A 57,175-nucleotide genomic window follows, 5' to 3' on the forward strand; every position below is an offset into this window, starting at 1 on the left:
GTGAAGGAACTGAGCGAGTTCGTTGAGCGGGCGGTGGCCGCGCACCAGTCGCCGCAGGACAGGCTGGCGGCCTTCCTGGAGGCACAGGCCGAATTCTTCGAACAGCACCAGGCCTCATTCCAGGTTCTACTGACACGGTTCGCCAACCTGCGTGAACCCAAGATGCGGGACATCGCCGTGGAATGGCGGGTCAACTACGAAAACACCATACGGAACATCGTTCACGAAGGCGTGACAGCGGGCGTGTTCAACGCCGGCAGTCCCAATGCCGTGGTGCGGATGGTGATTTCCTCCGTGTACTGGCTGGCCCGTTGGTATCGCCCTTCCGGCAAGCAGACTTCCCGCGAGATCGCCCGCGAATACGCGGAGATCATCCTGCACGGGATCGTCAAGTAGGGGCTGGCCCACCGAGGCGCAGCGGTGCCGCTTAGGTTCGCTCGCGCTATGCGCCCCGCCGCTGCCGCTTTGGCTTGACACCGCCGGCCAGCCGCGCGCCGGCATGGCGCGCCGCCGCCATGAACTGCTCGAAGGACGGATGGGCCGCGATCGTTTCGTGATGGACCAGCACCACCATGTAGTCGCCCAGGTTCAATCCGGTCTCGATGATGGATATCAATCCGCTGTCCTGGAACTGGGCCGCGATGCGGTCGGGCGCGATCGACAGGCAGGCGCTGCGCGCGGCCAGGTGCACGTTCGAAAGAAACGACAGCGATTCGATCATCGCCCTGGGGGGCGCCAGGCCCGCCCGCACGAACACCTCGCCCCAGATATTGCGCGAATAGCTCTGCTGGCGCGGGAGTATCCATGGATAAGCCGTCAGCTCCTCCAGCGATGCCTTTCTCCTGGCCGCGAGCGGGTGGCCACGCGCGGCGATGACCACCGTCTTTTCCTCATACATGTTCTCGATGACGTAGTGGCCGTCGCCAGGCAGCAGCCCGGGCGGACGCCGACCCATGAACACATCGATTTCACCGTCGTTCAATTGCGCATCGAGCGCACTGGTGGTTCCCTCGACGATTTCGACGGCGACGTCCGGCGCTTCCCGCCCCAAGGCATCCATCAGTTCCGGAACGAAGGTATGGGTGACCCGCGGAATGCAGCCGAGTCGCAGCTTGACCTGCGGCTGTCCGTTCCGGACGTCCAGGGAATGCAGGGCCTTGGCCGCATAACGCACGCCGCGCAGCAACTCATGCGCGTCGGCGAGGGGCACGCAGCCACGGTGGCTGCGCGAGAACAACTGCCTGCCGGCGATGCGCTCGGCATCCTGCAACAATGACGTCGCCAACGGTTGGGCGATGCCCAGCGCGCGCGCCGCGGCATGGATGGAGCCATGCCGGGCGATGGTGACCAGCAGGTCCACATGCCGCCGTTCCAGGCGTTCGGGGGATTTCTTGCGCATGATATCCATGCCTTATTGCTTGATAGTCTATTTATATTCTATTCAGTATCCCCCTGTATCTCTATAGTTCTCCGCATGCGACATGCGATCGCAAGGGGCACCCGGCCGCCAGCCTGCGTGTACCAGAAAAGAACGGACGGAGACTGCATCGTGAGGAGATTGATTTCCTGTGTTGCCGCCTGGGCGGCGCTGGCCTTGCCGGCATTGGCCCATGCTGGCGCGGATGGCGGGCCCGGGGCGGACTTTCCGGCGCTGCCCATCCGCTGGATCGTGCCCTTCCCTCCGGCCGGCAGCATCGATGCCGTGGCGCGCGTCGTCGGCCGCAAGCTGTCGCAGGTCCTCGGGCAGCAGATCATCATCGACAATCGCGCCGGCGCCGGCGGCCGCGTGGGCGCCAAGGCCGCCGCCGACGCGCGGCCCGACGGCTATACGCAGCTCTTCACCCTCAACACCACGTACACCATCAAGAAAGACTTGTTCCGCAATCCCACCTTCGACCCGGACAAGGATTTCGAGCCCATCACCATCGTCGCGGAAACGTCGCAGCTGCTGGTGGCAAGCCCGAAGTTCCCCGCGCACGACGTGCGGCAACTGATCGATATGGCCAGGAAGCACCCGCACGAGATCAATTTCGCGTCTTCCGGCGTGGGCGGGTCCTTGCACCTGGCGATGCTGTACTTCGAGTCCCAGGCCGGTATCGACCTGGTCCACATCCCCTACAAGGGCGGCCCGCCGGCGGTCAATGACCTGATGACGGATCGCGTTTCGCTGATGTTCTTCAACACGCCCGCGGCGCTCAGCTATGTGAAGAACCACCAGCTGCAAGCCCTGGGCGTGAGCACGCCGAAGCGTTCCATGTTCCTGCCGGACGTTCCCACGATCGCCGAGTCGGGCGTGCCCGGTTTCGACATCTCCGTCTGGTTCGGCCTGTCCGTGCCGGCGGGAACGCCCAAGGCCGTCGTCGAGCGCATGCATGCCGCGGTCGCGCAGGCGCTTGCGGACCCCGGCGTGCGCCACGACCTGATCGCGCTGGGCGCGGAGCCGGTGGGAGACACCCCCGCCGATTTCGCGCAGCGCATGCGTCGAGAGAGCGAGGCCTGGACCCAGACCTTCAAGCAGGCCGACATGGTCCTGGAATAAGTACATCGCATCCCATTTTTCCATCTACCAGGACTGGTCATATGCCTACTGCCTATCCCATGCTGCGGGTCCCCCGGATTCCCGACAAGCCGCGCAAGCACAGCATGATCGTCATGTCGGAAACCTGCATTCCCCTGCGGGCGACGGAAGACCTGATCGAGATCGCCGGCTCACTGATCGACTACGCGAAACTGACCGACCACGTGGGGCTGGTCGACCGGCTGGAAGCGTCGTGGATACGCCGCAAGGTGGCGCTATACAACGCCCACGGCATTCCCGTGATTCCCGGCGGGATACCTTTTCAGATCGCCGTCATGCAAGGACAGGAGCAGGCCTATCTCCAGGCCATGGTCGACCTGGGCTACGCCGGCGTGGAGATAAGCGAGGACACCATGCCGCCGCTGGCGACGGCCCGGCGCAGGGACTTGATCACGCGCGCGCTGGACATGGGCTTGAAAGTCATGACCGAAATGGGCCGCAAGAACGTCGACATCCCTTTCAATGCCGAAGAGATATGTGAACAGATCCTTGGCGATATCGAACTGGGGGTGTCGAAGATCTACCTGGAAAGCAGCGAAATCCAGGCCCTCTACCAGGCCGAGCCCGCCGCGCTGGACAAGATCGCGGGGCTGGGCCGCAATGAATATCTGTTGTTCGAGCTGGGCCTGATCAACGCGCAGGACAAGGCGGCGTGGCTGGTGGAGCGCTACGGGCCCGAGATCAATTTCGCCAGCGTGGCGCCCGCGGACGTCGTCGCCGTGGACGCGATACGGCGCGGCGTGCACCGCAAGGGCGGCTACCGCTACTTCGCCGAAATGCAGGGCTGATGCAATGGCGCTCATGCGAGACAAGGTCGTGGTCATTACCGGCGGCAGCCGCGGCATCGGGTTGGCCGCGGCCCGGCTGTTCGCGGCACAGGGCGCATCGCTGGCATTGTGCGCGCGCGGCGAGGAAAAGCTGCGGGAGGCGGCCCGCATGCTGGGCGAGACCTATGCCGTGCCCGTGCTGCCCCATGCGGCGGACATCCTGGACACGGCGTCGGTGCAAGCCTTCGTCCATGCCGTCGCAAGCCGGTATGGGCATATCGACGCGCTGGTGAACAATGCCGGCGCATCATCGCAACGGGAAGCCGACGGCGTCAACTGGCCGGTCAATGCGGTCGATGCGGTGTCCCAACCCTTGCCGCCGGGACGCTTCGAAGCCATTTCCGACGCGGAATGGCGCGCCGCGCTGGAGCAGAAGCTGCTCGGCATGGCGAGAGTGGTACGCGCCGCCCTCCCCGCGCTGCGTGCGGCGCAAGGCGCCAGCATCGTCAATGTCACGTCGATCAAGGGGCGCCAGCCCCCTCCCCGCGTCGTGACATCCGGCGTGGCCTGGGCCGCCGCCATGAACCTGAGCAAGGCGCTGTCCCTGGAACTGGCGCAGGACGCCATCCGCGTCAACGTGGTCAGCGTAGGGGGCATCCTGACCCCGCAGATGGAGGCCGGACGCGCCCGGTGGGCGCCCGGCAAGACGCTGGAGGAATTCCTGGCGCCGCGCGTGGCCAATATCCCGCTCAAGCGGCTGGGAAGCATGGACGAAGTCGCCCAGGCCATTTTCTTTCTTGCGTCGCCCTTGTCTTCCTACATCACCGGGCAATGCCTGGCGGTCGATGGTGGAGGACTGCGGTCGATATAGCCCCACGGACCCGGCGGCTCCGACGGGCGCGAACTTGTTTTTTCTTGATGAGACCTGCAACCATGAACGAAAGCACATCCGTACAAGCAGCGCCCCGGGCGGCGCCAACGCACGTCAACGCCGCCGAGGGCGTGACCATCCACCCTACCGGCGCCGCTGTCGGCGCGGAAATACGCGGCGTGGACCTGTCGCGGCCCGTCCCCGAGGACACCCGTGCGCTTCTGCGCCAGGCGTGGGCCGACCATTGCGTGCTGCTGTGGCGAGGACAGAGCCTGCCGGGCACGTCCTTTCTCGACGCCGCCTCGATATTCGGGGAAACCAAGGAGCCGGCGGCACGCAAGTTCCAGGTGGCGGGCGGCTTTGTCGTGGGCGGAACGCGCATCGCCGTGGACCCGCGCATTTCGCTTATCTCCAATCTCGACGAAGTGGGCAATCCCGTGATGGACAACGGCACGCTGGGCAGCTACGAGGTGGTGTGGCACAGCGACAACTCCTATGCCGACGTGCCGCCCGCCGGCAGCATGTTGTACTCGGTACGGCTGCCCGTGGAAGGCGGCGGAGACACCTGGTTCAACAACCAGTACCTGGCGTACGAGGAGCTGCCCGAAGACCTGAAGCAGGCCATCGCGGGCCGCAGCCAGTTGCATGACGCCAGCCGCAACAGCGCCGGCATTCTACGCCCCACGGTCAAGCTGCCTACACGCCCCGAGGAGGTTCCGGGCCCCGTGCATCCGCTCGTGCGGGTGCATCCGGTGACCGGTCGCCGCGCGCTGTACCTGGGCCGCAGGCGCGAGTGGCCGTCGAACTACATCCTGGGCATGAGCAATGAGGAAAGCGAGCGCCTGCTCGACCGTCTTTGGGATCATGCGACCCAGCCGAAGTACGCCTGGTGCCACAAATGGCAGTTGGGCGACGTGGTGCTTTGGGACAATCGCTGCACCATGCACTATCGGGGCGAAGTCGATCCCACCCAGGCACGCGTGCTGTATCGGACGGTCATACGGGGAGAGCCGGTGATCGCGGGCTGATAATCCCCGATGGCGTCCGGGCGGCGTGCATCTCGACGGCGAACGGTGGACAATGGCGGTCCCGCACTTGATTCCCCACGGAGCCAGCTTATGAAAGCCGTTGTCGTCACGGAAGAGGGTTTGTCCTTGCAGGATGTGCCGGTGCCGGCCGTCGGCCCCTGCGATGTATTGGTCCGGGTGCATGCGTCCTCGCTCAATCGCGCGGACCTGACCGTGGCGTCGGGACACCGGCACGGGAGCGTTGGCGGGCCCGGCACCATACCGGGCATGGAATGGGCGGGCGTCGTCGAGGCTGTCGGGGCGGAGGTCACGGGATTCGCTCCCGGCGATCGCGTCATGGCCTCGGGCAAAAGCGGCTACGCCGAGTACGCGGTGACCGACTACGGGCGTGTGTCCCTGCTGCCCGACCCTCGCATGGATTTCGCCCAGGCGGCCGTGCTGCCTGTTGCGCTGCAAACCATGCACGACGCCATCGTGACCAATGGCCGCCTGCAGCGCGGCGAGGCGGTGCTGATCCAGGGCGCCAGCAGCGGCGTCGGCCTGATGGGGCTGCAAATCGCCAAGGCCATGGGGGCGGGGCTGGTGATCGGATCGTCGACCCATGCCGGCCGCCGCGCCCAGCTGGCCGACTTCGGCGCGGATCTTGCCCTGGACACCAGCGACGCCGGCTGGGTGGATGCCGTTCTCCAGGCGACGGATCAACGAGGGGTGAACCTCATCGTCGACCAGGTCTCGGGCCCTGTCATGAATGACAATATGCGGGCGACAGCCCTGTGCGGCCGTATCGTGAACGTGGGTCGCCTGGGCGGCAGCCAGGCGCCCTTCGACTTCGACTTGCACGCCCTGCGACGCATCCAATATATCGGCGTCACCTTTCGCACGCGCAACGTGGAGGAAGTCCGCGAGATCACCCGTCGGATGGCGGCCGACCTGTGGCCCCTGCTCCAGGCCGGCAAGCTGGGCCTGCCCATCGCCAAGGACTTTCCCCTCGGCGATGCGGCCGCCGCGTTGGCCTTCATGAAAGAGAATCGCCACTTCGGCAAGATCCTGCTAAGGCCATAGCCAAAGGTAGCGCGCTGACACATTTGTATTAAATTTGGCGCCCGATCCGTCCCTTTGCGCGACCGGGCACGCTCGCGTATCACCCGAAAAAGAGAAGTAATCTTCTCTTTTTTGTGAGTTTTTTATAAAAAGAGAAGTTTGCTTCTCTTTTACGGGCGAGAGCAGTATCCTTTCCATATGGAAAGAATACTGCCCCGCTCTCTCGATCCCTTGGTCCAGGCGCTCATCCAGTGCCGCAAGGAACAGCGCGTTTCGCAAGCCGATCTGGCTGAGGCCGCCGGCATTACCCGGCGCGCGCTTGTTGCTATCGAGAACAACGCCAGCGATCCGACGTTGGGCACATTGCGCGCCCTCTTTACGGCGCTTGGCCATGACATTCTTGCGCGCCCCTTCGAGTCCGCGCCCACGCTTGACGATATCCTTCGCGAGAACGACCGGGGATATGGCAGCAAAGCGGAGCCGGACGCATGAAACTCGATGTGTACGTTCAACATCGCCTCGCAGGCACGCTCGATCAGACAGGGATAGGACGCTTTGTCTTTACCTACCTGCCGGATACGCCGCGCGAGTTGGCGGTATCCCTGCTGATGCCCGTGCGTCCCGAAAGCTGGATCAGTCCGATACTGCATCCCGTTTTCCAGGTTTCCCTGCCCGAGGGCGCGCTGCGACAGATCATCGAACGCATTTTTGCGAAGAAGTTCGAGCGATTCGGCGATATGGAGCTACTTGCCGTTTCGGGAGAAAACCTGGTCGGCCAGGTGCAAGTCGTCCCGCATGGAGAGACGCCCGCAAATCGCAGTACGGGGGATACGCTGGTGCATCTTCTGTCCGTCGATGTAAAGGTGCTGGTCGATCACTATCTGGGAGAAAGTGCGCACGAGTCGGGTGTCTCTGGAGGACTGCCAAAATTCCTGGCGCGCAGCCCCATCGAGGCCGAAGGGGGCCGGGCCACATTGCCCTTGGACAAGTGGATCGTGAAGCTCAACGATCCTGACCATCCCTACATTGTCCTGCTGGAGCATTTCGGTCAAATGGCGGCGAGAGAAATGGGGCTGCCATCCGCGGAGACGCAGCTCGCAGGCGACTATAGCCGCCTGCTCGTCAAGCGCTTCGATGTCGATGAGACAGGAACGCAATTGGGGTTCGAAGACATGTGCGCCCTGCTCGCCCTGCCCTCGCGGGACAAGTTCAGCGGTTCGGTGGAGCGCATCGTGAAGACCATACGCGCTTATTGCCCTGGAATCTCGGGCCAGCGCAACGTCGATCTCTTTTACGGCCAATACCTGCTGGCGGCGGCGATACGCAACGGTGATGCGCATTTGAAAAATTTCGGGCTGGTCTACTACCCAGGCCGGACGCCGAAGCTGGCACCTGTCTACGACATGTTGACCATGGCAGTCTATGCGCCGCGCGATGAGACAGGGGAAGCCCAGGACGGCATGGCGCTCACCTTGGGCGGCACCAAACGATGGCCGGCGCAGCGGGAGTTCGATCTCTTGGCGCAGGCGTGCAATATCGGCGCAGCACGCCGACGCCACTGGCTCCATCTGCTGGGCAAGGCGCTCCTATCGACCGCCGACCAGGTTATCGAGTTCCAGCGGCAACATCCGGGACATGGCTTTATCGCGCAAGGCGCCCGCATGCTCGAGTTGTGGTCATTGGGCGTGCGGCCGCTGGACAGCGAGTGCGCTGATCTGCTTCTCCAGAAGTCAGCGGCCTTGTACGCGGACGGGCAATCCGGCCCGGATGCATCGCCGCCGGTCGCCAGGCGCCGCCGCCGTCGCACGATCATGGGCGGCCTCTGACGCTATTCAGCAGGACGGCCATCCGGCAGCGGCGCATCGACATATGCGCATCACATTGGGACGGCATCATCTCCGTCGCCGGGAGGCCGGCAGGAGTTTGCCCCGTGACCCTTACCCAGATCCGCACCTTCATCGCCGTGGTCCAGCATGGTGGCTTCAGCGCCGCCGCGCGTTCGATCGGCGCCAGCCACAGCACCCTGATCTCGCAGATCCAGATGCTGGAACGCGAATACGGCGCCGAGCTGTTCCATCGGCGCGGCCGCCGCGTCGAACTGTCGGCGGTGGGCTTGCAACTGCTGCCCATGGCGCGCCGCATGCTGGCCCTGGAAAGCGAAATGCGGCTGCTGCTGGACGACAGCGGCCAGATGCGGCGCGGATCCCTGCGCGTCGGCGCCGTGGGCCCCTACCACGTGACCGAGATGATCGAGTCCTATCACGCGCGCCATCCCGGCATCAGCCTGTCGGTGAAACTGGGCAATTCCGAAGTGGTGCTCGACGACCTGGACAAGTACGTCTGCGACGTGGCCGTGGTGGCCAGCCGCGCGGCCGACGACCGCTACCATATGCAGTCCTATGCCCGCTATCCCGTCATCGCCTTCGTGCGCGGGAACCATGCCCATGCCCAGCGTGAGAGCATCACGCTGGACGAACTGGCCGGGCAGCCCCTGCTGATGCGGGAAACGGGATCGACCACCCGCAAGGCGCTGGAAGACGCCATGGAGAAACGCGGCCTCACGCCCCGTGTCGCCATGGAGATCGGCAGCCGCGAGGCCCTGCGGGAAGCCGTGGCGCGCGGCCTGGGCGTGGGCACGGTCTCGCAATCGGAGTACGTGCCCGATCCGCGCCTGGTGCCGCTGCGCATCGAGGGCGACCTGGTTTCCACGAACATCCATGTCTGCTGCCTGCGCGAACGGCGCGACAGCCGCCTGATCGCGTCCTTCTTCGACGCCGTGCGGGCGAGGTCGGCGGCAGGTGCGGGCGGCCAGCCCGCGCCGGGCTGACGTTCCGCAACCGGGCGGGCGGCGCTGCGATATCGGGCGCCCTGCCCGCCCCGTCCTCCCCGCATCGCCGGCCCTGCCACGCCGACCCGCCGTGCTTCAGGCCGCGTGCAGCGCGGTGTACAGGTCCTCGCCGAACAGCGGGTCCAGTCCGCTGGCCACGATTTCGGGCGCCGCGGCGTCGGACGCAAGAAAACGCGCCACGGCGCGCGCGCGCTCGATGTCGCGGCTCCAGGCCACGGCGCCGGTGGCCACCCACACATAGGACTGCAGCTCGTCGGGAATGGGCGTGATATGCGCGATGCCCGGGACCGGCCGCAGCTCGCTCACCTGCTGGAACGCGAGGTCGGCTTCGCCGCGCGCCACCACCGCGCCGGTGCGCTCGCCGTTGCCGACGAAGCGGCTTTTGGGCAGGCACTCCTTGTCTATCCCCAAGCGGTGGTATAGCTGGGTGGTCAGGTATTTGCCGCTTTCGCTGGCGGAATAGGCAATGCTGCGCGCGCGCAGGAAGGTGCGCTTCAACGCGTCCGGGCTGCTGGCGTCGGGCGGCGGCTCGCCAGCGCGCACGGCGACCGCGGCTACCGACCGGGCGATCAGCGTGCGCGTGTCCGCCAGGATGTGGCGGGCCTGGACGAAATTCACCATGTTCGGCTCGGCGACGATGACCAGGTCCGCCGGCTCCCGGCGGCGCAGGCGATTCGGAATCGATTGCTCGCCCGTGCCTATCGACGTCGTGAGGGTGACGACAGGCTGGCCGGTATAGGCTTCGATCGCGGGGATCAGGGCAAGGTGCGCGGCAGTGAACACACCGGAAGTCATGACGCGGAATGCGTCCTTGCTGTCTCTCATCAATCAACCTTGATATGGGCTTCGGAAACGACCTTCTGCCAGACGCCGATCTCCGTCTCGATCTGCGCGCGCAATTGCTCCGGCGTGCCGGGAGCAGCCTGGTCGCCTTCCATGCTCAGCTGGCGTCCGACTTCGGGCTTGACGATGGCCGCGTTCAGCGCCTGGTTCAACTTCTGCTGCACGTCTTGTGGCAAGCCCTTGGGTGCGATCAGCCCGTACCAGATCACCACCTGGTAGCCTGGCACGCCGGCCTGTGCCACGGTGGGCAGGGACGGCATATCGGACCAGGTTTCCGGCAGCGTCTGCGCGAGCGCCTTCAGCCGGCCGTCCTTGATATAGGGCATGGCCGCGCCCGGCGTGCTGAAGAAAACATCGGTGCGTCCGGCCAGGGTGTCCATCACCGCGGGGCCGGTGCCCCGGTAAGGCACGTGGGTCATCTTGATCCCGGCGTCCTTCATGAACAGCTCGGTCGCCAGGTGCGAGATCCCGCCCACGCCGGACGAGGCGAAGGACAAGGCGCCATGCCTGGCCTTCGCCAGTTCGATCAACTGCGGCAGGCTGTTGGCGGCAATGCTGCTGGACGTGGTGACCAGGAAGGGACCGCGCGCGATCATGCCGACCGGCGTCATGTCCTTCACCGGGTCGAAAGGCAGCTGGTAGAGGCTGGCATTGACGGCGTAGCTGTTCGAGATCAGCGTCAGCGTGTAGCCATCCGGCTTCGCCCGGATGCCCGATGCGACACCGATCTTGCCGCCGGCCCCGACCATGTTCTCGACCACTACCGGCTGGCCCAGGGACTCGGTCAGCAGCTTGCCGATGGTGCGCCCCACCGCGTCGTTGCCGCCGCCCGGCGCGAACGGGATGATGAGCTTGATCTGGTGCTCCGGGTAGGCCGCGGCGGCGGGCGCCCCCACGCCCAGGGTCGCCGCGCAGGCCAATGAGGCATAGGCCGCCATGGCGAGCGCGCGCGCTGCCAGGCCATCGGTCCGGCCCAGGGTCTTGCTGTTGAACATGAGGTCTCCTCGCTGCACCATCAACGGTGCATGTCAGTGTTGAGTGATGTGGAAAGCAATATGGATGCCAAGTTTCACGATTCCAAAAACAATATCTGAATCAAATACTTGGAAATGTCTTTTGTTTTGTGCTGGGTTTCATGTTCCAATCATTGGAACATATGAAACAGACAATGAAACATGAGCCAGCTGTCCGGGAATGAGCCCTTGCCCGTGATCTGGGCGATCAGCGGACACCGCCTGACCGATGTCTTCCGCCAGGTGGCGCCCGAGATGGAAGACCGCGCCTCGATATCCATCATCCACCGCGGCTATGAAAGCGCCCTGGCGGAAATCGAACGGCGCGGTGAACGCCATCCCTGCGACGTCATCGTGGCCTCGGGCAGCCACGGCGCCTTCCTGCGGCGCAATGTGTCCTACCCGGTCGCGTTGGTGAAGGTGGGCGGGTCGGACCTGCTGGCGGCCCTGTGCAAGGCGAGGCAGCTTTCCGACCGCATCGCCATCCTGATGCTCAAGCGCATTCCGCCGGAACTGAAGCGCTTCGCCAGCCTGTTCTCCCTGCCCCTTGTGCTGCGTGCCTACGAAACCGCCGAGGAGGCCCGGCACTGCCTGCGGCAGCTCGCCAGCGATGGCATCCAGGTGGTGGTGGGACCGGGCCAGGTGGCGGACCTCGCCGACGAGGCGGGGCTGACGGGCGTGCTGGTCTATTCCGCCGAGTCGGTGCGCGTGGCCTTCGATGACGCGATCGAAATGGCCGCCGCGCAGCGGGCGGAGAAGTCTCGCCGTACCCAGCTCGATTCGATCCTGTACCACCTGGGCGACGGCGTGGTCGCCCTCGACATGGCGGGCCGGGTGGTCATGGCCAATCCCGCCGCCGAACAGCTCACCGGCAGGCCGGTGCGCAATGCGCTGGGCCGTTCGCTGGGCGACGTGCTGCCGGCGCTGCAACTGGGCCAGGTCATCACGCGCGGCGCGCCCGAGCTGGGCGCGGTGCAGGAACTGGCCGGCAAATCCATCGTGGTCGACCGCGTTCCCTTGTTCGATGAAGGGAAGCAGACCGGCGCCGTGCTGACCCTGCACGGCTCGAACCGGCTGGAACTCGCGGTCAGCAAGCTGCGGGCGCATACCCATCGGCGTTCGCAGGTGGCCAGGTACCAGCTGGATGACGTCGTATCGGCGTCGCCCGCCATGCAGCGGGTGATCGCGCAATGCAAGGTTTTCGCGCAGCACAGCGACGCCGGCATCCTGATACACGGCGAAAGCGGCACCGGCAAGGAGTTGCTGGCGCAAGGTATCCACAACGCCAGCCGCCGCGCCCGCCATCCTTTTATCGCGACCAACTGCGGCGCGTTTACCGAGACCCTGCTGGAAAGCGAGCTGTTCGGCTACGACGAAGGCGCGTTCACGGGCGCGCGCAAGCAAGGCAAGGCGGGCCTGTTCGAGGCGGCCAACGGCGGGACGCTGTTCCTCGATGAGATCGGCGAAATGCCCCTGCCCTTGCAGACCCGCTTGCTGCGCGCCTTGCAGGAAAAGGAAATCATGCGCGTGGGCAGCGTCGATCCCCTCCCCGTCGACGTGCGCGTGGTGGCGGCGACGCACAGGGACCTGGCCGCCATGGTGGGGACCGGCCGCTTTCGCGAAGACCTGTTCTACCGCCTGAATATTCTCCGTGTCGATGTGCCGCCGCTACGGGAGCGCCCGCAGGATATCGAAGTGCTGGTGCGCAACCGGGTGCCCGCGGCACTCGCGCGGATCGGCCTGGAAGCCCTGTCCGTGGAAGTGCTGGCCGCCGTGCTGCCGTCGATGCGGCGCTATGCCTGGCCGGGCAATGTGCGCGAGCTGGAGAATGCGATCGAGCGGCTGACCATGATCTGCCTGGCCAATGGCGGCGCCATCCGGCCCGCCGAGATCAACGACCTGCTCGATGCCGCCGCGCACCGGCCACGGCGTCCCGATGCGGTCGCGCCCGCGACGCCGCGCCGGCGCCGGCCGCGCCCGAGCCGCGAGGACGCCGAGCGCACGCTGGCGGACTGCCACGGGGATCACCAGGAAGCCGCGCGCCGGCTGGGCGTGAGCCGCACCACGCTGTGGCGCTGGCTGACGCAGGCAGCATGATCGGAACCGCCGGATCACCTATCCTTTCATGAACCTCCCATCAACGCCTTATCAACGCCTCCCATGACCAAAAAGACCCCGCCTCGCGCCGTGCCAGCCGTCATGCCCGACCTGGAGCCGGTTCGCATCCTCTCATCCGCGCACCTGGCCGACGGCCCCCACGCCGAATTATCGGAGCTGGAATTCGGGCTGATCATTGCGCAGAATGCGTTCAGCCGCTGGGTGACGCGCTGCATGGCTGCCGCCGGCGAACCGGACCTGGCGTTCAACGACATCCTGGTGCTGCACCACGTGCATCACCGCGAGCGCGGGAAGAAGCTTGCCGACATCTGCTTCACCCTCAATTACGAAGACACCCACGTCATCAACTATTCGCTGAAGAAGCTCGCCGGGCTGGGACTGGTCCAAGGCGAAAAAGCCGGCAAGGAAGTCCTCTACTCGACCACCGAAGCCGGGTCCGTCCTGATCGATCGTTTCCGCGCCATACGCGGGCGCTGCCTGCTGGCGGGCATCGAGGGCGACCTGGCGGATGGCGCTTCCCACGCCGAGGTCGCGCGGCGCCTGCGCATGCTCTCCGGCCTCTACGACCAGGCAGCACGGGCCGCCTCCTCGCTTTGACCGAGGGCAACGGGCAAGGTTGACAGCCGATGGAAAGGCTACGAAACGAATAGCCGTGAAACGAATGGCGATGAAATGCGCAACGATAGGTCCTAGAAACGACCATGCCACCGCAATGACATGGATGAACCCATATGACCCACCCCTATCGCCTCGTCGCCCGCGTCGCGTCCCTGGCCGCCGCGCTGCTGGCGCCGATGACGCCCGCCATCGTCACCGCCGCCACCGCGGCCGCCACTGACGCCACGTGCCCGACCGCCCGCCTCGACTGCCCTTTCGTCGCCGATCTACTGAAGCAGCGCGAAGGCTATGGCCGTAACGCCAAGGGCGGCGTGGATGGCCCCGTCGTCGTGGTGTCGTCCAATGCCGACGACGGCCCCGGCAGCTTGCGCGACGCCTTGCGCCATGCTCGCGGTCCCACGTGGATACGCTTCGCGTCCGACATGACCATCAACCTGAACTCGCAACTGCGCGTTCCTTCGCACGTGACGATAGACGGCCGCGGCCACGCGGTCACGCTGATGGGCGACGGCCTGGGCATCTACGGGGCCGACAGCGTCATCATTACGCACCTGACCATCAATGGACAGCTGCGCAATTTCTCGCAGGCGGTCAACGTGGCGAACGGTTCGAAGAACGTGTGGGTCGATCACATGGACCTGTCCCGTTTCGGGGACCGGCTGCTCAATGTCAAGAACGGCTCCACCGACGTCACCGTGTCCTGGACCAAGTTTCACAATCATGACAAGGTCATGTTGCTGAACAACCTGACCTCCAAGAACCTGTTCGCGAACTACGACCGCGACGCCATCGCGCGGGTCACGCTGCACCACAACTATTTCGTCGATACGGTGCAGCGCAACCCGCGCGCGCAGTTCGGCACCTTCCACCTTTACAACAACCTGCTCCAGGATTGGGATTTCTACGGCATGAGCTTCGGCCTGGAGGCGCGCGCCCTGGTGGAAGGCAACATCTATGACAACGCGGTCCAGCGGCAATGCAAGGAGCCGGACGAATTTCCCACGGTCGAGGGGGTGAAGGTCAACTACTGCAAGTACATCCCGAGCGCCGCGGCGAGGTCCGCCCTGAACAACGGGGAAGCCGACGGCAAGCGTTACGCCGACACCCGGGCAAAGTACCAGTATCGCCATGACGACAAGGCCTTCCTGGTGGTGCGCGACAACCTCTATCTGCGCGACGCCAAGCCTGTGCTTCAGGACTACCAGGCGGACAAGGTGCCGCCGGTGCCCTACTGCTACGCCTACCAGGCGCCCTCTCCGGCCGTGGCCGATGAAATACGGCGCTATGCCGGCAATACCGCCGGCACGCCGGCCTTGCCGAATCAGTCGCGTTGCCCGCCGGGGGGCGGGCAACGATAGGCGCCCATCGTGGAAAAGGCCGTCCATCCGGCGCGCCCTCGACATCGGCGCGCCGCTTTGATGTGTCGAGTTGCAACTCGACCAGGGTTGCCGGACACTCCCCGGGGGTGTAGCATTCGCCCATGCCACACACCCCCGACGAAAAAAAGAAGGCGCTGCGGCGCGTGCGCAGCATCCGCGGCCAGACCGAGGCGCTGGAGCGCGCGCTGGAGTCCGGCGCCGAGTGCGCGCAGGTGCTGCAGCAGATCGCCGCCATACGCGGCGCCGCCAACGCCCTGATGTCCGAGGTGCTGGAATCGCACATCCGCGAGGAATTCGGTGAATACTCCGATAAGGATCCTCGGCACGCCCAGCGCGTGCGCGACATGACCACGCTGGTGCGCGCCTACCTGCGGTAGACCCGCAAGCCCTTCCGACCGCGGGCGCGTCCGTCCCCGCCTTCATTCATTTGCTGGAGCCTTATCCATGAAATCCCGCGCCGCTGTTGCCTTCGAAGCCGGCAAACCCCTGCAGATCGTCGAACTGGACGTCGAACCGCCCAGGAAAGGCGAAGTGCTGGTGAAGATCACGCACACCGGCGTCTGCCATACCGATGCGTTCACCCTCTCCGGGGACGATCCCGAAGGCCTGTTCCCCGCCGTCCTCGGCCATGAGGGCGCGGGCGTGGTGGTCGAGGTCGGCGAAGGCGTGACCAGCGTCAAACCGGGCGACCACGTCATTCCGCTCTACACCGCCGAGTGCGGAGAATGCCTGTTCTGCAAGAGCGGCAAGACCAACCTTTGCGTGGCGGTGCGCGCCACCCAGGGCAAGGGCGTCATGCCCGACGGCACCACGCGCTTCAGCTATAACGGGCAGCCGGTCTATCACTACATGGGCTGCTCGACCTTCAGCGAATACACCGTCGTCGCGGAAGTGTCGCTGGCCAAGATCAACCCGCAGGCCAATCCGGAACACGTCTGCCTGCTCGGTTGCGGCGTGACCACCGGCCTGGGCGCGGTGAAGAACACCGCCAAGGTGCAGGAAGGCGACAGCGTCGCGGTGTTCGGCCTGGGCGGCATCGGCCTGGCCGTGATCCAGGGCGCCAAGCTGGCCAAGGCGGGCCGGATCATCGCCATCGATACGAACCCCGCCAAGTTCGACCTGGCCAAGACCTTCGGCGCGACCGATTGCATCAATCCCAAGGACTTCGACAAGCCCATCCAGCAGGTCATCGTGGAAATGACGGGCTGGGGCGTGGACCACAGCTTCGAATGCATAGGCAACGTCAACGTCATGCGCGCGGCGCTGGAAGCCGCGCATCGGGGCTGGGGCCAGTCGGTGATCATCGGCGTGGCGGGCGCCGGCCAGGAGATCTCCACCCGGCCTTTCCAGCTGGTCACCGGCCGCCGCTGGCTGGGCACCGCCTTTGGCGGCGTGAAGGGCCGCAGCCAGCTGCCCGGCATGGTGGAGGACGCCATGTCCGGCCGCATACAGCTCGAGCCCTTCGTCACGCACACCATGCCGCTGACGGACATCAACCTGGCCTTCGACCTGATGCACGAAGGCAAGTCCATCCGGTCGGTGGTGCATTACCAGGACTAGTCGCGCTACCAGCTGTAGCGATAGCCGACCTGCCCGAAGACGCCCTTGCGGCTCTCGCCGTCCAGGTTCTTCGTGAACTTGATGGCGGCGTAGAGCTGGCTGCCCTTCCCTATGCTCTGGTTCAGGCCGAAACCCAGTTCACCCCAGGTGCGGCTGAACGTCGGCCGCAGCGACGTGCCGTCCACCGATACGGCCTTGATGGGCACGAAGTCGTGCAGCACGTCGATGGTCATATAGGGCGTGCCGGCGCCCGTGCCGTCTTCGGTGCGCACGTTCGGGGCGTAGATGCGCACGCCCAGGCGGCCCCGGACCGCATTGCTGCTGGTGCCCGAGATGCTGGATATGCCGTCGTTGAAGTGATCCAGGTCCAGGTACTGGTAGACCAGTTGCGCCTGCGGTTCGATGGCCAGCTTGGGCATCAGCAGGAAGGGCTTGCCGACCTCCTGCGACAAGGCGATGCCGAAGCCGTGCTGGCTGGCGCCGTTGCCATAGGTGTCGTTGTACTTGTTGTTGTAGTGCGTGACCTGGGCCACCGAATCCCAATACGAGCCGTCGCGCAGGTACTTGGTGTAATAGCCGCCGACGCTCTGGGCCTGGGTGGTGGCCTTGCCGGTGGTATCGGACAGCATGGGGCTGAGGTCGCGCGCGCCGTCCTTGAACTTGGAATCCGTGACGCTCAGGCTGGCCGTGACGCCCGCATGGGTGCTTCCCCCTTCCGGGTCCTGCTTCAGCGTCCAATCCTTGCCGAACTGCATGAAGAAGGTGCTCTGGTTGGCGGAGAACCGGCTGCCTGAATCCCCCTGCACGCCGTATCCACCCATGCGCCCCCACACGCCGTTGCGCTTCCCGGGCTGGTTCTGCTCCGCCTGGTTCTGCTCCGTGTTGTAGACGTCGCCCACGCGCTCATGGAGCCGGCCCAGGTTGGTGAACCCGTAGTCCATGTTCATGGCGGGCAGCAAGGTGTAGCCAACCACGCCGGGTCGGTACGCGATCGGCGCCGCGCCGCCGCCGGCACTGCCGCCGACCTTGCCGGGACCGCCGCCGCTGGTGACCGGGTCCACCAGGGCGGAGCGCAGGTAATAGTCGTCGGCGCTGTTGCTGCCGCCGCGATACAACAGGTATTCATAGGCCCCGGCCTGCACGGGACTGGCCAGTCGGAAGGCGCCGGGCGCCGTGCTGCCGCCACCGGTCACCGCCACCACGTTGATGCCGTCGCCGGTGGTCAGTACGCCGGGTCCGCCCGTGTTGACGATGCGCAGCGCGGTGGCGCCCGTGGCCGCGCCGCCGCTGACGACCAGGCGATCGGACGGCGAGCCGTCGCCGCCCAGCCACGTGTTCAGGGCCACGGTGCCGTTGGCGCCGACGTAGCTGGACGCGGTCAGCGTCTTGTAGCTGCCTGCCTGCCGCGGGTCTCCCGTCGGCGGCAGGAAGGCCACCGTGCCGGCGTTGGACAGTGCGCCGGTCACCGAACTGGCGGTGACATTCCACGTGCTGGTGGCGTCGATATTGACGTCCAGGGGATCGATGCGTCCCGTCAGCACGGAGCCCTGGTTCAGGCTGACCACGCCGCCGCTGCTGGCGTCGGCGATCAGGTCGCCGTTCAGCCTCACGCCCTGCGTCGACAGGTTGACCGTGCTCGCGTTGGTCAGGTTCAGCAGCGTACCCGAGGCCGCTCTGACATTGACCTCGCCGGCGAGCGTGATGTTGGCGCGCGCACCGGTCACCTCGATGGCGTTGCCCGCTGTCGCGGCCAGCGACCCGCCCGTGACCGTGATAGTGGATGCCTGGCCGTTGGCCTGCGTATCGGTGACCGCGAGGCCGGCCGTGGCGCCGGCAAGCGCCGCGTTGCGCAAGGCCAGCGTGCCCCCGGCGTTGGATTGCGCGCCCGCTCCCGCCGTGCTGGACAACGTGGTGCCGGTGACCGTGGCGGCGCCCTGGGGGCCCTCCACATACAAGGCCGCCGCGCCCGTGCCTTGCGTCGCGACGCTGCCGCCCGACAGCGTCGCGGTGGCGCCGTTGTCCAGCAGGATGCCGTGCGCGCCGGCGCCGAGCGTGGTGATGGTCGTATCCGTCATTGCCAGGCGGCCCGCGCTGCTGACGTAGATGCCCACCGCATGGTCGCCGACCGTGTCCAACGTGCCGCCCGACAGCATGATTTCGCCGTTCGCGCCCGAAGACGAGATACCGGCCGCGCCGCTGCCCGTGGTGCGTATCGACGTATTCGTCAAGGCGATGGATCCGCCGGCCGCGCGGTTGTCCAGCGCCATGCCGGTGCCGTCGATCACGATGGCGCCCGCGGTGCCGGTAACCCGGCCGTCGGTCGCGGTGGCGTCGATGAGTATGCCGTCGGCGGTGCCGCCGGCCTCGACCCGGCCGGCGCCCGAGAACGCCACCGACGCGCCCGCTCCGGTGAGATGGACCGCGGCCACCCCGTCGTCCGCCCGGATGGTGCCGTTGTTCACCAGGCTGGCCTGGGCCCCCTGCACCAGGGCGCCGTCGCCATTGGCCACGCGTATCGTGGCCGTATTGTTCACCGTGCCCCGGGGACCGACGACGACACCTGTGGAGCCTGGCCCCGTCAAGGTGATGTCCGCGTTGTTGTTCAAGGTGCCCAGGTTGCGCGCGATGAACCCCACGGCGCCGGCGTTGTCGGACTGGATGGCGGCGTTGTTGGTGAGCACGGTGGCCACCGGCCATCCGATGGCCGCCCCGGTGAGGTCGTGCGCCTGGCCATCGACGATGCCGGCCGTGGCGCCCGCGTTCGCCAGCACGATGGTCGTGCCGGCGTCGATGGTGCCCATTGCACCGCCTTCGGTCACCACGGCGGCGGAGCCGCCCGCGCCGCCCGCCGCCCCCGTGACGCGATACGTGGAGGCGCCGGTGGATAGCGTCGTGCCCATGCCGGTCGCCACGACCCCGCGCGCATCCTTCCCCGCCACCGTGATGTCCAGCGCGCCGGCGGTCGATGCGCCGGTGAAGGCGGCGCCGTCGGCGACCCGGAACAACGAGGAACCGTCCGTCGCCACCGAAAGTACGCTGGCATTGACATTGATGCTGGACCCCGCGCCCGCCGCATAGAAACCGATCTGGTCGGTGCCCGCCAGGAATTGCGGTACGGCCCCCGCGTCGACATTGATGGTGCCGCCGTTCTGCGCGAAGACGCCGATTGCCCCCGTGCCCGCCAGGTTGACCGCGCCGCTGACTTGCGCGACCCCCTGGGCGCCGTTCACCCACACCCCGAAATTGCGGGTGCCGGACGCGATGTCGGCGCCGCCGGCGACATTGATGGTCCCGGTGGATTCGGCATTCGCCGCGATGCCGGGGTCCGCGTTCACCATCAAGCCCACGCCGTTGACGCCGGTCAGATTGATCGTGCCCGCGTTGCGTACCACCGCGCCGGTGCCGGCGGCGCCATTGTCGTCCGCCATCATGCCGATGTTCGCCAAGGGCGTGCCCGCCGCCTGCCCGGTCACCTCGATGGTGCCGTTGTTCAGCAGCAGCGAGCGTATGGGCGCGGTGGAGAACATCCCCACGGCGCCCTGCGCCTGCGTACCGATGACGATGTTGCCGTTGTTGATGGCGCTGTCGCCCGTGTCCATGATGCGCACGCCGTAGGTCGGTCCCGAGATGGCGACGTCGGCCGCGGCGTCGGCCAGGCCGTATTGCGCGGCGCGGCCGATGTAGAGGGTGCCGGCGGCGTCATTGACGAAACTGCTGCCGCCGCTCACGTTCACGCCCACCACCGTCGTGACGTAGCCCGGGTTCACGCCGACATTGATGTTGCCGTCGTTGCTGCCGGATGCGCCTTGCGCCAACCCCATGCCGACGGACGTATTGCCCGCATAGGCAAAGCCAGACACATTGATCACCCCGCTGTTCTGCACGCTGCTACCCTGACCCGACGCGATGATGCCCGAGCCGGTGTAGTAGAAGGTGTTCGCGGTGGCGGTGTCCAGCTTGTCACCGGCCACGTAGCCGCTGGATACCACGCCGTCGGCCGCGTTGATGAAGCGCCCGCCGTTGTCCACGCGCACCAGCTGTTCGATCACATTGCCGGACAGCGTGCCGTGGTTGATGCCGAGGGCGCCATTGGTGACCTTCAGGGCGCCCGAGGCGCGCGTGATGTCGATCTGGCCGCCGGCGGCGATGACGGCCGACCCGTTGCGGCCGGTGGCCAGGATGGCATAGCGGTCGCCGTTGGGCGCGCGCGCCAGGTCGCCGGCCGTCGTCTTGGTCGCGTAGGTCACGGGCGTATCGACGGTGGTGTAGGCCTGCGCGAATGCGGCGTCATAGGCCTGCTGCGATGTCAGGATGCCGTCGTGCAGCGCCGCCACCAGCACATCGTTGTAGGCGGCCAGCTGCGCGGCATTGGTGACGGTGTACGTAATGCCATTGAACGTCACGGTGCCCGCGTAGGTCGTGACCGGCACCTGTACGGTCAGTAACCCGGTGTCGACATCGGGCGTGGGCAGGCCGGGGTCTATGCCCATGTCGATGGCGTTGCGCGAACGCCAGACGACGCGGCTCGCGGCGTTGCCGCTGCCGTCCGCGGCGGTCAGGTAGGTCTGCTTGGAGACCATGAGCAGGCTGTTGGACGATGGCGCGCCGCTGGGCGTGGCGCCCAGGTTCACGTTCAGGGTGCCGCCCGTCTGGTCCACGCGACCCAGCGAGGCGTGGTAGTACATATCGCCGCTGACATTCTCGAACTGGTTCACGGGGGTGGCAAGATTGGACTGGTCCGCGAACGCCGCCGAATCGTAGGTGCGGTACACGACCGTGGCGCCGGTGGCCGGGTTCGTGGCGCTGACGGTCGCGTTCTGGGGACCGGTCACCAGCGCGCTGGAGCCGAAGGTGCCGGAAACCACGTTGACCGAGTCGGCCGGCACGGTGGTGTTGCCGCTGTAACCCGTGCCGACCACTGACGTGCCTGTCAACGTAACGGTCTGGCCATGGTTGACCACCGCGCCGCCGGCGCCGTCCTGGCTGACCGGGGGGTTGTAGTCGGCGATGGCGCATAGTCCCCCTGCCGGGGCCGAGTGCTGGGACGTGTCCGTCTTGCAACTGGACGCCAGCGCCAGCGCGGGGCCGGCGATTCCCGCGGCTAGCGCCGCCACGAGCATGCCGTGCCTCAATGCGCGCGATGCCGATCTTGCGTCGCGGCCAGACGTGGCGCTGGCGCCTGCATTGCCCTGCGCGAGTTCGGAGGCGACGATGTATTGCTGTCGGGAAACGCTCCAGACGATCTTGTGAAACCTGTTCATGAGCTGGCCTACAGTATCGAGCGGTATCGGGATCCCCCTTGGTCGTAGGCAATCCACGCCACGAGGTGTGATCCATGATTCGTTCGAAATGCATCCAAACCAATTGACAAGTCGTCCTAGGACGAACAGGCGTCCTGAATATGGGCGAGGTACGGGCGATGCGGCCGGATTGAGAGAAGGACGAGGCGGACACGCCGGCGTCGTCTGCCAGCCCGTGTTGTGCGCCGCACACCGCCGCGCGCTGGCGGGGCGTCAGGGCGGATGGCCTAGGCCATCCGCGGAAGGCCCCGCTTACGCCGTAGCCCGGGCGATGGGGACCGATATGCCACGGATCGTGTCAGGGCTGGGCCGCGAGCAGGCTACGTGTATACGGGTGGCGTGGCGCCGTCAAAGAACGAAGCTGCATAAATTAATGAGTATTCGCTACCGGGGAAAAGTTATTTGGCGGGGAGGAGCGCGTTGGGGAGAATGAGCCCTACGAACATTCCGAACATTCCGAACATCCGGACGCGTGACGCACTACCGCGCGCCATCACGCGCCGCCCTCGGCACCCCACCCTGTCCGCGTCATGACTGAACCCCAAAGACAGCTGCACCTCAATGCCTTCCTGCGCAACATCGGCCAGCACGAGGCCGCCTGGCGCTTGCCGGCGTCCGACGTCAAGGCCATCACCGATGTGTCGCACTACATCAATCTGGCCAGGATTGCCGAACGCGGCACGCTGGACGCCATTTTCTTCGCCGACCACCCGGTGCTGAAGGACAGGACGGAGGACAGGCCCTTCGACGCGCTGGACCCTTCCACCCTGCTCGCGGCACTATCGACGGTGACGACCCGCATCGGCCTGGTCGCCACTGCATCGACGACCTACAACGACCCCTACAATCTCGCCCGCCGCTTCGCCACCATCGACCACCTGAGCCGCGGCCGCGCCGGCTGGAACGTCGTCACCACCGCCAACGCCGATGCGGCCGCCAACTTCGGCGGCGCTGTCCATCCCGATCCCGCGACGCGCTACGATCGCGCCGCCGAGTTCATCGACGTGGCGATACGCCTGTGGGACAGCTGGCAGGACGATGCCATCGTCGGCGACAAGCAGGCGGGCGTCTTCGCCGACGGACGGCGCATCCACCACGTCAATCACCAGGGCCGGCACTTCCACGTGCGCGGCCCCCTGGAAGTGCCGCGCCCGCCGCAAGGCCGGCCGGTCCTGTTCCAGGCCGGGTCGTCTGCCCCGGGCAAGGCCCTGGCGGCGCGCTACGCCGAAGCCATCTTCACCGCGCAGCCGGACCTGGCCGGCGCGCAGGCCTTCTATCGGGAAGTGAAGGACCAGGTGCGCGCCCACGGGCGCAATCCGGATCACGTGCACATCCTGCCCGGACTGTCCGTGTTCGTCGGCGGGACGCAGGCCGAGGCGCTGGCACTCCAGGACACCTTCGAATCGTTGACCCTGCCGTCCTATGGCCTGGCACAGCTCAACCGCATAACGGGACTGGACTATGGCGAGTCGGACCTGGACCGCATCTTCGAACTGCCGTCCGGCCTTGCCCTATCCGGCGACATCAAGAGCCGCGTCGGCCTGCTGCAGGGCATTGCCAGCAAGGAGCGCATCACCGTGCGCCAGCTGCTGCGACGCCTGAGCGCCGGCCGCGGCCATCGCATCCTCGCGGGAACGCCGGAGCAGATCGCCGCCGACATCGAATCGTGGTTCCGTAGCGGGGCCGCCGACGGCTTCAACCTGATCCCGCCTGCCTTGCCCTCGTCCCTCGAAACCTTCGTCGACCAGGTGATACCCGAGTTGCGCAAGCGCGGCATCTTCCGCGATGCGTACACGGGCAGCACCTTGCGCGAGCACCTTGGATTGCCACGGCCCGCCTGGCAATCGCCAACGAGCGATGTGCCGGCCTACGCTGAAGCTGAGGCTGGTTGATGAAGCCGAGTTCGCTGTTCAAGCCGGGGTTCAGGTCCGGGGGCAAGCCTCATGACGCGCGCGGCCCGGCGCAAGCCGCCCCGCCGGCGCTGCGCCCCAAGGCCACCCTGCCCGGCCAGAAGCTGCTGGGGCCCCTGCTGGTGCTGGTCGCGTGGGCCGTCGCCACCGGCGGCGGCTGGATCGCTCCCGATCGCCTGCCCGCGCCGCGCCAGGTACTGGACGCGTTCACCGAGATGCTGTCTTCCGGCTACCTGCAGGAAAACCTGCTTATCTCGCTCGTCCGGGCGGGACTGGGGCTGGCCTATGGCGTCGTCGCCGGCGTGGCGCTTGCGTTCATCGCGGGCCTATCGCGCCCCGGCGACGCCTTGTTCGACGGCTTGATCCAGGTCAAGCGCGCCATTCCCAACCTGGCGCTGATCCCCCTTTTCATCATGTGGCTGGGCATAGGGGAAGCGATGAAGATCGTCATCATCGCGCTGGGCGTGCTGGTGCCCATCTATATCAACACCCATGCCGCCTTGCGCGACATCGACCTGCGCTACGTTGAACTGGCGGAGTCCGTCGCGCTGACCCGGACGCAGTTCCTGCGCTACATCGTGATCCCCGGCTGCACGCCCGGCTTCTTCGTGGGCCTGCGACTGGCGGCCACACATGCCTGGACCGCGCTGGTCGTCGTGGAAACCATCAACGCCACCAGCGGTATCGGCTACATGATCACGCAGGCCCGCATCTACGGCCAGATGGAGATCGTCATTGCCGGCCTGGTCGTGTACGGCGTACTGGGATTCGGGACGGATGCGTTGATACGCGCTTTACAGAAAAAGGTATTGTCATGGCGGTTATCGATCGCGTAACGGCGACGCCTGCGTCGGCCCTGCCGCCCGCCGTCGCGGACATCGCCGAAAGAGGCGAACGACGAGGCCAAGGGGAAGCATGCGCCGGACGCGCCGGGGACGACGGTGTGATCGTCCAGCGGCTGTCGCGCCGCTATGGCGACCGGCTCATCCTCGAAGGGGTGGATTTGCATATCGCCCCCGGCCAGTTCCTCGCCCTGCTGGGCCGCAGCGGCTCCGGCAAGAGCACGCTGTTGCGGGCGCTCGCCCACCTCGACCAGGACACCGCCGGCGCTGGACGGATCACGGTGCCGGCGCGACGCGCGGTGCTGTTCCAGGACTCCCGGCTGTTGCCCTGGCTGCGGGTGTTGGACAACGTCAAGCTGGGCGCGCTGGGCCCGGACGCGGAGGCGCGCGCCCGGGCCGCGCTCGCCGAGGTGGGACTCGCCGGCCGTGAACGCGCCTGGCCCCGCATGCTCTCCGGCGGCGAGCAGCAGCGCGTCGCGCTCGCCCGCGGCCTGGTGCGCGATCCCCGTTTCATCCTGGCCGACGAACCCTTCAGCGCCCTCGATGCCTTGACGCGCCTGCGCATGCAACAGCTGCTCCTGCAAGTATGCGAGCGCCACGCGCCCGCGGTGTTGTTCGTCACCCACGATGTCGACGAGGCGCTGCTGCTGGCCGACCGTGTCATCGTCCTGGAATCGGGCCGCTTGAGCCTGGACCGCCTCGTGCCCACGGACGATGCCGACGCCGGCGAGCGCGAGGCCTTGCGGATCCGCATCCTGAACCAGCTGGGCGTCGCCCCGGACGCGAAACACCGCGCCGCGGGCCGCCAAGGCAAACCTTCCCTGCAACCGACGACCTTCTCATGACGCCTGCTACCCCTGTCATTGTCCAGCCCACGGCCTCGCCCTTGCCCTCACGCTTGTATCGACGGCGCGCCGTGCTCGCACTGGCGTGCCTGCTGTCGTGCCTGCTGGCGATCGCCGCAACGCCTGCGAGCGCCCAATCCGGCCCCGCCGCGCCGGCCCTGCCCCAGGCCGTGCCGACCGGCACGCGCATCGTCATCGCCGACGACGCCAACCACGTGCAGGTCCTGCTACGCCTGTCCGGCGAGAACACGAAGCTCGCCGCCAAGGTGGACTATGCCAACTTCAGCAGCGGCCCATTGCGGCTGGAGGCGATACGCGCCGGCGCCGCGCAGGTCGGCGCGGTCGGCGACGTGCCTCCCATCCTGGCGCATTTCTCCAACGCCAACGTCGTCATCGTCGCCGCCGTGGTGTCGGCGGGCGACGGCTCGGTCATCGCGACCTCGCCGGCGTCGGGCATCAAGGACTTGGCGGACTTGAAAGGCAAGCGCATCGGCGTCAACGAAGGCACCGCGCAGCAGGCCATCCTGCTGCGCAACCTCGCGTCCGTGGGACTGGCGGCACGGGACGTCCATATCGTGAAGCTGGGCGTGGCGGAGTTCGCCGACGCCTTGCGCGCCGGCCAGATCGACGCCGCCGTGCTCAAGCAACCCGACCGCGGACGCTACCTGGCCAGCGCGCAACGCGAAGGTGCGCGCGCCATTCCGAACGCACCCGGCGCGAATACCGGCCTGGAATACCTCTATGCGTCGCGCGCCGCGCTGGACGACCCCGCGCAGGCGGCCGCCATCCGCGACTTCGTCATTCATTGGTATCGCGCGACCTTGTGGCGCAACAGCCACCAGGACGCGTGGCTGCAGGGCTATCTCATCGCGGACCAGCGCCTGAAGCCCGACGATGCGCGCAAGGTGCTGGACAGCCAGGGCGACGGCTCGATTCCCGGCCTGGACGGATTGATCGCCGGACAGCAAAAGACCATAGACCTCCTGCAGGCGGCCGGCGCCTTCGCCGGCAAGCGCCTGGACGCACGCGATGAATTCGACCTGCGCTACGCGGACCTGCGTCCGGACTCGCCCACGGGCGCGCCGTGATCTCCATCATGCAGCGATGCGCCGGCCGCTTCATTGCGGTTTCATTGCGGTGTCATGCCGCTTCGGCCACCGCCTGGGTTTCAGCCTGGGTTTCGCCCTGGACAACCCCCACCTGGGTCGCCGCGATCAGGCTGCGCGTATAGGCATGGCGTGGCGCTCGCAGGACCGTCTCGGCATCGCCGGCCTCGATGATGTCGCCGTCCTTCATCACCATCACACGGTGCGCCATCGCGCGCACAACTTCCATGTCATGGGTGATCAGCAGGTAGCTGAGCCCATGCTCGCGTTGCAGGCGCTGCAAGAGCGCGAGCACCTGCTGCTGGATGGTGACATCCAGGGCGCTGGTTGGCTCATCCAGCACCAGCAGGCCGGGGCGTATGATCAGCGCCCGGGCGATCGCCAGCCGCTGCCGCTGGCCGCCCGAGAATTCGTGGGGCAGGCGCGCGAGCAGATTGGGGAACTGCGGCTCCGTCAACCCCACTTCCGCCAGGGTGTCGACGATGCGCTTCCTGCGCGCGTCGCGGTCCAGGCCCGGCTCGTGGAACGCCAGCCCTTCGCCGACGATCTGCTCCACGTTCAGGCGCGGTGACAGGGACGAGTACGGGTCCTGGAATACCACTTGCAGATTGCGCCGCAAGGTCTTGCGGGCGTCGAACCCGGCCTGCTTCGCTTCCTGCCAGGATTGCTTGCCGATGCGCAAGTCGCCGTGGTGCGACAACAGGCCCAGGACTGCCTTGGCCAGCGTGCTCTTGCCGGAACCGGATTCGCCGATCATGGCCAGGGTCTCCGCGGGATGCACCACGAAGTCCGCCCGCCGCACCGCATGGAAATCCTTGCGGCGCCACCAGCCGCGCCAGCCGGGAGCAGGCACGCGATAGGACACGCCCACCCCGCGGCCGGTCAGCAAGGCCGGTTGGTCCGCGCGCGCCTGCTCCAGGTTGCGAGCGGGCCGGCTGGCGATCAGCTTCCTGGTGTACGGATGGGCGGGCTGGTCGAAGATCGCCGCCGTGGCGCCCTCCTCGACCAGCAGGCCCTGCTCCATCACCGCCACGCGGTCGGCAAAGCGGCGCACCAGGTTCAAGTCATGCGAGATCAGGATGACGGCCATGCCGTTGCGGGCTTGCAGTTCGGACAGCAGGTCCAGTATCTGCAGGCGCAGGGTGGCGTCCAGCGCCGTCGTGGGTTCGTCGGCCAGCAGCAGGCGCGGTTCGCAGGCCAGGGCCATGGCGATCATGGCCCGTTGCCGCTGGCCTCCCGAAAGCTGGTGCGGGTAGGCGTGGGCGCGCCGCTCCGGGTCCGGAATGCCGGTATCGCGCAGGCCCTGCACGGCCAGGCGCCAGGCCTCCCGCGGATTGAGCCGCCGCTTGATCCGCAGGACCTCGGCGATCTGCCTGCCCACGCTATAGATGGGATTCAGTGCCGTCATCGGTTCCTGGAAGATGACGGAGATGTCCTGGCCTCGCACCTTGCGCAAGGCGGCCTCGGGCAGCCGCAGCAGGTCCGCGCCGTCGAACAGCGCCGAGCCCTCGACGCGCGCGCCGGCAACCAGGCCCAGCAAGCTCATCGCCGTCACGCTCTTGCCGGATCCGGATTCCCCCACCAGCGCCAGCTTCTCGCCCGGCTTGATGTCGAAGGACACGCCGCGCACGACGGGCTTGTCCCCGAACGCCACGTTCAAGTGATTGACGGTTAACAGACTCATTGCAGGCCTCCATGCGTAACACGACATGGTCGCTGGGAACGTTTCCTTTTTCCACGATTCAACGCGCATGAGCTTATATGCGTGGCGGCCCCCCGGCGCTCACCTGCTACCGCGTTGTTTGCTAATTGGAAAAGCATATTTGTTGAAACGTTATCCCGGGTCCTATTCTTTCCAGCTTGCTTTTCAGATTCATGCGGGACCGCGACGGCCGGCATGTGAACCTGTCGGAAATCCCGCATGACCAAGTCTCGCTATTCTCTTTTCGCGGCGGCCGCGCGTTGGTCGCTCGCCGCTCTCGCGCTAGGCGGCGCGCTGAGCGCCTCCGCCCTGGCCGACGAGGCGCCTGTCCACGGCGGCGTGCTGCAAGCCATCGTGCAGCCCGAGCCGCCGGTGCTGACGACGGCCTTCAACACCAGCTTCCCCATCGGCACCGTCGGCACCAATATCCTGGAAGGCCTGCTGGCCTTCGACGACAAGCAGCAGTTGCAGCCGGCGCTGGCCACGAGCTGGGAGACGTCACCCGACGGCAAGACGGTGACTTTCCATTTGCGCCCGGGGGTCAAATGGCACGATGGCCGGCCCTTCACGTCCGCCGACGTGAGGTTCAGCGCGCTGGAAGTGTGGAAGAAGCTGCATCCGCGCGGCCGCTCCACCTTTGCCGCGCTGGATGACGTGGAGACGCCCGATCCGCTGACCGCCGTGTTCAAGCTCAGGCACCCGTCGCTGGTGATCTTCAGCTCGCTCAACGCCAATGAAGCCCAGATACTGCCGCGCCACCTCTACGAGGGCACGGACATCCTGACGAATCCGTACAACCTGAAGCCTGTAGGCACCGGACCATTCCGCTTCAAGGAATGGAAGAAGGGCCAGTACATCGAGCTTGAACGCAATCCTGATTACTGGGATAAGGGTAAGCCTTACCTCGACAAGATCGTATTCCGCGTCATTCCGGATCCGGCATCGCGCGCCGTCGCGCTGGAAACGGGCGATGTGCAATACGCCCCCTTCGACGCCGTTCCGTATGCGGACGTCAGCCGCCTGCGCGCCCTGCCTGGCCTGGTGGTCAAGACCGATGGCTATGCCTGGCAATCGGCATATGTATTTCTGGAATTCAACCTGCGCAATCCCATCCTGAAGGATGTGCGCGTGCGCCGCGCCATCGACCAGGCCATCGACAAGCAGGCCTTGATCGACACGGTCTGGTATGGGCTGGGCAAGCCCGCCGTCAGTCCCATTCCTTCGTCGCTTACCGCCTTTCACACCAGCGAGGGCGTACCCCAGTATCCCTACGACCCCAAGGCCGCCGAGCGCCTGCTGGACGAGGCCGGGTATCCGCGCAAGGCCGGCGGCATGCGCTTCACGCTCAACCAGGAATACCAGAACTTCCACGAGACCTTCAAGAACAACGCCGAATACATCCGCCAGGCCCTGCGCCGCGTCGGCATCGACGTCAAGGTCAACAACCGTGACATCGCGGGCCACCTGAAGGCGGTGTACGGCGCCTACGACTTCGATATCAACACCGGCCGCTGGGTGCCCTCGCTGGACCCGCAGATCGGCGGCCTGCGGCACTATTCCAGCAAGGCGATTTCCCAGGGGACGCCCTGGTCCAACGCGTCCGGCTACAGCAGTCCGGAAATGGACGCGTTGATCGCCGCCATCCAGGTCGAGGCCGACGCCGCCAAGCGGGTCGAGCTCTTTCACCAGTTCCAGCGGCTTGCGCAACAGGACCTGCCTGTCATCCCCCTCTTCGAGCAAGAGAATTTCACCGTTGCCAGCAAGCGGGTGCAGGGCCTGTCCAGCGCGCCGGACGCCGCGCTGGCTTCCCTAAAGAACGTCTGGCTACGGCCGGAATAACGTGGCGCCCCCGATCCATGCTGTCCTATATCCTGCGTCGCCTGCTGCAACTGGTTCCCATCGTCCTTGCGGTCGTCCTGCTGACCTATTTCCTGCTGCGCCTGGCGCCGGGCGACCTGGTGGACGTGATCGCCGGCGAATCCGGCTCCGCCACGCCGGAATACATGGCGCAGCTGCGCGGCCGGTTCGGCCTGGACCAGTCCAGCTGGACCATCTTCAGCCACTACCTGGGGAATCTCGCCCACCTGGACCTCGGGTTCTCCTTTCGCAACGGCATGCCGGTCAGCGCGCTCATCGTCGAGCGGTTGGGGCCGACGCTGGTGCTGATGCTCACCAGCATCGCGCTGGCGTCCTCGATAGGCGTCGCGCTGGGCGTGTTCTCGGCCAGGCGCCACGGCAGCTGGGCGGACGAAGGCATCGCCACCTTGTCCACGGTGGGGTTCGCCACGCCGGTCTTCTGGATCGGCCTGATGCTCATCGTCGTTTTTTCGGTGCATTTGCGCTGGCTGCCGTCTTCCGGCATGACGACGGTCGGCGGACCGGGCCTGGACACCTGGGCGGGATGGGTGGACCTGCTGCGGCACCTGGCGCTGCCCGCCTGCACGCTGGCCGCGTTTCACCTTTCCATCTATGTGCGCATGACGCGCGCCGCCATGCTGGAAGTGCTGGGCCAGGACTACATCAGGACCGCGCGCGCCAAGGGACTGTCCGAGCCCCGCGTGTCCATCGTCCATGCGTTGCGCAACGCGCTGCTGCCCGTGGTCACGCTCACCGGACTGCAATTGGGTGCGCTGCTGGGCGGGTCCATCGTCGTGGAAACGGTGTTTTCCTGGCCCGGCCTCGGACGCCTGGCCTTCGATGCCGTGTTCCAGCGCGACATCAACCTGCTGCTCGGCATCTTTCTCTTCAGCTCGATGCTCGTCATCGTGATGAACCTGGTCATCGACATACTCTACGCCTGGCTGGATCCACGCATCGTGGTGGCGCGGCCATGAAGGAGGCGCCATGAACCTGCCCCTCCCGCTGGCGCGCCACCTCCCCGTCCAGGGGGCCGCCATCCGCCTGCTGCGTCTCCTTCGTCTAGCCGGCCCCGCAAGGCCGCTGCTCGCGGGCAGCATCATCCTGGGCCTCGTCATGCTGGTCGCGCTCGCGGCCGGCCTGCTGTATCCCGGCGATCCGCTGGACATCGTCGCCCGTCCCAATGCCTGGCCGGGCACCCTGGCCGGCTATCCGCTCGGCACCGATATGCTGGGACGGGACATCGCCGCCGGCCTGGCCCATGCAAGCCGCATTTCCCTGCTGGTTGGCGTGGCCGCCGCGCTGCTGGCCGTGTTCGTAGGCATCACCGTGGGAATCGTGGCGGGTTATTTCGGCGGCTGGGCGGATGATGTGCTGATGCGCATCACGGAGATATTCCAGACGCTGCCCAGCTTCCTGCTTGCCATCGTCCTGGTCGTCATCCTGGAACCGTCGGTGGCCAGCATCATATTCGCGATCGGCATCACGTCATGGCCGCAGATCGCGCGGCTGGCACGCGCGGAAGCCATGCGCGTGCGCAATGCCGAGTACGTCGCCGCGGCGGCCACCATCGGCCTGGGCCATGCTCGCATCCTGGCGCGCCACGTCTTGCCCAACAGCGTGCCGCTGGTCATCGTGGCCACGGCCATGCTGGTCGCGCAGGCCATCCTCACGGAAGCGTCGTTGTCCTTCCTGGGACTGGGCGACCCTGGGGTCATTTCCTGGGGCAGCATGGTTGGCGCCGGCCGCGACGCCCTGCGGACGGGCTGGTACATGACGGCGCTCCCAGGCGTGGCCATCTTCGTGACCGTCATCGGCTTCATGCTGGTGGGCAGTGGGCTGAACGACCGCCTCAACCCCCGTCTCAACTCCCGCGCCGCCGCCGCGCGCCCGACGCCCCTCCAGAAAGGAAGGTCCCGATGACCATCGCCGCGCCCGCTCCCCTGTCCGCCATCGACCTGGCCGTGCGCGAGGCGCGACTGGACCTGGCGGCTGCCCACCGCGTCGCCGTCTGGCATGATTTCGCGGAAGGCATCTACAACCATTTCACCGTCGCGGTTCCGCGGCGCGAGGACCAGTTCCTGGTGCCGGCCTTCGGCCTGCACTGGAGCGAGGTCAGGACCAGCGACCTGCTCACGGTGGACTTCGAGGGGCAGGTGGTCGACGGCGCGGGCATCCTGCAACGTTCCGCGTACTGCATCCACGCGCCCATCCACGCCGCCAACCCCAAGCATGCGGCGGTGCTGCACACCCACATGCCGCACGCCGGCGCGCTATTGCGGCTGCAGGAACCTTTCCTGCTGCCGCTGGGCCAGACCGAGGCGCTGGTGCTGGACCAGATCGCCTACGACCATGAGTACGACGGCCTGGCCCGCGACTGGGCCGAAGGCGAGCGCCTGGCGCGCATCCTGGGCGAGAAGACCATCCTCTTCATGGGCAATCACGGCGTGCTGGTCACCGGCCGCACGGTGGCGGAAGCCTACGACCGCCTGTACACCCTGGAACGCGCCGCGCGCGTGCAGCTTTATGCCTTGTGGACGGGGCGGCCACTGAAGCCGCTGTCCGCGCCGCAGCTGGAGAAAGCCCAGCGCCAGTTTCACCAGACGCCCCTGCACGACGCCGCGGCGACCCACTACAAGCCCGGCTACCAGCTGCACTTCGAGGCCCTGCGACGCCTGCTGGACCGCCGCGAGCCGGACTACCGGGACTGACCGCCGACCGCCCTGCACATGAACGCCATCACGACGCCCCTCGCCCATCTGCCGCCGCACAGCCCCCTGGTCCAGGCCACGCGCCAGCCCCTGCTGCTGGGCCTGTTCCTGCCGATACACAATGGCGGCTGGACCATGTCCACCCTGCCGCGCGACACCGACTGGACTTTCAAGTACAACGCCCGGCTGACGCAACGGGCCGAGGCCCTGGGATTCGACCTGGTATTCGGGCCCGCGCATTGGCTGGCCAAGGGCGGTTTCGGCGGTGAAACGCATTACCGCGAAACGTCGCTCGACGCCTTCATCGCCACGGCGGCGCTGGCCGGCATGACCGAGCGCATCCTGCTCGTCTCCACCGTCCACATCCTGTATGGGCCCTGGCATCCCCTGCACCTGGCGAAATTCGGCGCGACGCTGGACCACATCGCCGAAGGTCGGTGGGGGCTGAACCTGGTGACCGGCTTCCGCAAGGACGAATGGGCCATGTTCGGCCAGCAGCAGGTTCCGCACGATCAGCGATACGAGATCGCCAACGAGTTCGTCGATGTGCTGCTGCGGTTGTGGTCCTCCACCGAGAACCTTACCTACCGCGGCGATAACTGGACGCTGGAAAACGCCTACGTGACACCCAAGCCTCGCCACGGCCGTCCGGTGCTGGTCAGCGCCACCAGTTCGCCCGCCGGCATCGCCAGCGCCGTGCGACATTCGGACCTGATTTTCATCACCAGTCCCGCAGGCGCCCGCATAGACCGGGCCCTGGAGGCCTTGCCCGACATCAATGCCGCGGTCAAGCGCGGCGCGCGCGCCGTCGGACGAGATGTCCGTACCCTGATCAATCCCATGATCATCTGCCGCGACACGGAAAAAGAAGCGCGACCTGTACCAGGCCATCCTGGACCGCGCCGACGAGGGGGCCATCGAGGGCTTTTTCCATTCGCACGCCACCGGCGACAGCCGTTCGTGGCGCGGGCATGCGCGCGACGAGCGCACGGTGGGCGGCAATATCCAGTTGGTGGGCACGCCCGAACAGATCGTCGACCAGATCATCGCGCTCAAGGCCGCCGGCTGCGACGGCCTGCAGATCTGCTTTTTCGACTACGAACCCGAACTGGAATACTTTGGAGAGCGCGTGCTGCCCCTGCTGCGCCAGGCCGGATTGAGGATATGAACATGACGACCCGCTACATCGATGCCGCTCACGCGCGGCAATGGCTGCAGGACGGCGCCGAAATCGCCCTGGTCGACGTCCGCGAGGCCGGACGCTACGGCGAAGGCCATGCCCTGCTGGCCGTGAACATTCCATACAGCCGACTGGAGTTGGATATCGGGACGCTGATTCCCCGACTTGCCACACGCATCGTCCTGATTGCTGAAAACGACCGATTGGCCGAACGCGCCGCACTATCCCTGGCGCAGCTTGGGTATAGCCAGGTCACGGCGCTGCGCGGCGGCGTCGACGCCTGGGACGAGCCCTTGTTCCAGGGCGTGAACGTACCTAGCAAAGCCTTCGCCGAATATGTCGAGCACGGTTTCCACACGCCCGATATCAGCGCGGAGGAGTTGCATCGCCTGCAAGGGCAGGACGCCAATCTCATCCTGTTGGACAGCCGCACGGTCGAGGAGCACCGCCGTTTCCACGTGCCAGGCGCCATCGCCTGCCCCGGCAGCGAACTGGTGCCGCGATTCGCCGACCTGGTGCCGGACCCCGAGACCCTGGTGGTGATCAGTTGCGCCGGGCGCACCCGCGGCGTCATGGGCGCGCAGACCCTGCTGTCCGCCGGCGTGCCGAACCGCGTCGTCGCCCTGCGCGGCGGCACGCAGGGGTGGCGCCTGGCCGGACTGGCGCTTGAGACCGGGCCGGCGCGGGAGTCCGCCCCGGCCAGTCCGGCCTCGCGCCTGCGCGCCCAGCCCGCCGCGCGCGACCTGGCAAGTCGTCATGGCATTCCCGCCATCGATGCGCGCACGCTGGCCGCCTGGCAGGACGATCCCTCGCGCACCACCTATGTGTTCGACGTGCGTACCCGCGAAGAATATGCCGCCGGGCATCATCCCGGCGCGTCCTTCGTGCAAGGCGTGCAATTGATCCAGCGCCTGGACGAAGCGGCCGCCGTCCGCGGTGCGCGGCTGGTCCTTGCCGATGACGACGGCATCCGCGCCACACTGACGGCGTACTGGCTAAAGCAATTGGGATGGGAAGTCGCCGTCCTGGCGCGCGACGCCGGGACGCTGGTGGCCGAAGGCGAACGCGGCCATCCCGCGCCGGCGCGTCCGGCCTTGCCGGCGGTGGAAGCCGTGGATCCGGCGGCGGCCGCCGCCGCGATCCAGCGCGGCGCCTTGTTGCTGGATACCAGCGACAGCGCGGGCTTCCTGCGCGCGCATCCGCAAGGCGCGCGCTGGATAAACCGCTCACGGCTGGACGACGACGAGGCGCGCCGCGCCGGCCACGTCATCGTCACGGGAGACGATGCCGGCGTGGCACACCTGGTCGCGCTGGACCTGCGCGAGCACGCGCGGGTGTCCCTGCTGCGCGGGGGACTGGAAGCATGGCGTGCAGCAGGACTGCCAGTGGCAAGCGCGCAAGCCTTGCCACCTGGCGTGGAACGCATCGATTTCCTGGCGTGGCTGCACGATCGCCACGAAGGCAATGCCGCGTCCAGCGCCGCCTATCTCGAATGGGAAGCCGCGCTGCCCGCGCGCATCGGCGCTCCCACGGTGGCCGGTATCCGGCTTGCCGTACCGGACGCCGGCGCTGCGTAGCGCTGGCTCGCGCTGTGTAGTTGTGCCTGGTGCCGCCCTGTCTGGCGCCTGGTAGCCGCTACGTCGCACTGCCTGGCGCCAGGCAGCACGACCAGTCTATCCGGCGGCGCCCGTTACAGCACGGCCCGCCGGTATTGCGCCGGCGACAGGCCCGTGGTCCGCTTGAAGGCGTGGCTGAACGCGCTTTCGCTGGCGTAGCCCAATCCTTCCATCCAACTGCTGAAAGGCCGCGGATCATGCTTCAACGCGTGGCGGGCAAGCTGCATGCGCCAATGGGTGAGGTAGGCCATGGGCGACACGCCCGCCACGGCCTTGAAGCGTACCGCGAAGGTAGTTCGCGACATGGCGGCGGCGCGCGCCAGTTCCTCTACTTGCCAGGGCCGGCCCGGCTCATCGTGGATACAGCGCAGGGCCGGCTGCAGGCGCTCATCGGACATCGCGCGCAGCCAGCCGGGTAACAGGCTGCCCGCCCGGGCGAGGTGCAGGCGCAGCGTCTGCAAGAACAGCATCTGCGTCAATTGCTGCGTCATCAGGGCATGGCCGCTGGCGCACACGGCACGCTCTTCGATCAGCCGCTCGACCAGCCAGCGCAACATGCGCCCTTCGCTGGCATCCTGGCCCAGGTGGATCAGCGGCGGCAAGGCGGCCGCCAGCAACTGACCGCATTCGGCGTCCAGCAAGGCATGGCCGCCCAACATATGGAACGTCGATCCGTCGCCCAACGTGACGCTCGAATGCGGCGGCTTGGGCGGCACGAAGATCTCGGACGCGTCGCGCTCCGGCGCCGCCAGGTCGCCGGCCAGCAGGAAATCGTGCTGCCAGTACATGATCGCCACATCGCCCGCCCGCAGTTCCACGGCGGGCTCGTCGCGCCGCAATTGCAGCCACGCGCGGCCGTGCAATATGGCAAAGAACTTGAGCCCTTCCGGCCGGGGCATGCGGATGGCCCAACTGCCGCCCGCACGCAGTTCGCCCGAATACGTGGGCCGGGCGGCCGCCAGCCGGATCAGGTCGGAAAGCGGGTCGCCGGGAATTTCTGAACGATCGAGCATGAATATCGAACTGGGCAGCATTAATCGTTCGAGGACTTTAGCGCAAACTCTCGGGGCACTCCAGCCTTCCCTCTTCCCCAGGAGTCCATCCATGCTGCAACAAGTGACCCCTATCCAAAAACCCCTGCCCTCCGGCTTCACGGCCGCCGCCACCGCCGAGGACGTCATCGCCGGCATCGACCTGGCCGGCCGCATCGCCATCGTCACGGGCGGCTACTCCGGCCTGGGCCAGGAGGCGGCCCGCGTCCTCGCCCAGGCCGGCGCGCGCGTGATCGTGCCCGCCCGCGACCAAGCGAAGGCGCGCCAACGGCTGTCCAGCATTGCGGGCATCGAAGTCTGGCCCATGGACCTGGCCGATGCCCGCACGATAGACCGCTTCGCCGAACGCTTCCTGGCCGAGCGCCGGCCGCTCGACATCCTGATGCTCAGCGCCGGCATCATGGCCCTGCCCGAGCTGCAACGCGATGCGCGCGGGCTGGAAATGCAGTTCGCCATCAACCACATCGGCCATTTCGCCCTGACGGGCAGATTGTGGCAGGCGCTGTCCGCCGCGGACAACGCGCGTGTCGTCGCCCTGTCCTCGCGCGGGCACCGGTACTCGCCCATCCGCTTCGACGACCTGGCGTTCGCCCGCTGCGCCTACGACCGCTGGGCCGCCTACGGGCAATCCAAGACCGCCAACGCCCTGTTCGCCCTGGAGCTGGACCGTCGCGGCCGCGACGCGGGCGTGCGCGCCTTCTCGGTGCACCCGGGCGGGATCGTGACCAATCTGGCGCAACACCTGACCCAGGAGGAACTGCGCGACTTCGGCGCCCTGGACGCCGAAGGCCGGCCGGTGATCGATCCCGGCAAGGGGTGGAAATCCGTGGCGCAGGGCGCCGCCACCCAGGTCTGGTGCGCCGTCCACCCGCAACTCGACGGCCTGGGCGGCCTGTATTGCGAGGACGTCGACGTGGCCGGCCCGGCGGATGGCGACCTCGCCAACCTGGATCCCGGGGCCCCAGGACGGGGCGTGGCCGAGCACGCCACGGACCCCGTGGCCGCAACGCGGCTGTGGGTGGTCAGCGAGGCCTTGACCGGGTTGCGGTTCCCGGTTTCAAGATAGATAGCAGCAGGAGCGCGCCCCGCGAACCAACCTGTCCCTTCTTAATTGGGGGAAACGCGCGCTCCACTGTCGTGCGCCGCCGTGCTAGTCTTCAAGGACCACGCCACTCCATGGAGACGGATCGCCAGACATTGCCCACATCCCGCACGCTCGACCCTCAATGGGCTCTGATGAGCCTCCCTTAGTCCAGCGAGACCTTCATCTACTCGGTGCATGGCATCAGTCCGATGTTCTGGATGTGGCAATAACCCTCATGCATGGGGATGCCGGTCCGCGTTACATAAGGCAAATCATCCATGGAGACGATCGACATTCAAGGCCCCACGCATGTCGCTACCATAGACGTCGGCGCGTTGGTGGGCCCCAGCGATACCATCCTGTTGCGCATCAGCCGGTCGGAGAACGGCGCCGAGGCGAAGGAAGACTCGAGCGAGGTATTCCTGCTCAGCCACGACCAGGTCGAGGACCTCGTTACAAAGCTACGGAAGTCGCTGCGTTGGATAGATGAGAAGCCTTATGAGCGTTTTCACTAGTTTTTGGCCTCGATTCGGTCCAAATCGCGAATAAAACTTGACTCGCCGCGGGCTCACCCCCATAGTTAGCCCAGATTTTCAAGTGCCCTGATATTGTTCCTCCGCGTATGAGCAAGTGATACGCACATTTGTCCATGTTCTTGCCTTGATCATCTCCTCCCGGACGCACGTCCGTAACTCATCAAGGTACCGCAATTCATGGAAACCGGAATCGTCAAGTGGTTTAACTCGGAAAAGGGTTTTGGCTTCATTACCCCCGAAAAGGGCGGCAATGACCTGTTCGCCCATTTCTCGGAAATCCAATCCGACGGCTACAAGTCGCTGCAAGAAAACCAGCGCGTCAGCTATGTGCCCGCCATGGGCCAGAAAGGCCCCCAGGCCACCAAGATCACCCCGCTGTAAGCCTCTGGGCTGACCGCGACGGTTGATGAAAAAGCCCTCTTAGGAGGGCTTTTTTACGTTTGCACCTTCGCGGGCAAAAGCACGGCCCGCTGGCTATACTGCCCGGACCCTAATTTTCGGAGCGCCGCCGTGGACCTGATGCAGGCCATGAAGACCTACGTCGCCGTGGTCGAAAGCGGCGGTTTCACCCCGGCGGCCCGCAAGCTGGACATCTCGCTTTCGGTGGTCAGCCGGCTGGTCACGGAGCTGGAAACCCATCTGGGCGTCCGCCTGCTGACCCGCACGACGCGCGTCGTGCGCCCGACCGACACCGGGGCGGCGTATTTCGAGAACTGCAAGCGCATCCTGGCTGAAATCGAAGAAGCCGAACTGGCCGCGGCCGGCACGCACGCAACGCCCCGGGGCCAGTTGGTGGTGACCGCGCCGGTCCTGTTCGGCGCCCGCCATGTCACGCCCATCGTGGTCGAATACCTGGGACGGTACCCTGAAGTAGATGTCCATTGCCTGCTGCTGGACCGCAACGTCAACCTGGTCGAAGAAGGGGTGGATGTCGGCGTGCGCATAGGCGAGCTGCCCGGCTCTCCCTTGCAGGCCATCCCCGTCGGCCGTGTGCGGCGGGTCGTCTGCGCCGCGCCGTCCTATCTGAAAACGCACGGCCTGCCCCGCACGCCGGAAGAGCTGGCCGGCCACACGCTGATACAGGTGACAGGCATCACCACCCTCGCCGAATGGCGTTTTTCGCACCAGGGCACTGTTCTTCCCTACCGCTACGCTCCCCGCCTGGCCACGAGCACCAATGATTCGGCCATCGCGGCGGCGGTGGCGGGCCTGGGCCTGGCGCGGGTGCTTTCGTACCAGGTCGCCGACGAGTTGCGGGACGGCAAGCTGCGGGTCGTCCTGGCCGACTACGAACCGCCGCCGGTTCCCATCCACGTCATCCATCGGGAAGGCCGCCATGCCATGCGCAAGGTGCGCGCTTTCCTGGATCTGGCGATAGATCGCTTGCGGGCCGATCAATCCCTCAACGGATAAAAACCCCGCGGCGGGCCTCTCGCAGGCGATTTTTTCTCGATTCTTCTTGTCTCAAGAATAATATCTTGCGACACAGGCCATTTTTCCCACGAGCAGCCACTCCTAAGATGCGTTTTCGCACGCCATTATGTGTAAAACGCAAAATATAGGACAGCCGCCATGAAACTCTACCGCCACCCGCTATCCGGTCATTGCCACCGCGTCGACCTGTTCCTGTCGCTACTTGGACTGCCCTGTGCACGGGTCGACGTGGACCTGGCCAGCCGGGCCCACAAGCAGCCCGAGTTCCTGAAGCTCAATCCCTTCGGCCAGGTTCCGGTGCTGATCGACGACGACACCGTCATCCCGGATTCCAACGCCATCCTGGTGTACCTGGCCAAGAAACACGGCAGGACGGACTGGCTGTCCGAGACGCCGAAGGAAGCCGCCGCCGTGCAGCGCTGGCTGTCGGTCGCGGCCGGCGACATCGCCTTTGGTCCGGCCACTGCCCGCCTGGTCACCGTCTTCGGTGCGCGGGTCGATGCCGAGGTGGCGATCGCCCGCGCCCACGTCGTCCTGAAGCGGATGGACGACGCCCTGGCCGAGGGCGCGTGGATCGCCGGTTCGCGCCCGACCATCGCGGATGTGGCCCTGTACAGCTACACGGCGCGCGCGCCCGAAGGCTACGTGGACCTGAAGGACTATCCCAACGTACGCGGTTGGCTGGCAAGAATGGAAGCCCTGCCCGGGTTCGTGGAATTCCCGCGCACCGCGGTCGGCCTGGCGGCCTGAGCGCAGCGGCGCTTCCCGCCTCTTCCCGTCAAGGAGCTCATATGTCCTCCCTGCCCTGGCACGCCGGCGAACTGGCCTTGCAAGCCCGCGCCGGCGCGATGGAAAAAATGGACGGCGTGGGACGTCGCTTCATCCGCGACCACATGCCGGACCAGCATCGAGAATTCTTCGCGCAACTGCCTTTTGTCGTGCTGGGAACGGTCGCGCGGGATGGCACGCCCTGGGCCACATTGCGGGCGGGGCCGCCGGGTTTCCTGGCGTCTCCCGACCCGCGGCGCCTGTGCGTCGCGCTGGCGCAAGTCAGCGCCGACCCCGCGGATGAAGGGCTAGCCGACGGTTGCGCGGTCGGCCTGCTGGGCGTGGACCTGGCCACCCGCCGGCGCAATCGCCTCAACGGCGTGCTGCGCCACGCGGGCGGCAAGCCGGCCCATATCGACGTGGCGCAGAGCTTCGGCAATTGCCCGCGTTATATCCATCAGCGCAACCTGGCGTACACCCGCGATCCTTGGGAAGAGGCAGGGTCCCCGTCCCAAATGCTGGACGCCCTCGATGCGGCCGCCCTGGCCTTGATTTCCAGGTCCGCGACATTCTTCGTGGCGTCCTACGCGGACCTGCCTGGACAGGGCCGCCAGGTCGACGTGTCCCATCGCGGCGGCAAGCCGGGCTTCGTCCGCCTGGACAAGGATGGCGGCATGACGATCCCGGATTTCAACGGCAATCTCTTCTTCAATACGCTGGGCAATTTCATGCTCAATCCGCGGGCCGGCGTCACCTTCGTCGACTTCGCGACGGGCGGCCTGCTGCAGATGACGGGCCGCGTGGACGTCATCGTCGACGACCCGGCAATTGCCGCCTTCCAGGGCGCGGAACGGTTGTGGCGCTTCTTCCCTGAACGCATCGTACGCCGGCCGCAGGCCCTACCCTTGCGCTGGTCGGACGACGCAGCCGGGACATCGCCGCATGCCCTGCTCACCGGCGACTGGGAATAAGGCCCGCCTTGCCTACAGTGCGGGCGCCAAGGCCTCGACCGCCGCGTGTCGCGCGGGTCGCGACGGGTCCTCGGCGGGCAGCATGTCTTCCGTGGCCCTGAGCACCTGGACCGCTTCGTCGCGCGACACGCCGACCGTGGTCAGGAAATGGATCAGCATCGATGCCAGGCAGGCTATGTCATAGGAATCGCTCTTCATGGTCAGCTCCCTCGCGGTATATGCCTTACTGTTGCCGCCTATGCTGCCGCCCGTGTTGATCCACATCAAGTCCGCCAGCATGACGGCGGCTTGCGCCTGCCCGCAAAGGCCCTCGGCTTGCCGCGACACGGGGTGGCCGCTATCATCGGCCGGGTAATGTCCGGGGATGGACCAGCAAGCGCGAGTTCCGGTCCCGCTCCCCCTGCGCTCCAGTGCAAGGCAACCGGGAGAGACGGGGATGAACTCAGCTCAGCAAGTGGGTATGGATGGCACACCCTGGCATGCGCTGCCGGCCGACGAGGTCGAACGCCAGTTGAAGGTCGATCCCACGCAGGGCCTCGATGGCGCGGACGCCGCCCAGCGCCTGGGCGCCTGCGGTCCCAACCGGCTTCCGCAAGGCAAGAAAAAAGGCCCCGTCGCCCGCTTTCTCGGCCAGTTCAACAATATCCTCATCTACGTACTGCTGGTCTCGGGCTTCATCAAGCTGATGTTGAGCCTGTGGCTGGACGCCTCCATCATCTTCGCCGTCGTCATCCTCAATTCCCTGCTGGGCTTCGTGCAGGAAGGCCGCGCGGAGAAGGCGCTGGACTCGATCCGCAACATGCTGTCCGCGCAGGCGCGCGTCCTGCGCAATGGCGCGGCCCGTCTCATTCCCGCCGACGACCTGGTGCCCGGCGATATCGTCTTGCTGGAATCGGGCGACAAGATCCCCGCGGACCTGCGCCTGGTCGACGCCAGGAACCTGCGCACCGAAGAGGCCGCGCTGACGGGCGAGTCGGTCCCCGCCGAAAAGAACGCCGCCCCGGTGCCCGAGAACGCCACCGTGGGCGATCGCGAGAACATGGCCTTCTCCGGCACGCTGGTCGTGTCGGGCCGCGCGACGGGCGTGGTGGTGGCCACAGGGAGCCACACCGAGCTGGGGCGCATCAACCAGATGCTGGCCGAGGTCAATGTCCTGGAGACCCCGCTGCTGCGCCAGATCAAGAAGTTCGGCTACATCATCACCGCCGTGATCGGCGCCATCAGCGTCCTGCTCTTCGCCTGGGGCCATTGGCTGGGGCACATGACCTTCGTCCAGCTGTTCCAGGCCATCGTCGGCATCGCGGTGTCGGTGATCCCGGAAGGCCTGCCGGCGCTCATCACCATCACGCTGGCCATCGGTGTCCAGCGCATGGCGCGGCGCAATGCCATCATCCGCCGCCTGCCCGCGGTCGAGACGCTCGGGTCCGTGTCGCGGATCTGCTCGGACAAGACGGGCACGCTGACGTTGATGGAGATGATGGTCACCACCGTCGTGACGGCCGACGGCGCCTATGACGTGAGCGGCGACGGCTATGCGTCCGAAGGCGAAGTCATCCAGGACGGCATGCCAATAGCCGGCACGATCCCGGACGCGCTGAAAATGATGGGCCTGGTGTCCAACCTCTGCAATGACGCGGAACTGTTCCAGGCCGAGGGCAAGTGGAAGGTCGAAGGCGATCCCACCGAGGGCGCGCTGTACCCGTTCGCGGCCAAGCTGGGCATGGACCGTGCCACGGCCGCGGCCGCCGCGCCGCGGGTCGATGCCATCCCCTTCGAATCCGAGCACAAGTTCATGGCGACCCTGAACCGGGCAGCCGACGGCGACATGCTGCTGGTCAAGGGCGCGCCGGAAGTCATCATGGAGCACTGCGACCGGCAGCAGACGGTCCGCGGCGTCTGCCCCATCGACCGGGCGTATTTCGTGCGCGAAGGAGAACGGCTGGCCTCACAGGGCGAGCGCGTGCTGGGCCTGGCGTGGCTGCCTGATCCTGGCCTGGGCGGCCGCGCCGGTGGACTCGATCCGCGCGACTTGCCGCGCGACCTCGTGTTCCTGGGCCTCGTGGGCCTCATGGACCCGCCGCGCAAGGAAGCCATCGAAGCCGTACGCGAATGCCACGAGGGCGGCATACGGGTCACCATGATCACCGGCGACCACAAGATCACCGCGGCGGCCATCGCGCGCATGCTGGGCATCGGCGACGGCCGCACGGCCGTCGCCGGCGTCGAGATCGAAGCCATGAACGACGCGGCGCTGCAGGACTGCGTGCGGCGCATCGATGTGTTCGCCCGCGCCAGCCCGGAACACAAGCTGCGCCTGGTGAAAGCCATCCAGGCCAACGGCCAGGTGGTGGCCATGACGGGCGACGGCGTCAACGACGCTCCCGCGCTGAAAATGGCGGACATCGGCGTGGCCATGGGCATCAAGGGCACCGAGGTCACGAAGGAGGCGGCCGGCATGATCCTGGCCGACGACAACTTCGCGTCGATCTCGGCCGCGGTGAAGGAAGGCCGCACGGTCTACAACAATATCGAGAAGGCCATCCTGTTCATGCTGCCGACCAACGTCGCCCAGGGCGCCGTGATCGCCGCGGCCATCCTGTTCGGCTTCGCCCTGCCCATCACGGCGCCCCAGGTCCTGTGGGTGAATATGATCACGTCCGTGGCGTTGGGCCTGGTGATCTCATTCGAGCCGCACGAATCCGATGTGATGAGTCGGCCGCCGCGCGCCGTCGACCGGCCCATACTCAACAGCTTCGGCATCTGGCGGGTGTTGTTCGTCGGGGCGGCGCTGCTGATATATACGCTGCTGACGTTCTTCGCGATGCGCGCGCAGGGTGCGTCCGAAGCCATGGCACGCACGGCGGCGGTCAATGCCATCACCCTGGGACAGGTGTTCTACCTGCTCAATAGCCGGCACCTGATCCTGTCGTCGCTGACCCCACGCGCGCATCGAGGCAATCCGCTGCTCTGGTACGGCATACTCGCCGTGGTGGTGCTGCAACTGCTGTTCACCTACGCGCCACCCTTGCAGGCGATCTTCTCGACCGAAGCGCTGGCTACACTTGTTTGGGTCAAGCTGTTCGCGGGCGCCGTACTGTTTTTCCTTATCGTGGAAATGGAGAAAGTGGTCATACGCGCCGTACCCGCATGGCGGCGCGCCGTGACGGCGCAGCGGGAGACCGTCACGGGCGACGGCTAGGCGGAGATCCCCGGCGGCCTGGCAGGTCGAAGGGACGAGGAACAGCGCTTGCGCTGGCGCGAGCGCGTATCCCCGCTTTCCCTTCCCCTCTTCTCCTGCAGAGTCCAGCCATGCACGCCACCTCCGCGACAGACACCCCGCCCGCCTCCTATTTCCTCGACCGCAGGGCAGCCGCGCAAGCGCTATCCCTCGTCATGCCGACCATGGAAGCCGCGCTTGCCGATTCCCAATACGGAGACAGCGGCATTCTTTATATCGTCATCATGAATCCCGCGGTGCGGCCGTGGGAAGCCACGTTCGACGAAGCCATCCTGCTGGAGCACGCCATCGGCAAGCCACGCGACCAGTGGGACGCCGACTACGCCGGCTATGCCCGCGCCAAGGCGAGGACGGCGTGGCGCCTGGGCGCCGACACCCAGGCGGTGGCCACGGTGTCCCCCCATCTGCTGCGGGCCGGCGACACCGGCGTATGGGGCAGCGCGATCGTCGATGGGATAGTGGTGGCGACCAGCGGCGCCCATGCCTGCTATGACGAGGCCTTCTCGGGCGCCATCGCCTACGCGGTCCGCGCCGTCGCCAAGCAGCGCGCCCAGGCACAAGCACCCGCCATGGCGCTGCCGCAGGCATGAGATGTGCTCTGCGCCGGCCACCGGCCATGGCGGCGGGGCCTCGCGGTCCCGCCCGCGCCGGCGCGCACCCGGGCCTCGACCATAAGGCGCCGGGGCCTGCTGCCTCCCCTACTTCAGAGAAGGACGCGACCATGAAGAAACGCACACCTGCCGGCGGCTGCCGGCGACTCCGCATTGCCCGCGTCGCCGCGTCCCTGGCGACGGCCGCGCCGTTGTGGCTGGGCACTCTTTCCCAAGGCGCCTTGCCGCTCGCGGCCGGGATGGGCGCGCTCGCGGTAACGCTCGCGCCGACGGCGCGGGCCCAGGGCCTGGGCTCCGGCAAGGAAGGAGAAGGACTGCATAACGAGACCGGCCAAGGCGGTGGCGGCCTGGGCGCTTCCGGCAGCGGGCCGCAAGGCAGCGGCGCACAGGGCGACTCGCATGCCCCGTCCGGCAAGGATGCCGTCCCCCGGTCCGGCCAGGATAAGCGGGACGACAACGACGCCGTTACCAACAAGGACGTGCAGCGCTTGTACACCCCACCGCCGCAGGACCGCGGCGCGCCGGCCAGCGCCGAAAAACCGGCGCGGTGACATCGCGGGTCCGCCGCGAACCCAGCGCGGCGGTCCGATGCGCATGGGCGGCGGCACGATGGAAAAAGGTGGCGGGTATGCGGTTTGCGTAGCCCCGCCGCACCCATCCCCCTGTTTAACGAGGTAAACCAAATGGAAACGAGTCCTTCGTACACCGCCGGCGTGCCGGCAACAGGCTCCCCCGCCTCCATCGGCAAGCGCGAGTCGTTCGGGTCCGCCGTCTCCTGGGGCGCCGTCCTGGCTGGCGCTTTCGTCGCGACCGCCACCTACCTCATGCTGCTGGTGGCTGGCGCCGGCCTGGGCCTGGCGTCGTCCTCGCCCTGGAGCGGCGATGGCGCGTCGGCCAAGGCCATAGGCATAGGTGCCATCATCTGGCTGGTGGTCATCCAGATCATCTCGGCCGGCCTGGGCGGCTATATCGCCGGCCGCCTGCGGACCAAGTGGGTCGACGTCCACTCGGATGAGGTCTTCTTCCGCGACACCGCCCACGGCTTCCTGGTCTGGGCGCTGGGCGCCACCGTCAGCGCTTTCCTGATGACGGCCGGCGCGTCGTCGGCCATCAGCGGCGTGGCGAATGTCGGCGCGAGCGCCGTGTCCGGCGCCGGCGCGGCCGCCACCTCGGCCGTCACGGCCGGGGCGGCCAGCGCCGCCGGCAACGCCAACGGCGGGGGCGGCATGATGCCATCCACGCAATACTTCACCGACACGCTGTTCCGATCCGACCGTCCCGACGCGACGCAGGGCGATGCCGCCAAGGCTGAAGTGGGCCGCATCGTGGCCGCCAGCATCGCGCGCGGCAACGTCACGCCGGAAGACAAGGCCTACGTCGCGCGGGTGATCTCGGTCCAGACGGGCGTGGACCAGCCCACGGCCGAGAAGCGCATCGACGACACGATCAACCGCGCCCGGCAGGCCGCGGACCAGGCGAAGCAAAAAGCCGTCGAAGCCGCCGACGCCGCCCGCAAGGCCGCGGCCGGCTTCGCCCTGTGGGCCTTCATTTCGATGCTGATCGGCGCGTTCTCTTCCACCTACGCGGCGACGCGTGGAGGCCGTACCCGGGATTCCTGGCAATAAGATCGCCAGCGCCGGCGACACACGCGCGGATCGCGTTCATCGGGGTCCGCGCCGTCCCGGATCACTCGAACTGTATGCCCGATTCCTTGACCAGCGGCGCCCAGAAGGCCTGCTCCTTCCGTACCCGTTCCGCCAGCTGCGCATGGTCCATGGGTTTCACCACCAGGCCATTTTCCTGCAGCTTCTTCGCCAGGCCCGGATCCCGCGCCGCCTTGAGGAACACTTTTTCCAGCGCCGCCGCCGTCTTGTCGGGCAGGCCGGCGGGCGCGAAGATCGCGTAGAAACTGGTCGCCGCCTCGAACTGCGGATACCCCTGCTCCTTCGCCGTCGGCACGCCAGGCAGGGATGCCAGGCGCTCCGACCCGCTCAATCCCAGGAATTTGATCTTGCCGCCCTGGTACAAGGGCACCATGCTGGCGGCGGCGTCCCAACCCATGGAAACGCGCGAGCTGACCACATCCACCAACATGGGGGACGCGCCCTTGTAGACCACCGGGGCAAAATCCACGCCGATGGCCTTGCCGAGCGCGATGGCCCCCAACTGCCCAGAACTGCCCTGCGCGGCCAGGCCTATCGTCGCGCTGTTGGCATGCTCCTTCGCCCAGGCCACGAATTCCTTCATGTTGCCATAGGGCTGGTCGACGCCGGTGACGATGGCGGTCGGGATGTCCACCAGCAGCGCGATCGGGCGGAAGTCCTTCTGGGTGTCGTAGCCGAGATTCTTGTAGGTGTAGGGATAGATCGTGAACGCCGGCGATGTCGCCAGCAGCAGCGTCAGGCCGTCGGGCGCGGCGCGCTGCACATAGCTGTTGGCGATGCGGGTGGACGCGCCCGGACGGTTGTCGACGATGACTTCCTTCACGCCTTCCCGGGACAACTGCTCGGCGAAGGTCCGCGCCGTCAAGTCCGCGGCGCCGCCTGGCGCGAAGCCGACCACGATCTTGATCAAGCCCTTGGGCAGGTCCTTCGGCGCATCCTGGGCCTGCGCGCGCAGCGCCGGCACCGCCAGCGCCGCGCCCAACAGGATCAGGCTTGCGAAATGCCACTGCTTCGTCATGCCAACTCGCCTATGTACCTCCCCTTGGAGGCCCTTTGATAAAACCTGGAATTTCGGAACTTTGATTTCCCCTTGGAGGCCCGTATTCCCGTTTTCTGGGATACTACGGACGCCTTAATTGTATCTACATAGGTACTTACCCCCAGTAGTCGTCCCACTAGTCGTCCCAGTAATCGTCGAATCGGGCGCCGAAAACGAGGAATCCATGAGCGATCTGAGCTATCTATCCGCCGTCGAACTGGCCAGGCTGATCGAAGGGAAACGCCTTTCCCCCGTCGAATTGACCCGGGCCATGCTGGATCGGGCCGAGCGCTTGCAACCGACGCTGAACTGCTTCATTACGCTCTGCGGCGATGCAGCCCTCGACGCGGCGAGGATCGCCGAACAGGAAATCATGGCGGGACGCTACCGCGGCCCCTTGCACGGCCTTCCTTACGGCGCCAAGGACCTGGTCGATACCGCCGGCGTGCGCACGACGTACGGCACGGTGATGTACAGGGACCACGTGCCCCAGCAGGACGCCGCGGCGGTCGCGCGGCTGAAGCAGGCCGGCGCGATTCTCATCGGCAAGACCACCACGCCGGAGTTCGGCAGCCAGTGCATCACGCGGTCGCCCCTGTTCGGCGATACGCGCAATGCCTGGAGCGCCGCGCACTCCAGCGGCGGATCGAGCGGCGGCGCGGCTGTCGCCGTGGCGGCGGGCATCGGCGCCATTGGAATCGCGACGGATGGCGGAGGATCGACCCGCATCCCCGCCGCCGTCAATGGCGTGGTGGGCCTGAAGCAAAGCCTGGGCGTGGTTCCGCACAGCCAGGCACAGGACACGTATGGCAACCAGACCTACGTGACGCCGATTTCCCGCACGGTCATGGATACCGTGCTGATGCTGGACGCCATGGCCGGCGGGCATGCCTGCGATCCCTGGTCCATGGCGCGCGGCGCGGCGCCGGTCTGGGACGAGGAGACGGTGGCATCATTCCGAGGCCGCACGGTCAAGTTCTGCCTGGCGCCCCGTGGCAAGCTGGTCGAGCCGTCGGTGCAGCAGGCCTTCACGGCGGCGCTGAAGACCATCGAGGACGCGGGCGCACGGGTCCTACCCTTCGACGCGGGCGAGGAGTTCGACGTCGAACCCATCTGGCGCACGGTCAACCACACCGTGTGGCGCTCTCGGTTCGGCAAGCTGGTGCGGGAGCGGCCGTCCGATTTCAGCGCTACCTTCATACGCCAGATCGAATCCGCGCAGCACTTCACGGCCGCGGACTACCAGGAAGCCATGTTCGGCCGCACGCGACTGTTCCGCCACGTCGAGGGCCTGCTGGCCGACGCCGACATCCTGGTCACGCCCACCTTGCTGCGTCCCGCCCTGCCCCTGGACCAGGACCTGTACGATCCTATCGAGATCGCCGGCCAGCGCATCGAAGGGATACGCGCCAACTGGTTCCCCTGGACCATGCCTTTCAACATGACGGGACATCCCGCCATCAGCCTGCCCAACGGCTTCGACGCCGCCGGACTTCCCATAGGGCTGCAGTTCATCGGATCGCTGGGCGCGGACAAGACGCTGTTGAAGCTGGCACTGGCGTTCGAGGTGTTGACGCCCGAACACTACCAGCAGCCGATCGCCTGAAACGGCCAGGGGGCATGGGCCCGCCTTTCAACCTTACCAAGCAAAAAGGGAGGCCGCGTGAACGGCCTCCCCTCCCTTGCCCGGGCCCGCGAGATGCGCGATCCCGCGGGCCCGGCCCGATACCCTGCGGGTATCAGTCGTCCTGGTGCATGCCGGTGGCCTTCACCACCGCGCCCAGGCGCGCGCGCTCTTCATCGCAGAACTTCACGAAGTCGGCACGCGTGCCGCCGACCGGCTCGATGCCCTGCTCGGTGAAGCGCTTGACGTTGACGGGGTCCTTCATCGCGGCGTCGACGCCGGCGGCGACACGGTCCAGGATGGCGTCCGGCACGCCCTTGGGCGCGTGCACGCCGGCCCAGTGCGCGATCTTGATGTCGGGGAAGCCCTGCTCGGCGGCCGTCGACAACTCCGGGTAGGCCTTGATGCGTTCGGACCACGTGCAGGCCAGCGCCTTCAGCTTGCCGCCCTTGACCATGGGCAGCACCACGATGCTGGCTTCCGACGTCGCGTCGACCTGGCCACCGATCACGGCGGACACCGATTCGCCACCGCTCTTGTAGGGCACCAGGTCCAGCTTGGCGCCGTAGTTGGTGGTCAGGATGCCTTCGACGAAGTGCGGCGTGCTGCCCGTGCCGGCGGTCGAGAAGTGCAAGCCCGAGCCCTTCTTGGAGCCTTCGACGAATTCCTTCAGGTTGTTGTACGGCGAGTTCGCCGGGGCCACCACCACGGACGGCGCCAGGCCCACCATGGCCACCGGGACCAGGTCGCTGTCCTTGTAGTGGACCTTGCGGATCATGCTGTTCGAGATCACGCCGGCGGCGCTGATCAGGAACGTGTAGCCGTCCGGCTCGGCGCGCGCGACGTAGTCGGTGCCGATCACGGCGCCGGCGCCCGGCTTGTTCTCGACGATGACGCTGACGCCCAGCGACTTCGCGATGCCTTCCGCGGCCGCACGGCCCAGCAGGTCGTTGGCGCCGCCGGGGGCGAACGGCACGATGACGCGGATGGGCTTGGACGGCCACTTGTCGTCCGCGAAAGCGATCTTGGGAGCCACGGCGATCGACGCCAGACCGAAGGCGGCCGTGTTGAAACGGCGACGGGTAATGTTCAAGGTTTTCTCCTGATACCTATTCATTGATGTATCGCCCATGTGATCCGCTCTTGTCCTTCCGATGAGAACGCCCCCACGTTCTGTATCCACCGGCGGCTGTTTTACTGCGACACAGGGCTGCGGACAGAATAGTAAGCGCATTGGAAGTTTTTTGCTTAAACCCGGGAATTAGGGACCTATTCGCCGGGTTTGCGCGCCATCCTCATCCGTTCGGAGACTTTTCCTTCATTTACCTTTCAATATCGGACCCCGGCATCCCGCCCCGCCGAGGCCGCCTGCGCCAGCGCCCGGGTAATGATGCTGGTCGACACGTTGGCGAAGTAGCGCGCCCCCCAGGCGCCGTACTTCTCCTCGTCGGCTGGCGTCAACGCGATGATGCCGGGGCATTTCCCCGCATCGGCGATGGCCTTCAACCCCCGCTCGATGGCGTGCTGCACCGGCTGCGCGTTCCAGTCGCTGCCATGGCCCATGGCATGCGCCAGGTCGTTGGGACCGATGAATACCGCGTCCACGCCGTCCACCGCCGCGATGGCGTCGGCCGCGGCAATCGCCTCCGGCGTCTCTATCATGGCGATGAAGGCGATGCCGTCGTTGCTGCGCTGCGTGTGCGCGGCGCCGCCGAAGGCGCCATAGCCCGCGGCGCGCGTGCTGAATGCGCTGCCGCGGCCTCCCAGGGGCGGATAGCGGGTCATGTCCGCCAACCGCCGGGCATGTTCCGCGCTCTGCACCATCGGCACCTGCACCGCGCTGGCGCCCATGTCCAGGATGCGCGGAAGATCGTGCTCGAAGCAGCGCACCACCGGCACGATGCCCGACGCCCGCGCCGCCCGCAGCATGTGCTCGGTGACGTCCAGGTCGGCGCTGCCGTGCTCGTTGTCCAGGATCACGAAGTCAAAGCCGGCATAGGCGCACATTTCGACAATGGCCGGGCTGGGCAGGCCGTTGAACAGCCCGCGCAAGGGCTTGCCGCCGCGCAGCATGTCGGGCAGGCGGCCATCGATGGGAAAGCGGGTATCGGTCATGCATGTCTCCTTGTTGTGGCTGCCACCGTGGCGTGATGGAACAAGGCGCCGCGCGGGCGCAACGGCCATTCCGCCATTCCGCGGGGCTATCGCCGGTAGCTCGTCCTGTCAGTGGCAGGCTCGGCCGTCAGTCCGCCTGGATTCCGGCATCCTTGATCACCTTGCCCCACTTTTCGATCTCGCTGCGTTGAAACGCCGAGAAGTCCGCCGGGCCGCGCCCATCCGGCGCGACGCCCAGCATCGTCAATTTAGCGCGAACCTCGGGCGTGGCTACGGCGGCTGCGATTTCCCGCGCCAGCCGGTCCACGACGGGCGCGGGTGTGCCGGCAGGCGCGAAGATGCCCTGCCAGGACTGCATTTCGAAACCCGGCAGGCCCAGCTCCGCCAAGGGCCTGGCCTGCGGCAGGTCGGCCAGCGGCTTCGCGGACGTGACGCCCAGCACCTTCACCTTGCCGGCATCGATCATGGGACGTTCCGCAGCGACCGTATCGAAGACCATGTCGATCTGGCCGCCGATCAGGTCGATCATGGATTGCGAACCGCCCTTGTAGACGATCTGCCGCAGGCGGGTGCCCGAGATCGACTGGAACAGCTGGCCCGACAGGTGCTGCGACGTGCCCGGACCGGCGGTGCCATACGTCAGGGTGTCCGGCTTGGCCCGGGCCGCGTCGATCACCGCCTGCACCGTGTCGTAGGGACTGTTCGCGCGCACCACCAGCGCGTTGCTGACCATGCCCACCAGCGCGACAGGGGCGAAGTCCTTGACCGGGTCATACCCCAGTGACTTGACGAAGAAGGGATTGACCGCGTGCGTCGTGATCGTGCCGCCGACGATGGTGTAGCCGTCGGGCTCGGCGCGGGCGGCCAGCTGCGTGCCGACGATGCCGGATACGCCGGGCTTGTTCTCGACGATGACGGACTGGCCCAGGCGCGCGGTCAGTTGCTCGGCGATCAGCCGCGCCACGCCATCGGATACGCCGCCGGGGGAGAACGGCACGATGTAGCGGATGGTGTGCGTCGGCCAGGCGCCCTTGGCGCCGGCGGCATGCGCGGACGTGGCGACGACGCCCAGCGTGGACCCGAGCGCGGCCGTCACGGCCAGCGCGCCTACTAGTTTGCGATACATGGATAGTCTCCTGCGAATCTCGATGCGGGCGGATATGACGCCCGCGTGTTCATGTTGATGTGCTTTCCCGCGACCGCACCGTCGCGCGCTCCACCAGCACGCATGGCACGACGATGTCGCGCGGCCGCAGCTCGGCCTGCATCTGCTCCCGCAGCAATCCGACGGTGGCGTCGACCATGGGCTCCAACTGCTGCCGCACGGTGGTCAGCCGATAGGCGCCCCAGGCGGCCTGCGGCACGTCGTCGAAACCGACCACGCCCACGTCTTCGGGCACGCGCAGCTTCAGCTCCAGCCGCAGGACGTCCAGCGCGGCGATGGCCATGTGATCGTTGGCTGCGAAGACGGCGTCGATATCGCCCTGCGCGAACAGGCGGCGCGTGGCCGCCTGCGCCTGGTCGAAGTCGTAATGTCCCGCCTCGCGCCGGTGCAGGTCGTGACCCAGCGCGCGCAATTCCTCGCGGAAACCGCGCTCCCGCTCGATACTGGTCGACGAGTCCTCCAGTCCCGCCAGGAAACCGAAGCGGCGGTAGCCGCGCGCCACCAGCAGGCGCGCCGCCAGGCGACCGCCGGCCGGGTTGTCCGACGTGACGGAGCTGCTGGCGTGGCGCGCCAGCCCGCCCAGCATGGATAGCCGGTTGAACTGCAGCACGGGCACGCCCACTTCAGCGCAACTGCGCGCGATGTTGGGCGACAGCATGGCCGACGCCATCACGATGCCATCGACCTGGTATTGCAGGATCTCCGCCAGCACGCCATCGGCCGCCTCGTCCACCTCGGCGATGAACATCAGGACGTGGTAGCCCTCTTTCTGCAGCTTCTGCGAAAGCTTCTCGATGACCAGCGGGTAGAACTGGTTCTCCAGATAGCTCATCACCAGCGCCACGATGCGGCTGCGGCGCGTGATCAGGCTGCGCGCCAGCGCGTTGGGGCGATAGCCCAGCTTCTGCGCGGCCGCCAGCACCTTGCGCCGGGTCTGCTCCGACACGCTGGCGCCGGGGGTGAAGGTGCGGCTGACGGCGGACTGCGACACCTTGGCGAGGTCCGCCACGTCCTGCGCGCGCGGCGAGGTCCTCATGCGGCGGTCCATCCCGCGTCCAGCATCAGGGCGCTGCCCGTCACCAGGCTGGAGGCCTCGCTGGCAAGGAACACGATGGCCCCCATCACCTCTTCCAGCCGTCCGACCCGGCCCAGCGCGTTGCGCGCGCAGATCCAGTCCCGGAAGCCCGGCTGCGCCAACATGGGCGCCGTCATCGGCGTTTCGATGAAGGTGGGACAGATCGTGTTCACGCGAATACCCGCCGTGCCCACCTCCCAGGCCAGCGCCCGGGTCATGCCTTCCAGCGCGTGCTTGCTGGCGCAATACAGGGTGCGCCGGGGGCTGCCTACATGCCCCATCTGCGACGAGACATTGATGATGGACCCGCCCCGCCCTTCCCGCAGCAGACGCCGCACCGCCGCGCGGCTGGTACGGAAGGCTGCCTTGACGTTGAGATCCAGGACCGCGTCGATATCCTCGTCGGGCTGCTCGGCCAGGAGCTTGGGACGATTCATGCCGGCATTGTTCACCAGGATGTCATAGGCCTCGCCTTGCGCCATGACGCGGTCCACCGCCGCCGCATCCGTGACGTCAAGCACCTGGGCGTCGCACGCGATGTCTTCCGCCCGCAGCGCCACGCAGACCTCCTCCAGCTCGGCGCCGCGCCGGGCAGCCACCGTGACATGCGCGCCGGCGCGGCCCAGGGCGGCGGCAGCCGCAAGGCCGATGCCGCCGCTGCCGCCCGTCACCAGCGCGCGGCGACCCGCGAGGCCGAACCCCGGGGCCTTGGGCAAGGCGATCACGCCTGCGCTCCGGCGGCCACCGGCTGGTACCACGGCAGGTCCGGGCGCTCGCCGTAGCGGCGCACGCGGATGTTGGCCTGCTCGCCATGGCCGGCGAAGTTTTCCATGTGGCACAGGCGCGAGCAGTATTCGCCGATGGCCGCGCTGGCGGCGTCCGTCAGCACGCGCTGGTAGGTGCATGTCTTCAGGAACTTGCCCACCCACAGGCCGCCGGTATAGCGGGCGTTGCGGTTGGTCGGCAGCGTATGGTTGGTGCCGATCACCTTGTCGCCGAAGCTGACGTTGGTGCGCGGCCCCAGGAATAGCGCGCCGTAGTTGGTCATATTGCGCAGGAAGTAATCCGGGTCCCGCGTCATGACCTGCACGTGCTCGAAAGCGAGATCGTCGGCCACGCGCAGCATTTCCTCCGGCGTGTCACAAACGATGACCTCGCCGCAGTCGGCCCAGCTCCTGGCCGCGATTGCCGCGGTCGGCAGGCTGGCCAACTGACGTTCGACCTGGGCCAGCGTGTCCTGGGCCAGCTTCTCGCTATTGGTAAGCAGGATGGCCGGCGACGTCGGGCCGTGCTCGGCCTGCCCCAGCAGGTCCACCGCGCACAGTTCGCCGTCCACGCTGTCGTCGGCGATGACCAGGGTTTCCGTGGGACCGGCGAACAGGTCTATGCCCACGCGGCCATAGAGCTGGCGCTTGGCTTCCGCCACGAACATATTTCCCGGGCCCACAAGCATGTCCACCGGCGCGACGGTAGCCGTGCCGACCGCCATCGCGACGACGGCCTGGACGCCGCCCAGCACGAGGATTTCGTCGGCGCCGGCCATGTCCATGGCGGTCACGATGGCCGGATGCGGTTGGCCCTGGTAAGGCGGCGCGGTGGAGACGATGCGCTGCACGCCAGCCACCTTGGCGGTCAGCACGCTCATGTGCGCCGAGGCCAGCATGGGATATTTGCCGCCCGGGATGTAGCAGCCCACGGCATTCACCGGAATGTGCTTGTGGCCCAGCACCACGCCCGGATAGGTCTCCACCTCCACGTCCCGCATGGATGCGCGCTGGATCTGGGCGAAGTTGCGGATCTGGGCCTGCGCGAAGGCGATGTCCTCGATTTCGCGCGCCGACAGCTGCTTGCGCGCGGCGTCGATCTGGGCGCGGGACAGGCGGAAATCCGCGGGGTCCCATTGGTCGAATTTGCGGCTGTATTCCCGCACGGCGTCGTCGCCGCGGGTTTCGATGTCGCGGATGATGCCTTCGACGGTGGCGCGCACCTTGGCATCGTCTTCGGTCTTCACGGCGGCGGCGCGGCCGCGCTTGAGGTAGCGAATCATGGGTCTCCTGCCCTGCAAAAAGTCATCGAGAGGACTGCGTGATGGAAGGCAGTGTTGAATCCTTGCATACGTATGCAAATAAGTGGAAACCCTAGGAATCCGCACGGACCGGCGTGCGGCTCAGATATCGGTATCGTCGGCTATTTCGTCCTTGAGGCGCACGCCCGAACAACCTTCGGCGCGCATCCTGCCCGCCAGGTAGGCGATCTTCGTCGCCGCGTCGACCAGGGGCAGGCCCCGAGGGCGAATATTCGAGACGCAGTTCCGTTCCGCGTCCGTGCGGCCGACCCGTGGCATCCACGTCATGTAGGCGCCCAGCGAATCGGGCGACGTCAGGCCGGGGCGCTCTCCGACCAAAATGATCATGCATTTGACGTCCAGCGCCTCGCCGATGTCGTCGCCGGCGGCAACCCGGCCCTGCTCCAGGAGGACCAGGGGACCCAGCAACCAGTCTTGCCGCCTGAGCAATGGCGCCAGGTGGCCCAGCAAGGCGGTCGCATGATGTTGTCCCGCGGTGGCGGACAGCCCGTCCGCCACGGTGATGCAGAGATCCGCGCCGCGATGCCCGCACGAGAGCAGGCGCTCGCGCGATTCGTCGTCCAGCCGGCGTCCGAGGTCGGGGCGCAAGAGGTAGCGTTCCCGCTCCGCCGCCTCGGTGCGGCAATGAAGCACGGGCAGGCCCAAGGGCAGCAGGTCGGCGCGCAAGGCATCGATGTCCAGCGCGGCATGCACCGCGTCGCGCGCCCTCGCATGCGACATGCGGAAATCGAGCAAGGACTCGGTGGCCAGGGACGCCCCGGTTCGCGGCAGGCCGATGCGCGCCGCCGTCAGTTCCCGCAGCCGCCGCCACAGCGGGGCCGTGGTGGCCGTATCAGGCAGGTCCGCAGCCGGGTCCTTCGTATCATCTGTCGTCATCGTGCGCATCCTCACGGCAACAAGGCGGCGAAGGCCGGCGGCAGGGACGCCGGACGTATCCGGCCCTTCCCGTCGCACAGGCCCTGTTTCACCAGCCACGCTTC

General features: G+C 66.9%; 50 protein-coding genes (2 of these 50 running past the window's edge). 34 read left to right on the top strand and 16 right to left on the bottom strand.

The features are described 5' to 3' along the window. Positions 1-396, top strand: partial view of a TetR/AcrR family transcriptional regulator gene (locus C7R54_RS00270; RefSeq protein ID WP_192903560.1) — the 3' portion only. 225 nt of this gene lie to the left of the window's left edge; the window shows 396 of its 621 coding nt (coding positions 226-621); its start codon lies beyond the left edge, outside the window; it ends in the stop codon at positions 394-396. 46 nt (positions 397-442) lie between these two features. Here the strand turns inward: C7R54_RS00270 and C7R54_RS00275 are convergent, their stop codons facing one another. Continuing rightward, complete coding sequence (locus tag C7R54_RS00275; protein ID WP_192903561.1) at positions 443-1,399, bottom strand: LysR family transcriptional regulator; 957 nt, start codon at positions 1,397-1,399, stop codon at positions 443-445. A 150-nt stretch (positions 1,400-1,549) separates the two neighbouring features. Here C7R54_RS00275 and C7R54_RS00280 point away from each other — a divergent pair, with 150 nt between their 5' ends. The 8 genes from C7R54_RS00280 (at position 1,550) to C7R54_RS00315 (ending at position 9,112) form a co-directional block, all read left to right on the top strand. Beyond that, positions 1,550-2,539: a Bug family tripartite tricarboxylate transporter substrate binding protein gene (locus C7R54_RS00280; RefSeq protein ID WP_158021112.1), complete on the top strand. Its 990-nt coding sequence runs from the start codon at positions 1,550-1,552 to the stop codon at positions 2,537-2,539. 41 nt (positions 2,540-2,580) lie between these two features. Continuing rightward, positions 2,581-3,366, top strand: coding sequence for a phosphosulfolactate synthase (locus C7R54_RS00285; RefSeq protein ID WP_129148204.1), 786 nt, complete (start codon positions 2,581-2,583; stop codon positions 3,364-3,366). A 13-nt stretch (positions 3,367-3,379) separates the two neighbouring features. Then, positions 3,380-4,216 carry an SDR family NAD(P)-dependent oxidoreductase gene (locus tag C7R54_RS00290; protein ID WP_158021113.1) on the top strand — a complete coding sequence of 279 codons (837 nt, stop codon included), beginning with the start codon at positions 3,380-3,382 and terminating at the stop codon, positions 4,214-4,216. Between the two features lie 62 nt (positions 4,217-4,278). Further along, positions 4,279-5,244, top strand: a complete 966-nt coding sequence (locus C7R54_RS00295) for a TauD/TfdA dioxygenase family protein (protein WP_158021114.1) — start codon at positions 4,279-4,281, stop codon at positions 5,242-5,244. A 90-nt stretch (positions 5,245-5,334) separates the two neighbouring features. Next, positions 5,335-6,306 (top strand): quinone oxidoreductase family protein, encoded by a 972-nt coding sequence (locus C7R54_RS00300; protein WP_129148207.1) that lies wholly within the window; start codon positions 5,335-5,337, stop codon positions 6,304-6,306. 177 nt (positions 6,307-6,483) lie between these two features. Further along, complete coding sequence (locus C7R54_RS00305) at positions 6,484-6,777, top strand: helix-turn-helix domain-containing protein (protein WP_129148208.1); 294 nt, start codon at positions 6,484-6,486, stop codon at positions 6,775-6,777. Continuing rightward, on the top strand, positions 6,774-8,111 hold the full coding sequence (locus C7R54_RS00310) for a type II toxin-antitoxin system HipA family toxin (protein ID WP_129148209.1): 1,338 nt from the start codon (positions 6,774-6,776) through the stop codon (positions 8,109-8,111). Before C7R54_RS00305 ends, C7R54_RS00310 begins: the two co-directional genes overlap by 4 nt. A gap of 104 nt (positions 8,112-8,215) precedes the next feature. Further along, positions 8,216-9,112, top strand: a complete 897-nt coding sequence (locus tag C7R54_RS00315; RefSeq protein WP_129148210.1) for a LysR substrate-binding domain-containing protein — start codon at positions 8,216-8,218, stop codon at positions 9,110-9,112. Between the two features lie 96 nt (positions 9,113-9,208). Here C7R54_RS00315 and C7R54_RS00320 read toward each other — a convergent pair whose 3' ends face one another. Together C7R54_RS00320 and C7R54_RS00325 are read right to left on the bottom strand one after the other, a co-directional pair. Further along, complete coding sequence (locus C7R54_RS00320; protein WP_129148211.1) at positions 9,209-9,958, bottom strand: substrate-binding domain-containing protein; 750 nt, start codon at positions 9,956-9,958, stop codon at positions 9,209-9,211. Next, on the bottom strand, positions 9,958-10,971 hold the full coding sequence (locus C7R54_RS00325; protein ID WP_158021115.1) for a tripartite tricarboxylate transporter substrate binding protein: 1,014 nt from the start codon (positions 10,969-10,971) through the stop codon (positions 9,958-9,960). The genes C7R54_RS00320 and C7R54_RS00325 overlap by 1 nt, the downstream gene beginning before the upstream one ends. Positions 10,972-11,151: 180 nt before the next feature. Between C7R54_RS00325 and prpR the strand changes: the two genes are divergently transcribed. From prpR to C7R54_RS00350, 5 genes are all read left to right on the top strand, one after another. Then, positions 11,152-13,086 carry a propionate catabolism operon regulatory protein PrpR gene (gene prpR / locus C7R54_RS00330; RefSeq protein ID WP_129148213.1) on the top strand — a complete coding sequence of 645 codons (1,935 nt, stop codon included), beginning with the start codon at positions 11,152-11,154 and terminating at the stop codon, positions 13,084-13,086. Between the two features lie 102 nt (positions 13,087-13,188). Beyond that, positions 13,189-13,704 (top strand): winged helix DNA-binding protein, encoded by a 516-nt coding sequence (locus C7R54_RS00335; RefSeq protein WP_129149372.1) that lies wholly within the window; start codon positions 13,189-13,191, stop codon positions 13,702-13,704. 197 nt (positions 13,705-13,901) lie between these two features. Then, positions 13,902-15,083: a pectate lyase family protein gene (locus C7R54_RS00340; RefSeq protein WP_129149373.1), complete on the top strand. Its 1,182-nt coding sequence runs from the start codon at positions 13,902-13,904 to the stop codon at positions 15,081-15,083. 122 nt (positions 15,084-15,205) lie between these two features. After that, positions 15,206-15,481, top strand: coding sequence for a metal-sensing transcriptional repressor (locus tag C7R54_RS00345; protein WP_129148214.1), 276 nt, complete (start codon positions 15,206-15,208; stop codon positions 15,479-15,481). Between the two features lie 67 nt (positions 15,482-15,548). Beyond that, entirely contained in the window at positions 15,549-16,664 is a 1,116-nt protein-coding gene (locus C7R54_RS00350) for an S-(hydroxymethyl)glutathione dehydrogenase/class III alcohol dehydrogenase (RefSeq protein ID WP_129148215.1), read from the top strand. Between the two features lie 5 nt (positions 16,665-16,669). On the opposite strand, the gene C7R54_RS00355 is transcribed toward C7R54_RS00350, so the two are convergent. Then, a complete protein-coding gene (locus C7R54_RS00355; RefSeq protein ID WP_129148216.1) occupies positions 16,670-21,925 on the bottom strand; it encodes an autotransporter outer membrane beta-barrel domain-containing protein in 5,256 nt (1,751 codons plus the stop codon). A 569-nt stretch (positions 21,926-22,494) separates the two neighbouring features. Between C7R54_RS00355 and C7R54_RS00360 the strand changes: the two genes are divergently transcribed. Genes C7R54_RS00360 through C7R54_RS00375 form a run of 4 tightly spaced genes read left to right on the top strand, consistent with a single transcriptional unit; the run spans position 22,495 to position 26,649 of the window. Then, a complete protein-coding gene (locus tag C7R54_RS00360; protein WP_129148217.1) occupies positions 22,495-23,856 on the top strand; it encodes an LLM class flavin-dependent oxidoreductase in 1,362 nt (453 codons plus the stop codon). After that, positions 23,856-24,710, top strand: coding sequence for an ABC transporter permease (locus C7R54_RS00365; protein WP_129148218.1), 855 nt, complete (start codon positions 23,856-23,858; stop codon positions 24,708-24,710). The genes C7R54_RS00360 and C7R54_RS00365 overlap by 1 nt, the downstream gene beginning before the upstream one ends. Beyond that, entirely contained in the window at positions 24,689-25,561 is an 873-nt protein-coding gene (locus C7R54_RS00370) for an ABC transporter ATP-binding protein (RefSeq protein ID WP_129148219.1), read from the top strand. The genes C7R54_RS00365 and C7R54_RS00370 overlap by 22 nt, the downstream gene beginning before the upstream one ends. Then, positions 25,558-26,649, top strand: coding sequence for an ABC transporter substrate-binding protein (locus tag C7R54_RS00375; RefSeq protein ID WP_129148220.1), 1,092 nt, complete (start codon positions 25,558-25,560; stop codon positions 26,647-26,649). The genes C7R54_RS00370 and C7R54_RS00375 overlap by 4 nt, the downstream gene beginning before the upstream one ends. Before the next feature lie 52 nt (positions 26,650-26,701). Here C7R54_RS00375 and C7R54_RS00380 read toward each other — a convergent pair whose 3' ends face one another. Beyond that, positions 26,702-28,351, bottom strand: a complete 1,650-nt coding sequence (locus C7R54_RS00380; RefSeq protein ID WP_240039329.1) for an ABC transporter ATP-binding protein — start codon at positions 28,349-28,351, stop codon at positions 26,702-26,704. Positions 28,352-28,588: 237 nt separating this feature from the next. Here C7R54_RS00380 and C7R54_RS00385 point away from each other — a divergent pair, with 237 nt between their 5' ends. The 5 genes from C7R54_RS00385 to C7R54_RS29410 are packed head-to-tail and all read left to right on the top strand — an operon-like array spanning position 28,589 to position 35,694. Continuing rightward, on the top strand, positions 28,589-30,208 hold the full coding sequence (locus tag C7R54_RS00385; RefSeq protein ID WP_129148222.1) for an ABC transporter substrate-binding protein: 1,620 nt from the start codon (positions 28,589-28,591) through the stop codon (positions 30,206-30,208). Between the two features lie 17 nt (positions 30,209-30,225). Then, positions 30,226-31,203 carry an ABC transporter permease gene (locus tag C7R54_RS00390; RefSeq protein WP_129148223.1) on the top strand — a complete coding sequence of 326 codons (978 nt, stop codon included), beginning with the start codon at positions 30,226-30,228 and terminating at the stop codon, positions 31,201-31,203. 10 nt (positions 31,204-31,213) lie between these two features. Next, the gene (locus C7R54_RS00395; protein WP_129148224.1) at positions 31,214-32,149 is read left to right on the top strand and encodes an ABC transporter permease; all 936 of its coding nucleotides are present in this window, start codon (positions 31,214-31,216) and stop codon (positions 32,147-32,149) included. Beyond that, positions 32,146-32,937, top strand: coding sequence for a class II aldolase/adducin family protein (locus C7R54_RS00400; RefSeq protein WP_129148225.1), 792 nt, complete (start codon positions 32,146-32,148; stop codon positions 32,935-32,937). Before C7R54_RS00395 ends, C7R54_RS00400 begins: the two co-directional genes overlap by 4 nt. A gap of 18 nt (positions 32,938-32,955) precedes the next feature. Beyond that, entirely contained in the window at positions 32,956-35,694 is a 2,739-nt protein-coding gene (locus tag C7R54_RS29410; RefSeq protein WP_338026103.1) for an LLM class flavin-dependent oxidoreductase, read from the top strand. Between the two features lie 113 nt (positions 35,695-35,807). On the opposite strand, the gene C7R54_RS00415 is transcribed toward C7R54_RS29410, so the two are convergent. Continuing rightward, positions 35,808-36,746, bottom strand: a complete 939-nt coding sequence (locus C7R54_RS00415; protein ID WP_192903563.1) for an AraC family transcriptional regulator — start codon at positions 36,744-36,746, stop codon at positions 35,808-35,810. A 103-nt stretch (positions 36,747-36,849) separates the two neighbouring features. On the opposite strand from C7R54_RS00415, the gene C7R54_RS00420 reads away from it, so the two are divergent. The 6 genes from C7R54_RS00420 (at position 36,850) to C7R54_RS00445 (ending at position 41,578) form a co-directional block, all read left to right on the top strand. Beyond that, the gene (locus C7R54_RS00420) at positions 36,850-37,851 is read left to right on the top strand and encodes an oxidoreductase (RefSeq protein WP_192903601.1); all 1,002 of its coding nucleotides are present in this window, start codon (positions 36,850-36,852) and stop codon (positions 37,849-37,851) included. A 296-nt stretch (positions 37,852-38,147) separates the two neighbouring features. Continuing rightward, entirely contained in the window at positions 38,148-38,384 is a 237-nt protein-coding gene (locus tag C7R54_RS00425) for a hypothetical protein (RefSeq protein ID WP_129148229.1), read from the top strand. Between the two features lie 198 nt (positions 38,385-38,582). Further along, a complete protein-coding gene (locus C7R54_RS00430) occupies positions 38,583-38,786 on the top strand; it encodes a cold-shock protein (RefSeq protein WP_129148230.1) in 204 nt (67 codons plus the stop codon). A gap of 129 nt (positions 38,787-38,915) precedes the next feature. Beyond that, on the top strand, positions 38,916-39,818 hold the full coding sequence (locus C7R54_RS00435) for a LysR family transcriptional regulator (RefSeq protein ID WP_129148231.1): 903 nt from the start codon (positions 38,916-38,918) through the stop codon (positions 39,816-39,818). A gap of 159 nt (positions 39,819-39,977) precedes the next feature. After that, on the top strand, positions 39,978-40,589 hold the full coding sequence (locus tag C7R54_RS00440; RefSeq protein ID WP_129148232.1) for a glutathione S-transferase family protein: 612 nt from the start codon (positions 39,978-39,980) through the stop codon (positions 40,587-40,589). Positions 40,590-40,630: 41 nt separating this feature from the next. Beyond that, entirely contained in the window at positions 40,631-41,578 is a 948-nt protein-coding gene (locus C7R54_RS00445; RefSeq protein WP_129148233.1) for a pyridoxamine 5'-phosphate oxidase family protein, read from the top strand. Between the two features lie 12 nt (positions 41,579-41,590). Here the strand turns inward: C7R54_RS00445 and C7R54_RS00450 are convergent, their stop codons facing one another. Continuing rightward, on the bottom strand, positions 41,591-41,905 hold the full coding sequence (locus tag C7R54_RS00450; RefSeq protein WP_129148234.1) for a hypothetical protein: 315 nt from the start codon (positions 41,903-41,905) through the stop codon (positions 41,591-41,593). Positions 41,906-42,014: 109 nt separating this feature from the next. Here C7R54_RS00450 and C7R54_RS00455 point away from each other — a divergent pair, with 109 nt between their 5' ends. From C7R54_RS00455 to C7R54_RS00470, 4 genes are all read left to right on the top strand, one after another. After that, entirely contained in the window at positions 42,015-44,777 is a 2,763-nt protein-coding gene (locus C7R54_RS00455; RefSeq protein WP_129148235.1) for a cation-transporting P-type ATPase, read from the top strand. Positions 44,778-44,887: 110 nt separating this feature from the next. Next, on the top strand, positions 44,888-45,406 hold the full coding sequence (locus C7R54_RS00460; protein WP_129148236.1) for a hypothetical protein: 519 nt from the start codon (positions 44,888-44,890) through the stop codon (positions 45,404-45,406). 131 nt (positions 45,407-45,537) lie between these two features. Continuing rightward, on the top strand, positions 45,538-45,978 hold the full coding sequence (locus C7R54_RS00465; protein ID WP_129148237.1) for a hypothetical protein: 441 nt from the start codon (positions 45,538-45,540) through the stop codon (positions 45,976-45,978). A 132-nt stretch (positions 45,979-46,110) separates the two neighbouring features. Further along, on the top strand, positions 46,111-47,052 hold the full coding sequence (locus tag C7R54_RS00470) for a hypothetical protein (protein ID WP_240039330.1): 942 nt from the start codon (positions 46,111-46,113) through the stop codon (positions 47,050-47,052). A 61-nt stretch (positions 47,053-47,113) separates the two neighbouring features. On the opposite strand, the gene C7R54_RS00475 is transcribed toward C7R54_RS00470, so the two are convergent. Further along, positions 47,114-48,109 (bottom strand): Bug family tripartite tricarboxylate transporter substrate binding protein, encoded by a 996-nt coding sequence (locus tag C7R54_RS00475; RefSeq protein ID WP_129148238.1) that lies wholly within the window; start codon positions 48,107-48,109, stop codon positions 47,114-47,116. Between the two features lie 205 nt (positions 48,110-48,314). Between C7R54_RS00475 and C7R54_RS00480 the strand changes: the two genes are divergently transcribed. Further along, on the top strand, positions 48,315-49,736 hold the full coding sequence (locus C7R54_RS00480; RefSeq protein ID WP_129148239.1) for an amidase: 1,422 nt from the start codon (positions 48,315-48,317) through the stop codon (positions 49,734-49,736). 133 nt (positions 49,737-49,869) lie between these two features. On the opposite strand, the gene C7R54_RS00485 is transcribed toward C7R54_RS00480, so the two are convergent. From C7R54_RS00485 to C7R54_RS00520, 8 genes are all read right to left on the bottom strand, one after another. Further along, on the bottom strand, positions 49,870-50,805 hold the full coding sequence (locus C7R54_RS00485; RefSeq protein WP_240039391.1) for a tripartite tricarboxylate transporter substrate binding protein: 936 nt from the start codon (positions 50,803-50,805) through the stop codon (positions 49,870-49,872). A 278-nt stretch (positions 50,806-51,083) separates the two neighbouring features. After that, the gene (locus C7R54_RS00490; protein ID WP_129148241.1) at positions 51,084-51,869 is read right to left on the bottom strand and encodes an HpcH/HpaI aldolase family protein; all 786 of its coding nucleotides are present in this window, start codon (positions 51,867-51,869) and stop codon (positions 51,084-51,086) included. A 127-nt stretch (positions 51,870-51,996) separates the two neighbouring features. Further along, complete coding sequence (locus tag C7R54_RS00495; protein WP_129148242.1) at positions 51,997-52,995, bottom strand: Bug family tripartite tricarboxylate transporter substrate binding protein; 999 nt, start codon at positions 52,993-52,995, stop codon at positions 51,997-51,999. A gap of 49 nt (positions 52,996-53,044) precedes the next feature. Then, positions 53,045-54,070, bottom strand: a complete 1,026-nt coding sequence (locus tag C7R54_RS00500; protein WP_129148243.1) for a LacI family DNA-binding transcriptional regulator — start codon at positions 54,068-54,070, stop codon at positions 53,045-53,047. Next, entirely contained in the window at positions 54,067-54,834 is a 768-nt protein-coding gene (locus tag C7R54_RS00505) for an SDR family NAD(P)-dependent oxidoreductase (protein WP_129148244.1), read from the bottom strand. Before C7R54_RS00505 ends, C7R54_RS00500 begins: the two co-directional genes overlap by 4 nt. Beyond that, positions 54,831-56,156, bottom strand: a complete 1,326-nt coding sequence (hisD, locus tag C7R54_RS00510) for a histidinol dehydrogenase (RefSeq protein ID WP_129148245.1) — start codon at positions 56,154-56,156, stop codon at positions 54,831-54,833. The genes C7R54_RS00505 and hisD overlap by 4 nt, the downstream gene beginning before the upstream one ends. 120 nt (positions 56,157-56,276) lie before the next feature. Continuing rightward, complete coding sequence (gene eutC, locus C7R54_RS00515) at positions 56,277-57,071, bottom strand: ethanolamine ammonia-lyase subunit EutC (RefSeq protein WP_129148246.1); 795 nt, start codon at positions 57,069-57,071, stop codon at positions 56,277-56,279. An 11-nt stretch (positions 57,072-57,082) separates the two neighbouring features. Further along, on the bottom strand, positions 57,083-57,175 hold the 3' portion of the coding sequence (locus C7R54_RS00520) for an ethanolamine ammonia-lyase subunit EutB (protein WP_129148247.1). 1,281 nt of this gene lie beyond the right edge of the window; the window shows 93 of its 1,374 coding nt (coding positions 1,282-1,374); the start codon falls outside the window, past its right edge; it ends in the stop codon at positions 57,083-57,085.

Source organism: Achromobacter aloeverae (assembly GCF_004121055.1).
Taxonomy (GTDB): domain Bacteria; phylum Pseudomonadota; class Gammaproteobacteria; order Burkholderiales; family Burkholderiaceae_B; genus Bordetella_C; species Bordetella_C aloeverae.

Bases quoted from the DNA above. Each gene is read 5' to 3' on its own strand.
- C7R54_RS00275 (WP_192903561.1), bottom strand. From the start codon at position 1,399: ATGCGCAAGAAATCCCCCGAACGCCTGGAACGGCGGCATGTGGACCTG.
- C7R54_RS00285 (WP_129148204.1), top strand. From the start codon at position 2,581: ATGCCTACTGCCTATCCCATGCTGCGGGTCCCCCGGATTCCCGACAAG.
- C7R54_RS00290 (WP_158021113.1), top strand. From the start codon at position 3,380: ATGCGAGACAAGGTCGTGGTCATTACCGGCGGCAGCCGCGGCATCGGG.
- C7R54_RS00295 (WP_158021114.1), top strand. From the start codon at position 4,279: ATGAACGAAAGCACATCCGTACAAGCAGCGCCCCGGGCGGCGCCAACG.
- C7R54_RS00300 (WP_129148207.1), top strand. From the start codon at position 5,335: ATGAAAGCCGTTGTCGTCACGGAAGAGGGTTTGTCCTTGCAGGATGTG.
- C7R54_RS00305 (WP_129148208.1), top strand. From the start codon at position 6,484: ATGGAAAGAATACTGCCCCGCTCTCTCGATCCCTTGGTCCAGGCGCTC.
- C7R54_RS00310 (WP_129148209.1), top strand. From the start codon at position 6,774: ATGAAACTCGATGTGTACGTTCAACATCGCCTCGCAGGCACGCTCGAT.
- C7R54_RS00320 (WP_129148211.1), bottom strand. From the start codon at position 9,958: ATGAGAGACAGCAAGGACGCATTCCGCGTCATGACTTCCGGTGTGTTC.
- C7R54_RS00325 (WP_158021115.1), bottom strand. From the start codon at position 10,971: ATGTTCAACAGCAAGACCCTGGGCCGGACCGATGGCCTGGCAGCGCGC.
- prpR (WP_129148213.1), top strand. From the start codon at position 11,152: ATGAGCCAGCTGTCCGGGAATGAGCCCTTGCCCGTGATCTGGGCGATC.
- C7R54_RS00335 (WP_129149372.1), top strand. From the start codon at position 13,189: ATGCCCGACCTGGAGCCGGTTCGCATCCTCTCATCCGCGCACCTGGCC.
- C7R54_RS00340 (WP_129149373.1), top strand. From the start codon at position 13,902: ATGACGCCCGCCATCGTCACCGCCGCCACCGCGGCCGCCACTGACGCC.
- C7R54_RS00345 (WP_129148214.1), top strand. From the start codon at position 15,206: ATGCCACACACCCCCGACGAAAAAAAGAAGGCGCTGCGGCGCGTGCGC.
- C7R54_RS00350 (WP_129148215.1), top strand. From the start codon at position 15,549: ATGAAATCCCGCGCCGCTGTTGCCTTCGAAGCCGGCAAACCCCTGCAG.
- C7R54_RS00355 (WP_129148216.1), bottom strand. From the start codon at position 21,925: ATGAACAGGTTTCACAAGATCGTCTGGAGCGTTTCCCGACAGCAATAC.
- C7R54_RS00360 (WP_129148217.1), top strand. From the start codon at position 22,495: ATGACTGAACCCCAAAGACAGCTGCACCTCAATGCCTTCCTGCGCAAC.
- C7R54_RS00365 (WP_129148218.1), top strand. From the start codon at position 23,856: ATGAAGCCGAGTTCGCTGTTCAAGCCGGGGTTCAGGTCCGGGGGCAAG.
- C7R54_RS00370 (WP_129148219.1), top strand. From the start codon at position 24,689: ATGGCGGTTATCGATCGCGTAACGGCGACGCCTGCGTCGGCCCTGCCG.
- C7R54_RS00375 (WP_129148220.1), top strand. From the start codon at position 25,558: ATGACGCCTGCTACCCCTGTCATTGTCCAGCCCACGGCCTCGCCCTTG.
- C7R54_RS00380 (WP_240039329.1), bottom strand. From the start codon at position 28,351: ATGAGTCTGTTAACCGTCAATCACTTGAACGTGGCGTTCGGGGACAAG.
- C7R54_RS00385 (WP_129148222.1), top strand. From the start codon at position 28,589: ATGACCAAGTCTCGCTATTCTCTTTTCGCGGCGGCCGCGCGTTGGTCG.
- C7R54_RS00390 (WP_129148223.1), top strand. From the start codon at position 30,226: ATGCTGTCCTATATCCTGCGTCGCCTGCTGCAACTGGTTCCCATCGTC.
- C7R54_RS00395 (WP_129148224.1), top strand. From the start codon at position 31,214: ATGAACCTGCCCCTCCCGCTGGCGCGCCACCTCCCCGTCCAGGGGGCC.
- C7R54_RS00400 (WP_129148225.1), top strand. From the start codon at position 32,146: ATGACCATCGCCGCGCCCGCTCCCCTGTCCGCCATCGACCTGGCCGTG.
- C7R54_RS29410 (WP_338026103.1), top strand. From the start codon at position 32,956: ATGAACGCCATCACGACGCCCCTCGCCCATCTGCCGCCGCACAGCCCC.
- C7R54_RS00415 (WP_192903563.1), bottom strand. From the start codon at position 36,746: ATGCTCGATCGTTCAGAAATTCCCGGCGACCCGCTTTCCGACCTGATC.
- C7R54_RS00425 (WP_129148229.1), top strand. From the start codon at position 38,148: ATGGAGACGATCGACATTCAAGGCCCCACGCATGTCGCTACCATAGAC.
- C7R54_RS00430 (WP_129148230.1), top strand. From the start codon at position 38,583: ATGGAAACCGGAATCGTCAAGTGGTTTAACTCGGAAAAGGGTTTTGGC.
- C7R54_RS00440 (WP_129148232.1), top strand. From the start codon at position 39,978: ATGAAACTCTACCGCCACCCGCTATCCGGTCATTGCCACCGCGTCGAC.
- C7R54_RS00445 (WP_129148233.1), top strand. From the start codon at position 40,631: ATGTCCTCCCTGCCCTGGCACGCCGGCGAACTGGCCTTGCAAGCCCGC.
- C7R54_RS00455 (WP_129148235.1), top strand. From the start codon at position 42,015: ATGAACTCAGCTCAGCAAGTGGGTATGGATGGCACACCCTGGCATGCG.
- C7R54_RS00460 (WP_129148236.1), top strand. From the start codon at position 44,888: ATGCACGCCACCTCCGCGACAGACACCCCGCCCGCCTCCTATTTCCTC.
- C7R54_RS00465 (WP_129148237.1), top strand. From the start codon at position 45,538: ATGAAGAAACGCACACCTGCCGGCGGCTGCCGGCGACTCCGCATTGCC.
- C7R54_RS00470 (WP_240039330.1), top strand. From the start codon at position 46,111: ATGGAAACGAGTCCTTCGTACACCGCCGGCGTGCCGGCAACAGGCTCC.
- C7R54_RS00475 (WP_129148238.1), bottom strand. From the start codon at position 48,109: ATGACGAAGCAGTGGCATTTCGCAAGCCTGATCCTGTTGGGCGCGGCG.
- C7R54_RS00480 (WP_129148239.1), top strand. From the start codon at position 48,315: ATGAGCGATCTGAGCTATCTATCCGCCGTCGAACTGGCCAGGCTGATC.
- C7R54_RS00490 (WP_129148241.1), bottom strand. From the start codon at position 51,869: ATGACCGATACCCGCTTTCCCATCGATGGCCGCCTGCCCGACATGCTG.
- C7R54_RS00495 (WP_129148242.1), bottom strand. From the start codon at position 52,995: ATGTATCGCAAACTAGTAGGCGCGCTGGCCGTGACGGCCGCGCTCGGG.
- C7R54_RS00500 (WP_129148243.1), bottom strand. From the start codon at position 54,070: ATGAGGACCTCGCCGCGCGCGCAGGACGTGGCGGACCTCGCCAAGGTG.
- hisD (WP_129148245.1), bottom strand. From the start codon at position 56,156: ATGATTCGCTACCTCAAGCGCGGCCGCGCCGCCGCCGTGAAGACCGAA.
- eutC (WP_129148246.1), bottom strand. From the start codon at position 57,071: ATGACGACAGATGATACGAAGGACCCGGCTGCGGACCTGCCTGATACG.